50 protein-coding genes and 1 rRNA gene (1 of these 51 running past the window's edge) are annotated in these 57671 nt (G+C 71.0%); 6 read left to right on the forward strand and 45 right to left on the reverse strand.

Translation table 11 applies throughout. The annotated features are described in order from the left end of the window. The 11 genes from GT755_RS37075 to argC form a co-directional block, all read right to left on the reverse strand. A 16S ribosomal RNA gene (locus GT755_RS37075) occupies window positions 1–307 on the reverse strand; the annotation flags it as partial. A 453-nt stretch (window positions 308–760) separates the two neighbouring features. Continuing rightward, entirely contained in the window at window positions 761–1579 is an 819-nt protein-coding gene (locus GT755_RS37080; protein ID WP_161484236.1) for a tetratricopeptide repeat protein, read from the reverse strand. 86 nt (window positions 1580–1665) lie between these two features. Beyond that, window positions 1666–2925, reverse strand: coding sequence for a tyrosine--tRNA ligase (tyrS, locus tag GT755_RS37085; protein ID WP_161484237.1), 1260 nt, complete (start codon window positions 2923–2925; stop codon window positions 1666–1668). Between the two features lie 91 nt (window positions 2926–3016). Further along, complete coding sequence (locus GT755_RS37090) at window positions 3017–3622, reverse strand: DNA-3-methyladenine glycosylase (RefSeq protein ID WP_161484238.1); 606 nt, start codon at window positions 3620–3622, stop codon at window positions 3017–3019. Then, window positions 3604–5001: an argininosuccinate lyase gene (gene argH / locus GT755_RS37095; protein WP_161484278.1), complete on the reverse strand. Its 1398-nt coding sequence runs from the start codon at window positions 4999–5001 to the stop codon at window positions 3604–3606. The genes GT755_RS37090 and argH overlap by 19 nt, the downstream gene beginning before the upstream one ends. Window positions 5002–5084: 83 nt before the next feature. Beyond that, window positions 5085–5600, reverse strand: a complete 516-nt coding sequence (locus tag GT755_RS37100; protein ID WP_030456947.1) for an arginine repressor — start codon at window positions 5598–5600, stop codon at window positions 5085–5087. Then, complete coding sequence (gene argF, locus GT755_RS37105; protein WP_161484239.1) at window positions 5597–6514, reverse strand: ornithine carbamoyltransferase; 918 nt, start codon at window positions 6512–6514, stop codon at window positions 5597–5599. The genes GT755_RS37100 and argF overlap by 4 nt, the downstream gene beginning before the upstream one ends. Next, window positions 6507–7679: an acetylornithine transaminase gene (locus GT755_RS37110; RefSeq protein ID WP_161484240.1), complete on the reverse strand. Its 1173-nt coding sequence runs from the start codon at window positions 7677–7679 to the stop codon at window positions 6507–6509. The genes argF and GT755_RS37110 overlap by 8 nt, the downstream gene beginning before the upstream one ends. After that, a complete protein-coding gene (argB, locus tag GT755_RS37115) occupies window positions 7676–8557 on the reverse strand; it encodes an acetylglutamate kinase (protein WP_062357333.1) in 882 nt (293 codons plus the stop codon). Before argB ends, GT755_RS37110 begins: the two co-directional genes overlap by 4 nt. Further along, the gene (argJ, locus tag GT755_RS37120) at window positions 8554–9705 is read right to left on the reverse strand and encodes a bifunctional glutamate N-acetyltransferase/amino-acid acetyltransferase ArgJ (RefSeq protein ID WP_161484241.1); all 1152 of its coding nucleotides are present in this window, start codon (window positions 9703–9705) and stop codon (window positions 8554–8556) included. The genes argB and argJ overlap by 4 nt, the downstream gene beginning before the upstream one ends. A 31-nt stretch (window positions 9706–9736) precedes the next feature. Next, the gene (argC, locus tag GT755_RS37125; RefSeq protein ID WP_161484242.1) at window positions 9737–10759 is read right to left on the reverse strand and encodes an N-acetyl-gamma-glutamyl-phosphate reductase; all 1023 of its coding nucleotides are present in this window, start codon (window positions 10757–10759) and stop codon (window positions 9737–9739) included. A gap of 184 nt (window positions 10760–10943) precedes the next feature. Between argC and GT755_RS37130 the strand changes: the two genes are divergently transcribed. Both GT755_RS37130 and GT755_RS37135 read left to right on the forward strand, forming a co-directional pair. Further along, window positions 10944–12581 (forward strand): class I adenylate-forming enzyme family protein, encoded by a 1638-nt coding sequence (locus GT755_RS37130; RefSeq protein WP_161484243.1) that lies wholly within the window; start codon window positions 10944–10946, stop codon window positions 12579–12581. A gap of 46 nt (window positions 12582–12627) precedes the next feature. After that, entirely contained in the window at window positions 12628–13923 is a 1296-nt protein-coding gene (locus GT755_RS37135) for an MFS transporter (protein WP_328794753.1), read from the forward strand. A gap of 88 nt (window positions 13924–14011) precedes the next feature. On the opposite strand, the gene GT755_RS37140 is transcribed toward GT755_RS37135, so the two are convergent. The 19 genes from GT755_RS37140 to GT755_RS37230 all read right to left on the reverse strand — a co-directional run bounded on the left by GT755_RS37140 (window position 14012) and on the right by GT755_RS37230 (window position 37669). After that, the gene (locus tag GT755_RS37140; protein WP_161484244.1) at window positions 14012–16045 is read right to left on the reverse strand and encodes an ATP-binding protein; all 2034 of its coding nucleotides are present in this window, start codon (window positions 16043–16045) and stop codon (window positions 14012–14014) included. Then, window positions 16045–17826, reverse strand: coding sequence for an ATP-binding protein (locus GT755_RS37145; RefSeq protein WP_161484245.1), 1782 nt, complete (start codon window positions 17824–17826; stop codon window positions 16045–16047). The genes GT755_RS37140 and GT755_RS37145 overlap by 1 nt, the downstream gene beginning before the upstream one ends. A 245-nt stretch (window positions 17827–18071) precedes the next feature. Next, window positions 18072–20624, reverse strand: coding sequence for a phenylalanine--tRNA ligase subunit beta (locus GT755_RS37150; RefSeq protein ID WP_161484246.1), 2553 nt, complete (start codon window positions 20622–20624; stop codon window positions 18072–18074). Then, window positions 20624–21760: a phenylalanine--tRNA ligase subunit alpha gene (gene pheS, locus GT755_RS37155; RefSeq protein ID WP_456319075.1), complete on the reverse strand. Its 1137-nt coding sequence runs from the start codon at window positions 21758–21760 to the stop codon at window positions 20624–20626. Before pheS ends, GT755_RS37150 begins: the two co-directional genes overlap by 1 nt. A 268-nt stretch (window positions 21761–22028) precedes the next feature. Then, on the reverse strand, window positions 22029–23102 hold the full coding sequence (locus GT755_RS37160) for a sensor histidine kinase (protein ID WP_161484248.1): 1074 nt from the start codon (window positions 23100–23102) through the stop codon (window positions 22029–22031). 108 nt (window positions 23103–23210) lie between these two features. Then, window positions 23211–24002: a TrmH family RNA methyltransferase gene (locus GT755_RS37165; RefSeq protein ID WP_161484249.1), complete on the reverse strand. Its 792-nt coding sequence runs from the start codon at window positions 24000–24002 to the stop codon at window positions 23211–23213. 76 nt (window positions 24003–24078) lie between these two features. Beyond that, on the reverse strand, window positions 24079–24459 hold the full coding sequence (gene rplT / locus GT755_RS37170) for a 50S ribosomal protein L20 (RefSeq protein WP_030456929.1): 381 nt from the start codon (window positions 24457–24459) through the stop codon (window positions 24079–24081). Window positions 24460–24482: 23 nt separating this feature from the next. Next, window positions 24483–24677 (reverse strand): 50S ribosomal protein L35, encoded by a 195-nt coding sequence (gene rpmI / locus GT755_RS37175; RefSeq protein ID WP_030456928.1) that lies wholly within the window; start codon window positions 24675–24677, stop codon window positions 24483–24485. A gap of 130 nt (window positions 24678–24807) precedes the next feature. Beyond that, window positions 24808–25404, reverse strand: coding sequence for a translation initiation factor IF-3 (infC, locus tag GT755_RS37180; protein WP_161484280.1), 597 nt, complete (start codon window positions 25402–25404; stop codon window positions 24808–24810). Between the two features lie 207 nt (window positions 25405–25611). Then, a complete protein-coding gene (locus GT755_RS37185) occupies window positions 25612–26412 on the reverse strand; it encodes a shikimate dehydrogenase (RefSeq protein ID WP_407929450.1) in 801 nt (266 codons plus the stop codon). A 4-nt stretch (window positions 26413–26416) separates the two neighbouring features. Continuing rightward, entirely contained in the window at window positions 26417–27541 is a 1125-nt protein-coding gene (mltG, locus tag GT755_RS37190; protein WP_235968228.1) for an endolytic transglycosylase MltG, read from the reverse strand. A 136-nt stretch (window positions 27542–27677) separates the two neighbouring features. After that, complete coding sequence (mltG, locus tag GT755_RS37195) at window positions 27678–28769, reverse strand: endolytic transglycosylase MltG (RefSeq protein ID WP_202610987.1); 1092 nt, start codon at window positions 28767–28769, stop codon at window positions 27678–27680. Next, entirely contained in the window at window positions 28766–29254 is a 489-nt protein-coding gene (gene ruvX / locus GT755_RS37200; RefSeq protein WP_161484251.1) for a Holliday junction resolvase RuvX, read from the reverse strand. Before ruvX ends, mltG (GT755_RS37195) begins: the two co-directional genes overlap by 4 nt. Window positions 29255–29258: 4 nt before the next feature. Beyond that, window positions 29259–31922 carry an alanine--tRNA ligase gene (gene alaS / locus GT755_RS37205; protein WP_161484252.1) on the reverse strand — a complete coding sequence of 888 codons (2664 nt, stop codon included), beginning with the start codon at window positions 31920–31922 and terminating at the stop codon, window positions 29259–29261. Window position 31923: 1 nt separating this feature from the next. Beyond that, window positions 31924–32154 carry a hypothetical protein gene (locus tag GT755_RS37210; RefSeq protein WP_161484253.1) on the reverse strand — a complete coding sequence of 77 codons (231 nt, stop codon included), beginning with the start codon at window positions 32152–32154 and terminating at the stop codon, window positions 31924–31926. Next, a complete protein-coding gene (locus GT755_RS37215) occupies window positions 32151–32531 on the reverse strand; it encodes a DUF948 domain-containing protein (protein ID WP_030456920.1) in 381 nt (126 codons plus the stop codon). Before GT755_RS37215 ends, GT755_RS37210 begins: the two co-directional genes overlap by 4 nt. 103 nt (window positions 32532–32634) lie before the next feature. Then, window positions 32635–33879 carry a replication-associated recombination protein A gene (locus tag GT755_RS37220; protein ID WP_161484283.1) on the reverse strand — a complete coding sequence of 415 codons (1245 nt, stop codon included), beginning with the start codon at window positions 33877–33879 and terminating at the stop codon, window positions 32635–32637. 66 nt (window positions 33880–33945) lie between these two features. Further along, the gene (locus GT755_RS37225; RefSeq protein ID WP_161484254.1) at window positions 33946–34398 is read right to left on the reverse strand and encodes a DUF2231 domain-containing protein; all 453 of its coding nucleotides are present in this window, start codon (window positions 34396–34398) and stop codon (window positions 33946–33948) included. 85 nt (window positions 34399–34483) lie between these two features. Beyond that, window positions 34484–37669 (reverse strand): S41 family peptidase, encoded by a 3186-nt coding sequence (locus tag GT755_RS37230; RefSeq protein ID WP_328794754.1) that lies wholly within the window; start codon window positions 37667–37669, stop codon window positions 34484–34486. A 215-nt stretch (window positions 37670–37884) separates the two neighbouring features. Here GT755_RS37230 and GT755_RS37235 point away from each other — a divergent pair, with 215 nt between their 5' ends. Together GT755_RS37235 and GT755_RS37240 are read left to right on the forward strand one after the other, a co-directional pair. Next, window positions 37885–38676, forward strand: coding sequence for a peptidylprolyl isomerase (locus GT755_RS37235; RefSeq protein WP_328794755.1), 792 nt, complete (start codon window positions 37885–37887; stop codon window positions 38674–38676). 117 nt (window positions 38677–38793) lie between these two features. Then, window positions 38794–39642, forward strand: coding sequence for an SAM-dependent methyltransferase (locus GT755_RS37240; RefSeq protein WP_161484257.1), 849 nt, complete (start codon window positions 38794–38796; stop codon window positions 39640–39642). Window positions 39643–39686: 44 nt separating this feature from the next. Here the strand turns inward: GT755_RS37240 and aspS are convergent, their stop codons facing one another. From aspS to GT755_RS37255, 3 genes are read right to left on the reverse strand one after another with little or no spacing between them, the layout of a single operon-like run. Next, window positions 39687–41414: an aspartate--tRNA ligase gene (aspS, locus tag GT755_RS37245; protein ID WP_030456914.1), complete on the reverse strand. Its 1728-nt coding sequence runs from the start codon at window positions 41412–41414 to the stop codon at window positions 39687–39689. Then, complete coding sequence (gene hisS, locus GT755_RS37250) at window positions 41411–42667, reverse strand: histidine--tRNA ligase (RefSeq protein WP_161484258.1); 1257 nt, start codon at window positions 42665–42667, stop codon at window positions 41411–41413. Before hisS ends, aspS begins: the two co-directional genes overlap by 4 nt. Beyond that, window positions 42667–43347, reverse strand: a complete 681-nt coding sequence (locus tag GT755_RS37255) for an MBL fold metallo-hydrolase (RefSeq protein ID WP_161484259.1) — start codon at window positions 43345–43347, stop codon at window positions 42667–42669. The genes hisS and GT755_RS37255 overlap by 1 nt, the downstream gene beginning before the upstream one ends. 146 nt (window positions 43348–43493) lie before the next feature. Here GT755_RS37255 and GT755_RS37260 point away from each other — a divergent pair, with 146 nt between their 5' ends. Next, entirely contained in the window at window positions 43494–44333 is an 840-nt protein-coding gene (locus tag GT755_RS37260) for a peptidylprolyl isomerase (RefSeq protein ID WP_161484260.1), read from the forward strand. A 42-nt stretch (window positions 44334–44375) separates the two neighbouring features. Then, entirely contained in the window at window positions 44376–45614 is a 1239-nt protein-coding gene (locus tag GT755_RS37265; protein WP_285591104.1) for a DUF349 domain-containing protein, read from the forward strand. A gap of 30 nt (window positions 45615–45644) precedes the next feature. Here GT755_RS37265 and GT755_RS37270 read toward each other — a convergent pair whose 3' ends face one another. From GT755_RS37270 to pdxS, 12 genes are all read right to left on the reverse strand, one after another. Continuing rightward, window positions 45645–47834, reverse strand: a complete 2190-nt coding sequence (locus GT755_RS37270; protein WP_161484284.1) for a RelA/SpoT family protein — start codon at window positions 47832–47834, stop codon at window positions 45645–45647. Between the two features lie 184 nt (window positions 47835–48018). Next, window positions 48019–48525, reverse strand: coding sequence for an adenine phosphoribosyltransferase (locus GT755_RS37275; RefSeq protein WP_161484261.1), 507 nt, complete (start codon window positions 48523–48525; stop codon window positions 48019–48021). Between the two features lie 86 nt (window positions 48526–48611). Next, window positions 48612–49619: a protein translocase subunit SecF gene (secF, locus tag GT755_RS37280; RefSeq protein WP_161484262.1), complete on the reverse strand. Its 1008-nt coding sequence runs from the start codon at window positions 49617–49619 to the stop codon at window positions 48612–48614. Continuing rightward, complete coding sequence (gene secD, locus GT755_RS37285) at window positions 49619–51412, reverse strand: protein translocase subunit SecD (RefSeq protein WP_328794756.1); 1794 nt, start codon at window positions 51410–51412, stop codon at window positions 49619–49621. Before secD ends, secF begins: the two co-directional genes overlap by 1 nt. 41 nt (window positions 51413–51453) lie before the next feature. Then, a complete protein-coding gene (yajC, locus tag GT755_RS37290) occupies window positions 51454–51816 on the reverse strand; it encodes a preprotein translocase subunit YajC (protein ID WP_161484263.1) in 363 nt (120 codons plus the stop codon). 242 nt (window positions 51817–52058) lie between these two features. After that, a complete protein-coding gene (gene ruvB / locus GT755_RS37295) occupies window positions 52059–53249 on the reverse strand; it encodes a Holliday junction branch migration DNA helicase RuvB (protein WP_161484264.1) in 1191 nt (396 codons plus the stop codon). Continuing rightward, on the reverse strand, window positions 53246–53866 hold the full coding sequence (gene ruvA / locus GT755_RS37300; RefSeq protein WP_161484265.1) for a Holliday junction branch migration protein RuvA: 621 nt from the start codon (window positions 53864–53866) through the stop codon (window positions 53246–53248). The genes ruvB and ruvA overlap by 4 nt, the downstream gene beginning before the upstream one ends. 166 nt (window positions 53867–54032) lie before the next feature. After that, window positions 54033–54563 carry a crossover junction endodeoxyribonuclease RuvC gene (gene ruvC / locus GT755_RS37305; protein ID WP_161484266.1) on the reverse strand — a complete coding sequence of 177 codons (531 nt, stop codon included), beginning with the start codon at window positions 54561–54563 and terminating at the stop codon, window positions 54033–54035. 44 nt (window positions 54564–54607) lie between these two features. Beyond that, window positions 54608–55756 (reverse strand): GNAT family N-acetyltransferase, encoded by a 1149-nt coding sequence (locus tag GT755_RS41475; protein WP_161484267.1) that lies wholly within the window; start codon window positions 55754–55756, stop codon window positions 54608–54610. A 49-nt stretch (window positions 55757–55805) separates the two neighbouring features. Further along, window positions 55806–56585: a YebC/PmpR family DNA-binding transcriptional regulator gene (locus tag GT755_RS37315; RefSeq protein ID WP_030456900.1), complete on the reverse strand. Its 780-nt coding sequence runs from the start codon at window positions 56583–56585 to the stop codon at window positions 55806–55808. A 3-nt stretch (window positions 56586–56588) separates the two neighbouring features. Next, complete coding sequence (gene pdxT / locus GT755_RS37320) at window positions 56589–57173, reverse strand: pyridoxal 5'-phosphate synthase glutaminase subunit PdxT (RefSeq protein ID WP_030456899.1); 585 nt, start codon at window positions 57171–57173, stop codon at window positions 56589–56591. Beyond that, on the reverse strand, window positions 57167–57671 hold the 3' portion of the coding sequence (gene pdxS / locus GT755_RS37325) for a pyridoxal 5'-phosphate synthase lyase subunit PdxS (RefSeq protein WP_030456898.1). Its footprint extends 398 nt past the window's final position; the window shows 505 of its 903 coding nt (coding positions 399–903); the start codon falls outside the window, past its right edge — the gene reads right to left on this strand; its stop codon occupies window positions 57167–57169. The genes pdxT and pdxS overlap by 7 nt, the downstream gene beginning before the upstream one ends.

Raw genomic sequence — 57671 nt, forward strand, 5'->3', positions numbered from 1 at the left:
GTGGCCGGTCGCCCTCTCAGGCCGGCTACCCGTCGTCGCCTTGGTAGGCCACTACCCCACCAACAAGCTGATAGGCCGCGAGCCCATCCCTGACCGAAAAAACTTTCTACATCCATCCGATGCCGGAAGATGTCGTATCCGGTATTAGACCCAGTTTCCCAGGCTTATCCCAGAGTCAGGGGCAGGTTACTCACGTGTTACTCACCCGTTCGCCGCTCGAGTACCCCGAAGGGCCTTTCCGCTCGACTTGCATGTGTTAAGCACGCCGCCAGCGTTCGTCCTGAGCCAGGATCAAACTCTCCAAACAATGTCTGCAGAATTTTTCCTGGCCAACATTCACATGAATGTCAACCAAAGGAATCCGTCATCAAATGACGGGGTTGTGCATCATGCACTGGCTTTTAGCACACTGTTGAGTTCTCAAGAAACGCACACGTCTGCCCACAGATACTTGCTGGGCGGTGTTTCAACTTTACCGCAGTTCCCGATCAGATCTGACCGGAGCGGACCGCGCCGTTTCTGGCGCAACCCTTCAAGCTTACTTCATCATCTCGCCCGTGTCCAATCGCCGTTTCCGGCGGGTTGTACTCGGTGGGATGTCCCTGGGTTCCGGCGCTGCCGTGTTCCCGGGGCGAAGAGAACATTAGGCAACCGGGAACCTCGCGTCAAATCAGCGCTCACGCGGCGTTTCCGCAGGTCAAGGCGGTCATTTAAGGCTCCTATGACCGTCGGGCGACACGACTGTTACCCGGGTCACATTTCAGGCGGCCCGGAGTTCGGCGGCTCGGGCCAGGTCGGCGGACGCGTCTCCCGCCGAGTCGGCCGCCTGGTACGCCGCCGCGCGGACCTCGTACACCTCGGGGGAATGCGGCGACAGGGCGGCGGCGAGGAAGCAGTCGGCCAGGGCCGCGATCGGGTCGCCGAGCGCGAGGTTGGCGCGGGCGCGCAGCAGGTGAACCCGCACCGGTTCGCCGGGCCAGAGGAAGCCGGCGGCGACGACCTCGTCGCAGGCGGCCACCGCGCGGGCCGGTTCGCCCAGGATGAGCAGGCATTCGGCGCGGTCGATCCGGGCGTCGCCGTCGTAGGCCTCGGCCCGGGTGGAGACCTCGAAGTCGGCCAGCGCGTCGGCGGGACGGCCCAGGGCGAGGAAGACCCGGCCGCGCACGGCGTGCACGCCCGTGTAGGACGGGTCGAGCAGCAGCGCGCGTTCGGTGTCGGCCCACGCGCCCTGGAGATCGCCGCCGAGGCAGCGGGGCATCGCGCGGGCGGTGTACCCGGCCGCCGTGAGACGGACGGCCAGTGACTCCGTGGCGGCGGTCTCGGCCTCGGCGTACTCGCCGAGGCGGCAGAGGAGGACCGCGCGGCGGCGGTGGGCGGCGGCCAGGTCCTCCTCGGAGAGGTCTCCCCTCACCGCCGCTTCGAGTTCCGCGAGGGCGGTGCGGTGGTCGCGGGCGGCTCCGTAGGCGATGCCGCGCCGCAGCCGCAGCGCCGGAGACGGGTCGCCGCCGGCGAGCAGGCGGTTGCACTCGACGAGCTCGGCCATCACCGGGCCGAGCTCCGTCGCATCACGGTCGAACATGCGCTCACCTATCGTCGCTGGTGGGGAGGGGTGCAGCAACGATAGGACGGAGCACGGAGAAGTTCTGTGTACGAATGCACACAGGGCTAGGCGATCTCGACGCCCCCCAGCGTCTTCTTGCCGCGCCGCAGCACCAGGAAACGGCCGTGCAGGAGGTCGTCGGCGGTCGGGACGTACTCCTCGTCGGTGACCTTGACGTTGTTGAGGTAGGCGCCGCCCTCCTTGATGGCGCGCCGGGCCTCCGACTTCGACTTGGCCAGGCCGCTCTCGGCCAGCAGGTCGACGTAGGTCGTACCGAGAGGGGCGGTGGCCTTGGGGACCTCGGCCAGGGCGGCGGCGAGCGTCGCGGCGTCGAGTTCCTGGATCGAACCCTGTCCGAACAGGGCCTTGGACGCCTCGATGGCGCGGGTGACCTCGTCGGCCCCGTGGACCATCGTGGTCAGTTCCTCGGCCAGGGCACGCTGCGCCTCGCGGGCGAACGGGCGTTCGGCGACGGCCTGCTCCAGCTCCTCGATGCGTCCGCGCTCCAGGAAGGTGAAGACCTTGAGGAAGCGGATCACGTCGCGGTCGTCGGCGTTCAGCCAGTACTGGTAGAAGGCGTAGGGCGAGGTCAGCGCCGGGTCGAGCCAGACCGCGCCGCCGGCGGTCTTGCCGAACTTGGTGCCGTCGGCCTTGGTGATCAGCTTGCCGGTGTAGGCGTGGGTGTGCGCGCCCTCGACGCGCCGGATCAGGTCGGTGCCGGCGGTGATGTTGCCCCACTGGTCGCTGCCGCCTACCTGGAGGGTGCAGCCGTGGCGGCGGTAGAGCTCCAGGTAGTCGTTGGCCTGGAGGATCTGGTAGCTGAACTCGGTGTAACTGAGGCCCTCACCGGCGAGCCGCGCCGAGACCGACTCGCGGCCGAGCATGCGGTTGACCGGGAAGTGCTTGCCGACGTCGCGCAGGAACTGGATGGCCGACATCTCGGACGTCCAGTCGAGGTTGGAGACCACCTGGGCTGCGTTGGCTCCCTCGAACGACAGGAACCGCTCCAGCTGGACGCGGATCCGGCTGACCCAGTCGGCGACGACGTCTTCGCTGTTCAGCGAGCGCTCGGTGCTGCGGCCCGACGGGTCGCCGATGAGACCGGTGGCGCCGCCGACCAGGCCGATCGGCTTGTGGCCGGCCCGCTGGAAGCGGGTCAGGATGAGCAGGGTGGCCAGGTTGCCGACGTGGAGCGACGGCGCGGTGGGGTCGAACCCCGAATAGACCGTGACCGGACCGTCGGCCAGCGCCTTGCGCAGCGCTTCGATGTCGGTGGTCTGCGCGGTCACATCGCGCCATTCGAGCTCATCGAGGATGTCGGTCACGATTCCTGGCTTTCGGTGAATATCCGGTACGGAGTCGCAAGAAACCCTATCGGCCGGGGCGGGGCCGCGTCGCCACGAAAAGCCGTGCAGGTCAGCGTCTGGGCGTGTGGGCCCGGTAGGGCGAGACCGTGGGGTCGCCGTCGATCCAGAACCGCCACGGGACGTCGGCCCCGGTGGAGACGCCGGTGCGCGGGCCCTCCATCACCTTTTCCGGCGAAATACGCGAACCCTCATAGACGCGGATGTTTCCGGAGACGGCGTCTTCGCCGTTGTGGTCCCGGCCGAACCCCATGGCCACCGCGAGCCGGGCCGGCCCCCGCGCCAGGTCCCGAAGCTTCGTGTTCTCGCCGCGCCGCTCCAGCGCGACGTCCACCCCCTCGACGATCTCCCCGGCCCGCATCAGCACCCCCGACCCCGTGCCCGGTGGCAGGCAGGTGAGGTTGGCGCAGTAGTGCATCCCGTACGTGAAGTAGACGTAGAGATGCCCGGGAGGCCCGAACATGACCGCGTTGCGAGGGGTCATGCCCCGGTAGGTGTGGGAGGCGGGGTCCTGGCCGGGCAGGCCGTAGGCCTCGGTCTCGGTGAGGCGGACCGCGACCGGCCCATGGACGACCACCTTCCCCAGCAGGGAAGGGGCCACCTCATGGGCCGGCCGGTCGAAGAAGGACCGGTCGAGGCTCAGGCCCCAGTCGCCCATGCGGCCTGCGCGTCGACGAGTTCGCGGAGGTTGGCGAGCTGGTCGCGGACCCGGTCGGGGGCGGTCCCGCCGTGGGCCTTGCGGGCGGCGAGCGCGCCGGGGACGCTCAGCACGTCGCGGACGTCGGGCGTGAAGTGGGGCGAGACCTTCAGCAGCTCCTCGTCGGTGAGGTCGCCGAGGTCCTTGTCGTTGACCTGGCACCAGACGACGAGATGGCCGACGGCCTCGTGGGCGTCGCGGAAGGCCACGCCCTTGCGGACCAGCAGCTCGGCCAGGTCGGTCGCCAGGGCGAAGCCGTCGGGCGCGCTCGATTCGAGCCGCGAGGTGTTGACCCGCATCGTGGAGACCAGGCCCGCCATCGCGGGCAGCACCAGGTTGAGGGTGTCGACCGCGTCGAACACGGGCTCCTTGTCCTCCTGGAGGTCCCGGTTGTAGGTGAGCGGCAGGCCCTTCAGCGTGGTCAGCATCGTCATCAGCGAGCCGATCAGCCGGCCCGACTTGCCGCGCGCCAGCTCGGCGACGTCGGGGTTCTTCTTCTGGGGCATGATCGACGAGCCGGTCGAGTAGGCGTCGTCCATCTCGATCCAGCGGAACTCCTGCGAGGCCCACAGGACGATCTCCTCGCCCAGCCGCGACAGGTGGATGCCGATCATCGCCGCGGCGAAGAGGAACTCGGCGGCGAAGTCGCGGTCGGCGACGGCGTCCATCGAGTTGGGGGCGGCCGAGTCGAAGCCCAGTTCGGCCGCGACGGCGACCGGGTCGAGCGGCAGCGAGGAGCCGGCCAGCGCGCCCGAGCCCAGCGGCGAGACGGCGGCGCGCTTGTCCCAGTCGCGCAGCCGGTCGATGTCGCGGGTCAGCGGGTGGACGTGGGCCAGCAGCTGGTGGCCGAAGGAGACCGGCTGGGCGTGCTGGAGGTGGGTCATGCCGGGGGCGGCCGTGTCGGCGTGCTCCTCGGCCTGGCTCATCAGCGCGGTCTCCAGCTCGACGACGCGCGACACGATCGTGCGCACGTGGTCGCGCAGGTAGAGCCGCAGGTCGGTGGCGATCTGGTCGTTGCGCGACCGGCCGGCGCGCAGCTTGCCGCCGAGGGTGCCGAGGCGTTCGAGCAGGCCGCGTTCGAGGGCCGTGTGGACGTCTTCGTCGGCGACCGTCGGCCGGAACTCGCCGGCCTTGCAGGCGGCCTCCAGGTCGTCGATCGCGGCCAGCATCCGGCCGAGTTCGTCGTTGGTGAGCAGACCGGCCCGGTTCAGCACGCGGGCGTGGGCGCGGGACGCCATCAGGTCATAGGGCACCAAGCGCCAGTCGAAGTGAACGCTCACCGACAGGCGGGTCAGCGCGTCGGCCGGCCCCCCTTCGAAACGGCCACCCCACAGCCGCATCGGCTTCCGTTCCGAGCTCACCGCAAACGCCCACCCTTCGAATACGTGCGTGTCCAATCGGCGACCTTAGCCGATGCCGATGCTCACTGGTCTTTGTTGCGGGCGGTCAGGCGCAAGAACGCCGCCGCCAGGGCGTCGCCGCCCAGGGGATCCCGGCTGATCACCAGGATCGTGTCGTCTCCGGCGACCGTGCCGAGGATGGAGTGCCATCCGGCGTGGTCGATCGCGGAGGCGAGGAACTGCGCCGCGCCGGGCGGCGTCCGCAGGATGACCAGGTTGGCCGACGCCTCGGCCGACACCAGGAGTTCCTCGGCGTGCCGGCGCAGCCGGACCTCGGGCTGTTCGGCGGGGGTGGCCGTCCGGTAGATCGGCACCCGCTCCCCGCCTTCGCCGGGCACCGCGTAGACGAGTGTGCCGTCGTCGGTGCGCAATTTGAGGGCGCCCAGCTCGTCGAGGTCGCGCGAGAGGGTCGCCTGGGTCACCTCGACCCCGCTCTCGGCCAGCAGGCGGGCCAGTTCGGGCTGCGACCGGACCTTGTTGCGGGTCAGCAGCTCGACGATCTTGGCGTGCCGGGCGGCCTTGGTGAGCGGAATCGTCATCGGGTTACCAGCCAGTGGAGCAGCGCTTTCTGGGCGTGCAGACGGTTCTCGGCCTCGTCCCACACGGCGCTGCGGGGCCCGTCGATGACGTCGGCCGAGATTTCCAGGCCACGATACGCGGGCAGGCAGTGCAGCACGATCGCCTCGGGCGCGGCCAGGGCGAGCAGATCGGCGTTGAGCTGGTAGGGCGACAGGGCCGTGACGCGGGCGTCCTTGCCGTCCTGGCCCATGCTGACCCAGGTGTCGGTGGCCAGCACGTCGGCCGACGCGGCGGCGGCGCGCGGGTCGGCGAGGACCTCGACCGACCCTCCGGTCTCCGCGGCGATCCGCCCGGCCCGCTCGACGACCTCGGGCGCGGGGTCGTAGGCCGGCGGGGTCGCGATCCGCACGTGCATGCCGGCCGTGGCCCCGCCCAGCAGGTAGGAGTGGGCCATGTTGTTGGCGCCGTCGCCGAAGTAGGCGAGCGTGACCCCCCGCAGGCCGCCCCGGCGTTCCTGCACGGTCAGCAGGTCGGCGAGGATCTGGCAGGGGTGGAACTCGTCGGTCAGCGCGTTCACGACGGGCACCCGGCTGGCCGATGCCATCGCCTCGACCCGCTCCTGGCCCGCGGTCCGCCACACGATCGCCGAGCACTGGCGGTCGAGCACCCGGGCGGTGTCCTCGATCGGTTCGCCGCGGCCCATCTGGGAGGTGCCGAGGTCCATGATCAGGGCGTTGCCGCCGAGTTCGGCGATGCCCACCGCGAAGGAGATGCGGGTGCGGGTGGACGGCTTGTCGAACAGGACCGCGACCGTCTGCGGCCCCTCGAAGGGCCGGTAGCCGTAGCGGTCCTTCTTCATGGCCTCGGCGAGGTCGAGGACGTCGGCCTGCTCGGCGGGCGACAGGTCGTCGTCGCGCAGGAAGTGTCTAGCCATCGGCGGCCTCATCCAGGATCGACGGGAACGCGGTCAGGAAGCTCCGCACCTGTGCCGAGGTGATCACCAGCGGCGGGGCGAGCCGGAGCGCGTCGGGTTGCACGGCGTTGACCAGGAAGCCGGCGCGCTGGGCGGCGGCCTGGACCTGGGCGGCCCGGTCTTCGGTGAGGACGGCGGCCAGCCACAGGCCCCGTCCCCTGACCCCCTTCAGCAGGGGGTGGGAGATCGCCTCGATGCCGTCGCGCAGCTCGGCGGCGACGACCCGGACGTGGGCGAGGTCGACGTTTTCGAGCACGGCCAGCGCGGCGGCGCACGACACGGGGTTGCCGCCGAAGGTCGAGCCGTGGTCGCCCTTCTCGAAGATCGTGGCGGCCGGGCCGAAGCCGACGCAGGCGCCGATCGGCAGGCCGCCGCCCAGGCCCTTGGCCAGGGTGAGGACGTCGGGCAGGTAGCCGTCGGCCTGGTGGGCGAACCAGTGGCCGGTGCGGCCGATGGCCGACTGGATCTCGTCGGCGACCAGCAGCGCGCCGGCGGCCCTGGTGATCTCGCGGGCCCGCGCCATGTAGCCGTCGGGGGGCGGGACCACCCCGGCCTCGCCCTGGGTCGGCTCCAGGAAGACCGCCGCGCAGTCGCCGTCGACGGCGGCGGCCAGGGCGTCGGCGTCGCCGTACGGAACGAACCGGACGTCGAGCGGGAACGGGCCGAACTGGTCGCGGATCGACGGCTTGCCGGTCAGCGAGAGCGCGCCCAGCGTGCGGCCGTGGAAGCCCATCTCGGCGGCGACGAAGTAGCTGCGGCCGGTGGTCTTCCCGTACTTGATGGCCAGCTTCAGCGCGGCCTCGTTGGCCTCGGTGCCCGAGTTGGCCAGGAAGACCTTGCCGGGAGCCTGGAGCAGCTCCAGGAGCTTCTCGGCGAGTTCGACCTCGCGCTCGTGCAGGAGCAGGTTCGAGGTGTGGGCCAGGGTCGCGACCTGCTTCGACACCGCCCCGACGAGCGCCGGGTGGGCGTGGCCGAGCGAGCTGACGGCGATGCCGCCGAACATGTCGAGGTACTCGGTCCCGTCGGTCCCCCAGACCACCGAGCCCTCGCCACGCGCCAGGGCGACCGGCGGCACGCCGTAGTTCGGCATGAACGCCGCTTCGAAGCGGTCGAAGAGGCTGGTCATGGGGTGTCTCCTTCGTCGGGCAGGACCATGGTGCCGATGCCCTCGTCGGTGAAGATCTCGCTCAGCAGGACGTGGGGCTGCCGGCCGTCGACCACGTGGGCCTGCGGCACTCCCCCCTGGACGGCGTGCAGGCAGGCCTCCATCTTGGGGACCATGCCGCTCGACAACGTGGGCAGCATGCGCGCCAGCTCGCCGGCGGTGATGCGGCGGATGACCTTGTCGCTGGCGGGCCAGTCGGCGTACAGGCCCTCGACGTCGGTGAGGACGACGAGCTTGGCCGCGCCGAGCGCGGTCGCGAGCGCGGCGGCCGCGGTGTCGGCATTTACATTGTAGATCTGCCCGTCGTGACCCCGGGCGATCGACGACACCACCGGCACCCGCCCGTCGGCGAGCAGGGCCCGCACCGCGCCCGGGTTGACCTCGACGATCTCGCCGACCTGGCCGATGTCGACCGGGATCCCGTCGACGACCGCGTGCTTGCGGGCGGCGGTGAACAGGTGGGCGTCCTCGCCCGACAGGCCGACCGCGAACGGGCCGTGCCGGTTGACCAGCCCGACGACGTCGCGGTTGACCTGGCCGACCAGCACCATCCGGACGACCTGCATGGCCTCGGGCGTGGTGACCCGGAGCCCGGCGGTGAAGTGGGAGGCGATGCCGTGGAGGTCGAGGGCGGCGTTGATCTGCGGCCCGCCGCCGTGCACGATCACCGGGCGCAGCCCTGCGTAGCGCAGGAACACGACGTCGTCGGCGAACTTCTCGCGCAGGTGCTCCTCGGTCATGGCGTTGCCGCCGTACTTGATCACGACGACCGCGCCCTGGAAGCGGGCCAGCCACGGCAGCGCCTCGATCAGCGCCTCGGACTTCTGCAGCGGGGTCATGAGCTGTAGGCCGAGTTCTCGTGCACGTACTCGGCCGTCAGGTCGGTCGTGTGGACGGTCGCCGAGTGGGGCCCGGCCGACAGGTCGGCGATGACGTGGATGTCGCGCGGGCGCAGGTCGACCTTGGAGCGGTCGTCGCCGGCCGCGCCGCCCCGGCAGATCCAGATGCCGTTGATCGCGACGTTGAGCCGGTCGGGCTCGAACTCGGCCTGGGTGGTGCCGATGGCCGACAGGACGCGACCCCAGTTGGGGTCTTCGCCGTGCATGGCGCATTTGAACAGGTTGCTGCGGGCGATCGCCCGGCCGACCTCGACCGCGTCGGCGACCGAGGCGGCCCCGACGACCTCGATCGCGATGGCCTTGGAGGCGCCCTCGGCGTCGACGAGGAGCTGGCGGGCCAGGTCGGCGCAGACCTCGGTGAGGCGCTTGGTGAACTCGGCCAGGTCGGGTTTGACGCCGGTGGCGCCGCTGGCCAGCAGCAACACGGTGTCGTTGGTCGACATGCAGCCGTCGGAGTCGAGGCGGTCGAAGGTGACCTCGGTGGCGGCGCGCAGCGCGGTGTCGCACTCCTCGGAGGTCAGGTCGGCGTCGGTGGTCAGCACCGACAACATCGTGGCGAGGGCGGGCGCGAGCATGCCGGCGCCCTTGGCCATGCCGCCGACCATGTAGCCGTCGCCGCGCCGGAAGGAGATCTTGCTGACCGTGTCGGTGGTGCGGATCGCGTCGGCCGCGGCCACGCCGCCGTCGCGGGAGAGCTGCTTGGCCGCGTCGGCGACGCCGCCGAGCAGCGCGTCCATCGGGAGGCGCTCCCCGATGAGGCCGGTCGAGCAGACCACGATCTCGCCGGCCGAGTCGCCGATGACCTCGGCGACCTTCTCGGCGGTGGCGTGCGTGTCCTGGAACCCGGCGGGGCCGGTGCAGGCGTTGGCGCCGCCGGAGTTGAGCACCACGGCCTTGACCCGGCCGCCGCTGACGACCTGCTGCGACCAGATGACGGGGGCGGCCTTCACGCGGTTGCGGGTGAAGACGGCGGCCGCCGCGCGCGAGGGGCCGTCGTTGACGACGAGGGCGAGGTCACGGTGCTCGCCGGGCTTGATCCCGGCGTTGATCCCGGTGGCCCGGAAGCCCAGGGGGGCGGTCACGCTCATGGCGAGGTCTCCTCATCTCCAGAACCGGACATCACGGGCTCACCCCGGCGACGGGGAGGCCGAGCTCTTCGGGCAGGCCGAGCGCGAGGTTGGCGCTCTGGATCGCGCCGCCCGCGGTGCCCTTCGTGAGGTTGTCGATCGCCGCCAGCGCCACGATCCTGCCGGCCCGCCGGTCGAGCGTGACCTGGAGGGCGGCGGTGTTCGCGCCCAGGGTCATCGCGGTCGAGGGCCAGACGCCCTCGGGCAGCAGCGTCAGGAACGGCTCGTCCTTGACGGCCTCCTCGTAGGCCTCCCGCAGCGACTCGGGCGTGGTGCCCGGCGCGGCCGGGACGACGCAGGTCGCCAGGATGCCGCGCGGCATGGGCGCGAGGGTGGGCGTGAAGGAGACGGTCACCGGCTGCCCCGAGACGGCCGAGAGGTTCTGCTCGATCTCCGGCGTGTGCCGGTGGACGCCGCCGACGCCGTAGGCGCTGACCGCGCCCATGACCTCGCTGCCCAGCAGGTGGGCCTTGGGCGACTTCCCGGCGCCGGAGGTGCCGCTGGCGGCGACCACGACGACGTCGGGCCCGGCGAGCCCGGCCGCGAAGGCGGGGAACAGGGCCAGCGTGGCGGTGGTCGGATAGCAGCCGGGCACGGCCACCCGCGTGGTCTTGGCCAGCAGCTCGCGCTGCCCCGGCAGCTCGGGCAGGCCGTAGGGCCAGGTGCCCGCGTGGACGCCGCCGTAGAATTCCTCCCAGGCCGCGGGGTCGGCGAGCCGGAAGTCGGCGCCGCAGTCGACGATCAGGGTGTCGTCTCCGAGCTGGGCCGCGAGGGCGGCCGACTCGCCGTGGGGCAGGGCCAGGAAGACGACGTCGTGCCCGGCCAGGGTCTCGCGCGTGGTCTGCTCGATGACCCGCCCGGCCAGCGGCACGAGATGGGGCTGGTGGGCGCCCAGGCGGGTGCCCGCGCTGGAGGCCGCGGTGACCGCGCCGATCTCGATCTCCGGATGCCCGAGCAGCAGCCGGAGCAGCTCGCCCCCGGCGTACCCGCTGGCTCCGGCGATGGCCGCCTTCATCCCGCCCCCCGATGGTTTTGCATGTTCATGCAGTGGTTCACATTTTCTTGCTTGCTGAAGATTATGCATCGGCTGACATGATCATGCAAGCCGGGGTTCATTGTGCGAGATGACACCGAAGGCGGCCGAACGTTGTGAGGTGGTCACTTGGATCCGTACCTACCGGTCGGTATCGTGACGTCTCGTGACGATCTCGCATGACCAGGCGCAGGCGGCGCTCACCGCCCCGGGGCAGCTGTTCGAGATGACCGAGACGCCCGGCGGCGTCCGGATCTGGAAACACGCGCCGGCGACGTTCCGGGCCATGCTGGAGACCACCGTCTTCCACGGTGACAAGACCTTCGTCGTGTACGAGGACGAGCGCCTCACCTACGCGGAGTTCTTCCGCGCCACCGCGACGCTCGCCCACGCGCTGCGCGACTCGGGGATCGCCAAGGGCGACCGGGTGGCCATCGCGATGCGCAACTACCCCGAGTGGATCGTCTCGTTCTCGGCCGTGCTGGCCATCGGGGCCATCGCGGTGCCGCTGAACGCGTGGTGGACGGCCGCCGAGCTGGAGTACGCGCTCGGCGACTCCGGCGCCCGGCTGGTCATCACCGACGGCGAGCGCGCCGATCGCGTGGCCGGCGTCCCGTTGATCGTCACGCGGCGGGGCTCCTTCGAGGGCGGGCGCGACTGGGACGACGTGCTGGCCGACGAGAAGACCACCCTGCCCCCGGTCGAGCTCTCCCCCGACGACCCGGCGACCATCTTCTACACCTCCGGCACCACGGGCCGGTCGAAGGGCGCCCTCGGCAGCCACCGCAACCTCGGGCAGGCGCCGATGACGGTGGCGTACGCGATGATGCGCGGCGTCGCCATGGCGGGCCGGGACCCGGCCGAGAGCGCCGGCCAGCGCCGCATCACCCTGCTCACCGTGCCGCTGTTCCACGCGACCGGCTGTTTCGCGGTGCTCATGACCACGATGTTCACCGGCGGCGGGCTGGTGCTCATGTACAAGTGGGACCCGGGACGCGCCCTGGAGCTCATCGAGCGGGAGCGCGCGACGGTGATGAGCGGGGTGCCGACCAACGCCTGGCAGCTGCTCTCCCACCCCGCTCTCGACAAGCACGACATCTCGTCGCTGACGGCGATCTCCTACGGCGGCGCGCCCGCTCCCCCGAAGCTGCTGGAGCGCATCACCGCGCTGCTGCCCGACCGCACCCCGTCCAACGGCTACGGCATGACCGAGACGACCGCCCTGGCGATCTACAACAGCGGCCGCGAGTACGCGGCCCACCCCGACAGCATCGGCCGCCCGCTCGCGGTGATGGACGTGAAGATCTGCGACCCCGGCGGCCGGGAACTGCCCCGGGGCGAGGTCGGCGAGCTCTGCATGCGCGGGCCCGTGGTGATCATGGGCTACTGGAACCGCCCCGACGCGACCGCCGAGGCGATCGTGGACGGCTGGCTGCACACCGGAGACCTGGCGCGCATCGACGAGGAGGGTTTGGTCTACATCGTCGACCGGGCCAAGGACATGGTGATCAGGGGCGGCGAGAACGTCTACTGCGCCGAGGTCGAGGCGGCCCTGTTCGAGCATCCGGCGATCGACGACGCGGCCGTGATCGGCATCCCCGACGAGGAGCTCGGCGAGCAGGTGGGCGCGGTGGTGCGCATCACCAGCCCGGTGACGGCCGGTGACCTGCGGGCGTTCCTGCGGACCCGGCTGGCCGAGTTCAAGATCCCCGTACGGTTCTGGTTCCACGAGGAGGAGCTGCCGCGCAACCCGGGCGGGAAGATCCTCAAGACGGTGCTGCGCAGACAGGTTCTGCGCGACTGAATATCGAGTTGCGGATCACCCGCCGAATCGGCCAACCTGGCCCTTCGTGGCCAAAAGTTCCCTCGCTCTGCTGCGACGCCTGAAGATGGACGTCAGCCCGCTCCGCGCGTCCCGCGACTTCCGGCTGCTGCTGGGGTCGGCCGCGATCACCATGGTCGGGTCGTTCATCACCCTGGTCGCGGTGCCCTACCAGATGAAGGAGCTCACCGACTCCTACGTCGCGGTGGGCCTGGTGAGCGTGGCCGAGTTCGTCCCGATGGTCATCTGCGGCCTGTGGGGCGGCGCCATCGCCGACTCGATGGACCGTCGCAAGATCATCATCACCACGGAGATCGGCCTCTGCCTGACCGCGCTGATGCTGATGGTCAACGCCCTCCTCCCGAACCCCCAGGTCTGGGTCCTATACGTCGTGGGCGCCCTCACCGCCGGTCTGTACAGCGTGCGGGGTCCCAGCGAGCAGGCCGTGATCAACCAGGTGCTCAGGCTCGACCAGATGGGGGCCGCCTTCGCCCTCCAAGGCCTGGTCAGAAGCGTCGGAGGGGTCGCCGGCCCGGCCCTGGGCGGCTTGATCGTCGTATCGTTCGGCGTGGCACCGTCGTACGGGATCAACGTGCTGACGTTCCTGATCTCGCTGGTGCTGCTGTTCCGGGTGGCCCCGATGGCCCGCCGCGCGGCCGTCACCCAGCCGGCGTCCCTGTCCTCCCTCGTCGAGGGGGTCAGGTACGCCGTCCGCCGCCCCGACCTGATGGGCACCTACGTGGTCGACATCGCGGCCATGTTCTTCGCCATGTCGAACGCGCTCTACCCGTTCATGGCCGAGCAGTTCGGCGGGGAGCACGAGCAGATCGCCCTGGGCCTGCTCTACGCCTCGGCGGGCATCGGCTCGGTCCTGGCCTCGGTGACCTCGGGGTGGACGGCCCACGTGCACCGGCACGGCCTGGCGGTCATCGTCGCGGCCCTGCTCTGGGGCGCGGCCGTCGCGGCGGCGTCGGTGATGCCGAACATCTGGCTGATGATCGTCTTCCTGACGTTGGCGGGCGGCGCCGACATGATCAGCGGCATCTTCCGCGGCACGATCTGGAACCAGACCATCCCCGACGAGTACCGGGGCCGCCTGGCCGGCATCGAACTGCTGTCGTACTCGACCGGCCCCATGCTGGGCAACGCCCGCGCGAGCGCCATGGCCGAACTCGGCGGCACCCGCTTCTCGTTGGGCGCGGGCGGGTTGTTGTGCATGGGCGGCGTGCTCGCGATGGCCGCGATCCTGCCGAAGTTCCGCCGGTACGACGCCCGCACCGACGAACACGCCGAGGCGCAACGGGTGGCACGGGCGAGCGCCTGACTCCTCGCCGAGACGTTCGGCGATTTCCCGGCGCCGGTGCGGTATACGCGAAATCGGTTCTGGCCGGTCGTCCATTGCCTTTCTGAAATCAGGACAGGCGGTCGCGCACTTCCTCCAGCGACGCCGCGAACCCCTCCTCGAACGCCCGCTCGTACCCCTCGTCGCCCAGCACCAGACGCGCGCGTTCGGCCGTCGCCACCCGGGGGGCCGCGAGTTCGTCCGACCCCATCGCCGTCAGGCCGAACGTCAACCACAGGCGTTCGGCCGCGCCGTGCATCCAGGCCGCCGAGCGGGCGTCGCCCAGGGCCATGGTGACCGTCGCGAGGTGGTCGGCGCCCATCGCGACGCCCAGCACGTCGTTGAGCCGCCACTTCACCGCCAGGGACTCGCGGCCGGCGCGGTCGGCGCCGTGGACCTCGTCGCGGGCCAGCATGAGCTGGGACCGGAACAGGTCGCCGAAGGCGCGCATCCAGATCTCGCCCCGGCTCCGCGACTTGGTGTGCATGTGCTGGAGCACGCCCCAGGCACGGGTCAGGTCGCCCAGGAAGATGAAGGCCATGGCCTGGCCGCCGTCCATCACCAGGTCGTCGATCGTGTCGATGGCGCCGGCCGCCGTCAGGTGGGTGCGGGCCTCGTGCATGAGCTCCTCGACCTTGTGCGGGGCGCCACTGAACAGGCGCACGCCCCCGAGCCGGACCAGTGCGTGGCCCATCGCCTCCACGTCGCCGATGCGGCGGGCCTCGGCCAGCGACTGCTGGGAGCTGCGTTCGGCCAGGCCCATGTCGCCCTGGAACAGGGTGATCCAGCCGAGGACCCAGAGCGCCCGCGCGTAGGACGAGCCTTCGCGGGGGCCGGCCGCCAGGGCGCGTTCGACGAAGTAGCGGCCCTCCCGCATCTGGCCGAGCGCGCCCCAGATGATCCAGCACGACGAGACCAGGTCGAGGCAGGCGGTGCCGCCGTGGCTGATCCCATAGTCGAGGGCCAGCCGGATCTCGGCCAGGTCGGCCTCCGCCCAGTCGGCCCAGTCGAGCTGGTCGGGGCCGTACCACTCGCGGTCGAGGCGGGCGGCCATCGTCCGGTAGTGGGCCAGGTGCGCGGTGCGCATCACGCGTTCCTCGCCGAGTTCGCGCAGCCACTCACGGCCGTATTCGCGGATGCCGTCGAGCAGCCGGTGGCGGTCGCCCGTCCGGACGACGATCGACTTGCGGACCAGCTCGGCCAGCACCCGCCCGACGTCGGGCAGCCGGTCGTCGGCGCAGACGGCCTGGGCGGTCCGCTCGTCGAACGATCCGGCGAACACCGACAGGCGGGCCCAGAGCAGCCGTTCCTGCGGCGTGCACAACTCGTGGCTCCAGCCGACGGCGGTGCGAAAGCTGCGGTGCCGGGCCGGACCGCCCCGGTAACCGGCGGTCAGCAGGTCGAAGGGGTCGGTGAGCCGGTCGGCCAGTTCCTCGGCCGAGAGGGCGTGCAGGTGACCGGCGGCGAGTTCGATGCCGAGGGGGATGCCGTCGAGGCGGCGGCACAGGCGTCCGATGGCCATGAGCGCGCCGTCGCCCGCCTGCCAGCCGGGAATCCGGTCCGTCGCCCGCTCGACGAACAGGCGCACCGCGTCGTAGCCGAGCAGGTCGTCGGACTCGGGTTCGGGGCGCGCGAAAGGGGCGACTTCGAGGATCTTCTCCGACGGCACGTCCAGGGGAACCCTGCTGGTCGCCAGCACACGCAGGCCCGGCGCGACGTCGACCAGGCCGTCGCCGAGGGCGGCGCACGCGCCGACGAGGTGTTCGCAGGTGTCCAGGACGAGCAGCAGCCGCTTCCCGGCCAGGTATTCGGCCAGCACCTGCTCGTAGGGCCTGGTCGACTGCTCGCGCAGGCCCAGGGCCCGGGCCACGACGCTGGCCAGCAGGTTGGCGTCCTGCTCGGGCGACAGTTCGGCGAACCAGGCCCCGTCGGGGTAGCCCTCGGCGCAGTCGGCGGCGGCCCGCAGCGCGAGGCGGGTCTTGCCGACGCCGGGCGGCCCGGTGACCGTCACCAGGCGCGACTCGGCCAGCAGACCGGCGAGCCGGTCGAGTTCGTCCTTGCGCCCGATGAAGCTGCTGGTCTCGGCGGGCAGGTTGCCGGTCATCAGGCCTCCGTCGGCTCGTCGGCGGTCAGGGCCAGGTCGACGGCGTCGTCGAGGTCGAGGCCGGGCGCGGCGGCGACGGCCGGGGCGCGGTCTCTGACGTCGGCCAGCACGGGTGAGCGCAGCCCGTCCATCCCCGCCCACGCCCGGTCGGCGGAGGCCAGCAGCACGCCGTTCCCGGTCAGCACGCCGACCAGTTCCACTCCGGCCGCCGACGCCGGGACGTCGCCGAACTGCCGGGCCACCGTCAGGGCGTCGCGGGCCGGCTCCAGGGCGGCCCGGACGTCGCCCCGGAGGAGGGCGGCCAGGGCGAGCAGGTGGTCGAGGTGGGAGCGGGTCCAGATCTCGCCGGTCGTCGCGCACAACTCGCGGCCCTCGCGCAAGACGGTCACCGCACGGGCCAGGTCGCCCATGCGCAGCAGGGTCGTGGCGATGATCGGGTAGCTGGGCAGGAAGCCCGGGAACAGGTCGGCGTCTCTGCGGTGGCCCTCGCGGGCGTCTCTGATCAGCCGCAGCGCCTCGGGGAACGCGCCCCGCTGGGCGGCCACCCACGCCGAGACCTGGGTCAGGCGGGGCGGGCCCTGGTTCGTACAGGCGTAGAGGGCCTCTTCGGCGGCGTCGGGCTCGCCGAGCGCGGCGTGCAGCCAGGCGGCGGTCCAGAGCGCCTTGTCCCGTTCGGGGCCGGGCGATCCACCGGCCCGGCGGACGCGGGCGAGCTGCCCGGCGCCCTCCCGCTGGAGACCGCAGCAGGCCCAGAGGAACCACAGGGTGCCGGCGAGGTCCTGGGCGTCGTCGGCGCCCGACGGGTCGGCCAGGCGGGAGTCGAGGGCCTTGATCAGGTTGCCGCGTTCCAGGCGCATGCGCCGGTACCAGCGCAGCTGGCCGTCCTGCCATTCGGCCTCGGCCCGCCGGGCGAGGCGGCGAAAGTGACGAAAGTGGAGGTGTTCGGTGGCCTCGCGCTCACCTGCCCGGTCGAGCCACTCGGCGCCGAACGCGCGGACGGTCGCGGGCAGCCGGAAACGCACGCCCTCGCTGGTCTCCGACCGCATGACGAGCGACTTGTCGACCAGCGCGGCGACGGCGGGGGTCACGTCGCCGTCGCCGCAGACGGCCTGCGCGGCCTCCAGGTCGAAGCCGCCGTCGAACACCGAGAGGCGGGCCCAGACCAGCCGCTCGCCGGGGGTGCAGTGCTCGTGGCTCCAGCCGATCGCGGTCCGCATGGCGGCGTGCCGCGGCGGGCCGTCGTGGCGGGGGTCCCAGAGCAGGTCGAGCAGCGGGCCCTCGGTCTCGCCGCGTCTCAGCGCCGCCGCCAGCAGCACCAGCGTCAGCGGCAGCCCGTCGACCCGCCCGAGGATCTCGGCGGGCGCGGTCACACCCAGCCGTCGGAGGAGTTCGGCGCGGTGCCCGGCAGCCAGTTCGCCGAGCGCGACCACCCGCTCCCCCGGCAGCGCCAGGGACTGGCGGCAGGTCGCCAGGACCGAGAGCCCCGGCCGCCGCTGCAACATCACCCCGACGTACGGCACCAGCAGCTCCAGCGCCCGGTCGCAACCGTCGACGACGAGGAACTCCGCCGCCGAGGAACCGATCTCGGCCAGCGCCGCGGGCCCCGCGTCGGCGTCGACCACCCGTGCCCCGCGTCTGGCCGCCACGACCCGCGCGAGCGCGGTCTTCCCGGCACCGGGAGGCCCGGTCAGGGTGACCAGGCGGCTGTGCCGGAAGGCCTCCTCGATCCCGTCCGCGTCGGCGTCTCTGCCGACCAGCCCGTCTCCGGACACGACAATCACCTGCCTCCCCTTGGCCGGGCCATCGTAGGCCGGTGACGTTCCGCCTACTCAGCGCTCCCTGCCATCCGGGGAGCACACCTCTTCCACCCGGGAGTCCTTTTGTTCCTCCGGGTGGAAACGGCGCGGCGGGGAGGGCGGTCAGACCCGGTCGGGTGGCCGGCCAGGCGGAGCCGTAACGGAAAAAGAGCCTTCGACCACGACGAGGGCGCCGGGGAGACCCGGCGCCCTCGTCTTCCGCAACGCGATCACACCCCGCGCAGGCGGGCTCCGATCCGGGCGGCGGCCAGGTCGACCGCCGCGTCGCGGGCGGCGGCGATCTCGTCGGCCGTCAGGGTCCGGTCGGTGGCGCGGAAACGCAGGGTGTAGGCCAGGGACTTGTTGCCCTCGCCCGCCTGCGCGCCCTCGTAGACGTCGAACAGGCGCACCGACTCCAGCAGGTCGCCCGCGCCGTCGCGCAGGGCGGCCTCGACCGACGACACGGGGGTGTCGGCGGGCACGATCAGCGCGACGTCCTGGGTCGCCACCGGGTAGGCGGAGATCGACGGGGTCTGCACCGGCACCGGGGCGGCGAGGCGGGACAGTTCGAGCTCCATCGCCGCCGTGCGCTTCGGCAGGCCGAAGGCCTCCACGACACGCGGGTGCAGTTCGCCGGCGTGGCCCACCAGGATCTCGCCCGCGTAGAGGGCGGCGCAGCGGCCGGGGTGCCACGGCTCGTGCTGGTCGGCGCGGATGTCCAGCGTGACGCCCGCCTCGCGGGCCACCGCGCGGGCGGCCTCGATCGCGTCGGCCCAGGTCGCCGCGCGGCCCTGGCCCCACCAGCCGGACCGCTCGAACTCCCCGGCCAGGACGGCCGCGACGCGGACCGGCTGCTCGGGAAGCGCGGCGGCGAACAGCGCCAGCTCCTCGTCGGTCGGGCGGCGCTCCACCGTCAGGATCGGCGCCGTCTCCGGGGCGTCGGCGCCGGGGCGGTAGACCAGGCCCGTCTCGAACAGGGCCAGGTCGGTGAAGCCGCGGCCGACGTTGCGGACCAGGGTCTTGAGCAGGCCCGGCAGCAGCGTGGTCCGCATGAACGGCTCGTCTTCGCTGAGCGGGTTGACCAGCCGGGTCGCGCGGCGACGGTCGTCGTCGGCGGGAAGCTGCAGGTGGTCGAGGTCGCGGGCGCCGATGAACGGGTAGGACAGCACCTCGACGTAGCCCGACAGCGCCAGCGAGCGGCCGACCCGGCGGCGCAGCCGCTGCGTCTCGGTCAGGCCCGCGCCCGCCGGGGCCGCCGGCAGGACCGAGGGCAGCGTGTCGTAGCCCTCCAGCCGGATGACCTCTTCGGCCAGGTCGTTGGGGTCGGTCAGGTCGGGACGCCAGCTCGGCGGGTAGACCGTGATCGGGTCGTCGCCGGTCACGGCCAGCTTCGCGGCCAGGTCGCCACTGGTCACGACACCCGTGGCGGCCACGCCGCGACCACCCTCGGCGGCCGGGGCGACGCCGTCGACGACGCGGCAGCCGACCTGCTCCAGGCGGGTGACCACGGTCTCGCGGGAGTAGGGCACACCCGCGACCCGCGCCGGGTGACCCGACGGGATGGTGATCGACACGGGCGCCACGTCGATCTGCGCGTGGGTCACGCCGGGCTCGGCCACGCCGTCGCCCAGCTCGGTGAGGAGCTGGACCGCGCGCCACGACGCCACGAGCGGCAGCTCGCGGTCGACGCCGCGCTCGAAGCGCTTGGACGCCTCGGACACCAGGTTGTGCCGCCGCGACATGCGGGCCACGCCGGTGGCCGAGAAGTGGGCGGCCTCGATGACGATGTCGGTCGTCGAGCCGGAGATCTCGGTCGACAGGCCGCCCATGGTGCCGGCCAGCCCGATCGCGCCCGAGTCGTCGGTGATCAGGATGTCGTCTTCGGCCAGGTCACGGGTGACGTGGTCGAGGGTCTCCAGGCGCTCGCCCGGCAGGGCGCGGCGCACCACGATGCCGCCCTGGAGGGTGTTCCTGTCGAACGCGTGGAGCGGCTGGCCGAGCTCCAGCATCACGTAGTTGGTGACGTCGACGGCCAGCGAGACCGGCCGCATGCCCGCGCGGGTGAGCCGCACGCGCATCCACAGCGGCGACTCGGCGGAGGGGTCGAACCCGGAGACGGCGCGCAGCACGAACCGGTCGCAGGCCGTCGGGTCGCCGATCTCCGCGGGGTGGGTGACCCCTTCGGCGGCCGGGAGCTCCAGCGCGGCCGGGTCGCGGAACGGCACGCCGAACGCGGTCGCCGCCTCACGGGCCACACCCCGGATCGACAGCGCGTAGCCGCAGTCGGGGGTGATCTCCAGTTCCAGTACGTCGTCACGCAGCCCCAGCAGCTCGACGACGTCGGCCCCGAGGGGGGTGTCGTCGGGCAGCAGCAGGATGCCGGGGGACGACTCGGCGATGCCGAGCTCGGCCTCGGAGCAGATCATGCCGTCGGACAGGCGGCCGTAGGTCTTGCGGGAGGCGATCTCGAACCCGCCCGGCAGCACCGCGCCGGGCAGTGCGACCGGGACGACCGCGCCGATGCCGAAGTTGGTCGCGCCGCAGACGATCTCGCGCGGCTCGGCCTCGCCGACCTCGACCAGGCAGTGGCGGATCGGCTTCTTGAAGCCGGTCAGCTCCTCGATCTCGATGACCTTGCCGACCACGACGTTCTTCAGGTCGTGACCGTGGGAGGCGATGGCCTCCAGCTTGAGACCGGCGGCGGTGAGCTTGTCGGCGACCTCGTGTGCGGTGACGGGCGGGAGATCGACGTACTCCCGCAGCCACGAAAGCGGGACCTTCATCAGACCTCCATTCCGAACGGCAGGGTGAAGCGGATGTCGCCTTCGACCATGTCGCGCATGTCTTCTGCGTTGTGGCGGAACATCAGGGTGCGCTCGATGCCCATGCCGAACGCGAACCCGGAGTAGACCGAGGGGTCGACGCCGCAGGCGATCAGCACCCGCGGGTTGACCATGCCGCAGCCGCCCCACTCGATCCAGCCCTCGGACTTGCAGGTCCGGCACGGCGGGTTGCCCGGCACGGCGGACGCGCCGCGGCAGACGAAGCAGCGCAGGTCCATCTCGGCCGACGGCTCGGTGAAGGGGAAGTAGTTGGGCCGGAACCGGGTCGAGATGCCCTCGCCGAACATGACCTCGGCGAACCGGTCGAGCGTGCCCTTCAGGTGGGCCATCGTCAGGCCCTTGTCGATCGCGAGGCCCTCGACCTGGTGGAACACCGGGGTGTGGGTGGCGTCGAGCTCGTCGGTGCGGAACACCTTGCCGGGCGAGATGACGTAGACCGGCAGCGGGCGCTCCAGCAGGGCGCGGATCTGGACCGGCGAGGTCTGGGTGCGCAGCACCTTGCCCGACTTGACCGACTCGACGAAGAAGGTGTCGTGGTCGGAGCGGGCCGGGTGGTCGGGCGCGATGTTCAGCGCGTCGAAGTTGAACCACTCGGCCTCCAGCTCCGGGCCCTCGGCGACCTCGTAGCCCATGGCCACGAAGCAGTCGGCGATCCGCTCCTGGAGCGTGGTCAGCGGGTGGCGGGCCCCGCGCGGCGCGCGGTCCCACGGGAGGGTGACGTCGACGGTCTCCTCGACCAGCACGCGAGCGTCGCGCTCGGCCTCCAGCTCGGTCTGGCGGGCGGCCAGCGCCTCGCCGACGGCCCTGCGGGCGGCGCCGATCCGCTTGCCGGCCTCGGCGCGGGCGGCCGGCGGCAGCGCGCCGATCTCCCGGTTGGCCAGCGCGATCGGGGACCGGTCACCGGCGTGGGCCAGCCTGACCTGCTTCAGTTCGTCGAGATCCGCGGCCGAGGAGATGGCGGCGAGGGCATCGGCCTCCGCGCGCGCCAGCTCGTCGGCGTGCAGCGGTGTCACCTCGACCGGGTCGTAATCAGACAAGGGAACTCCGTATCCAGGGCCGGAATGGCGGCCCCTGATTCTAGTAGCTAAAGGAAAGCCCTAAGCCCGCCCGCCGGACCTGCGCCGTCGGAAGCGGGCCGCTTGAAATCCGGTCGATTCCCCAGGCCGCACCTGGTCTCACCCCTGTGGTCCGACATGGAGTGACCCGCCAGACCAAGAAATGTGGCCAGATATCCGGCCAAGCGCGCCGGTGGGCGAGGAGGAGCGGCAGGAGCGAAGCGACTAGAGCGGCGAAGGAGCCCACCGGGTCCAGAGCGCTTGGCCCGCCGCGCCGGAGGCGCGGCAATCAGACAGGAGTGCCGGTGGGCATGATAAATCGGAACTCCGCGCCGCCGCCGGGGGCGCGTTCGACGGTGATGGTGCCGCCGTGGGCCTCGACGAGGCCCTTGACGATGAAGAGGCCGAGGCCGGTGCCGCCGCGGCGGCGGTCGTTGCCGCGCCAGAACTGGCGGAAGACGCGCGAGGCCAGCTCGGGCTTGACGCCCTCGCCCTGGTCACGCACGGACACGGCCACTCCCCATTCGACGGGCTCTACGACGATTGTCACCTTACCGCCGCCGTGTCGCACCGCGTTTTCGACGAGGTTGCCGAGGATTTGATCCATCTTGTCCTGGTCGAGCCACATCTCCGGCAGGTCGCCCAGAACCGTGAGCGAGAACCGGTCTTCGGGCTCGCCGGCGGCCACGCGGCCGGCGATGATGCGCCGCGCGCGGGCGGGGATGTCGACGACCTGCCGCCGGATCTCCACCCGCCCGGACTCGATGCGGGAGACGTCGAGCAGTTCGGTGATCAGCCGGGTCACCCGGTCGGCGTCGGAGTTGACCGTCTGGAGCATGACGAGCTTCTGGGCGTCGTTGAACCGGTCCCACTTGGCCAGCAGCGTGGCGGTGAAGCCCTTCACGCTGGTCAGCGGCGAGCGCAGCTCGTGGGCCACGGTCGAGACGAGGTCGGCCCGGCTCCGCTCCAGGCGGCGGCGGGCCCCGGCGTCGCGCAGGGTGATCACCACGCGGATCACCCGGCCGGCCCGCGCGGGGGTGCGCACGAACGCCGCCGTGACCAGCAGGTCGCGGCCGTCGAGCTGGAGCGGGAGCTCGACCTGGCGGGACCGGATGGACAGGCCGCCCCGGGGGTCGAGCCACTTCCACCAGTCGCGCCCCTCGGCGTCGCGCAACGGGAGCACGTCGCCCACGTGACGCCCGGGGGACGTCTTGCGGTGCAGCCCGGTCAGGCGTTCGGCCGCCCTGTTCACGGCCATCACGACGCCGTCGCCGTCGACCACGACGACGCCGTCGGGAAGGGCGTCGATGGCGATCACACTCGACGGGTCGGCGACCCGTCCATGGGTGTTCTCGCCGCGCAAAGGACCCCTCCAGCCGTGCTCCGCGAGCCGTCTCCGCCGACAATAGCGGGTTTCCGGAGCCCTTCGGCAGCCCGTCACGGACCGGGTACGCACCTATTACACGGAATGTCAGATCTGCCGGAGAACTCGCGCGCTGGCGTACAGGCACACCGCGGCGGCGGTGGCCAGGTTCAGGCTCTCGGCGCGGCCGTAGATCGGCACCCGGACGACCTCGTCGGCCAGGGCCAGCACCTCGGGCGGCAGGCCCCACGCCTCGTTGCCGAACACCCAGGCCGTGGGGGCGGCGAGGTCGACGTCGTCGAGGGTGGCCGTGCCGGTGCCGTCGGCGGCCAGGATGCGCAGGCCCCGGTCCTTCAGCTCGGCCACGGCCTTGTCGACCGGCAGCCCGGTCACGACGGGCAGGTGGAAGAGGCTGCCCGCGCTGGCCCGTACACACTTGCCGTTGTAGGGGTCTACGGACGCGTCGGTGAACACCACCGCGTCGGCTCCGGCGGCGTCGGCCGTGCGCAGCACGGTGCCGGCGTTGCCGGGGTCGCGGACGTGCGCCAGCACCGCCACCAGCCGGGTCTCCTCGACCGAGGACAGGGGCACGTGGACGAATTTGCACACCGCCATCAGGCCCTGCGGGGTGACCGTCTGGGCGAGCTCGGCCATCACCTCGCCGCTGGCCCGGAACACCGGCACCCCGGCGCTCACGGCCGCGCCGACGATGTCGGCGTGCCGGGTCTCGGCCTCGGCGGTGGCGAACAGCTCCACCGTCACCCCGGGCAGCGCCAGCGCCTCCCGCACCGCCTGGGGCCCCTCGGCGAGGAAGGCCCGGTCGCGGTCCCGGAAGGCCCGCTTGGTCAGCCTCCGAGCGGCTTTGACGCGCGGCGACTTGGGATTGGTCAACTCGGTCACTCGGTCACGTTTCCCTCCGAGACGGAAAGAAGGGCCCACCAGGAACGGTGAGCCCTTCCGGAAAGCAGATGATCGCTTAGGCGACCGGAGCGTTCACGTCGGACGGGAGCGCCTTCTTGGCGGCCTCGACCAGCGTGGCGAAGGTCTGCGAGTCGTTCACCGCGAGATCGGCGAGGATCTTGCGGTCGACCTCGATGCCGGCAAGGCGCAGACCCTGGATGAGCCGGTTGTAGGTCATGCCGTTCTGACGAGCGGCGGCGTTGATCCGCTGGATCCAGAGGCGGCGGAACGCGCCCTTCTTGTCCTTGCGGTGGGCGTACGCATAGGTCATCGAGTGGAGCATCTGCTCCTTGGCCTTGCGGTACAGACGCGACCGCTGACCCCGGTAACCGCTCGCCCGCTCGAGGACGACCCTGCGCTTCTTCTTGGCGTTGAGCGCCCGCTTCACGCGTGCCATGTTGTTCTTCTCCCCGGGGGTCGTTACTTAGCGAGCAGCTTCTTGATCTTCTTGGTGTCCGCGTCGGACATGACCACGTCGTTCTCAAGCCTGCGCGTGCGGGTGGACGGCTTGTGCTCGAAAAGGTGCTTCCGGTTGGCCCGGCGGCGCACGATCTTGCCGGAGCCGGTGACCCGGAAGCGCTTCTTCGCACCACTGTGCGTCTTCATCTTCGGCATCTCAGCCGTCTCTCCCTCGTTGTTCCAAGCCGATCTCCCGGCCCCGCGAAGGGGGCCGGGTAACCGGCGTTCCTGACTCGCAAGAGCCGCGAAGAACGGGCTCCCAGTCTGTGCGTCCGCGCGGCGGTTTTTATTCCTCGGCGGCGACCGTGTCGGCCGCCGAGTCGTCGTCGCGGGTCGCCCGAGCCGCGGCCTTCTCGGCCTTCGCCTCGGCCTTCTTCTTGTGCGGGCCGATCACCATGATCATGTTTCGGCCGTCCTGCTTCGGCTGCGACTCCACGAAGCCCAGCTCGGTGACATCCTCAGCGAGCCGCTGCAGGAGCCGGAAGCCCAGTTCGGGACGCGACTGCTCACGTCCGCGGAACATGATCGTGACCTTGACCTTGTCCCCCGCCTTGAGGAAGCGCACGACGTGACCCTTCTTGGTCTCGTAGTCGTGCGGGTCGATCTTCGGCCGGAGCTTGATCTCCTTGATGATCGTGTGTGCCTGGTTGCGGCGGGCTTCGCGCGCCTTCATGGCCGACTCGTACTTGAACTTGCCGTAGTCCATGAGCTTGCAGACAGGCGGGCGTGCCGTCGCCGCGACCTCAACGAGATCGAGGTCGGACTCCTGGGCGAGCTTCAGGGCGTCGTGGATGGAGACGATGCCGACCTGCTCGCCGTTCGGGCCGACGAGGCGGACCTCGGGGACACGAATACGATCGTTGATGCGGGGCTCGGTGCTGATGGGACCTCCAAGGGACCTTCGCCTGTGTGTTCGACCATGCCGGAAACACGAATAGACCCCGGCACGTCACGCATGCGGGGCCACTGAGTCCGAGAACTCGATTGTGATCCTTGAACCCGTCTGCCTCGCGGCTGATCAGGTGGGAGGAGGACCTCCGCTTGCGCGTCCGGCACGTGCCGGACCGATCGGTTCATGAGTTTAGCACGATTACAACGCCGACTCACCCGCGGTCCGCATGGCCTCCACCGGGACCGGCGACCGCCCGGTCATCAGCTCGACCTGCCGCACCGCCTGGTGCAGCAACATCGAGAAGCCCCCGACGATCGTCCCGCCCTCCTTCCGCACGGCCTGGGCCAGCTCCGTCGGCCACGGCGAGTAGACGACGTCGAAGACGGCCCGCGCCCGGGAGGCCTCGACGGCCAGCCCGTCGGCCGCCCCCGAGGGCAGGGTGGAGATCAGCAGATCCACGGATGTGTCGAAACTCTCGAACGCCTGGACGTCGACGGACATTCCCAGCCGTTCGGCCACCTCCAGGGTCTCCCCGGCGCGGCGCGGGTCGCGTACCACCAGGGTCGCCTCCGCGAGCCCGAGCTCGCGCAGCGCGGCCAGCGCCGAGGCGGCGGTGGCGCCGCCCCCGAGGACGGTCGCGCTGGCGGGGGCCGGCACCCCCGCCTCGGCCAGGGCGGCGACGATGCCGTGGACGTCGGTGTTGGCGCCGTGCCGGGCGCCGTCGCGGAAGATCACGGTGTTGGCCGCGCCGACCTCGACCGCCAGCGGCGCGACCGTGTCGAGCAGCGGGAACACCACCCGCTTGAGCGGCATGGTCAGCGACAGCCCGGCCCATTCGGGGCCGAGGCCGCCGACGAAGGCGGCCAGTTCCTCCTCCCGGCACTCGATCGCGTCGTACCGCCAGCCGGTCAGGCCGAGCGCGGCGTAGGCCGCCCGGTGGAGGTAGGGCGACAACGAGTGGCGGACCGGGAAGCCGAGGACGGCTGCTCTCTTGTTCACGTGGTCAATTCTGGGTGGCGTGGAACTTGTCGCGCAGGCGGACGAACTCGGCCTCGCTGGCGGTGAACTCGGTGACGCCGTTCTCCGGGTCGGTGGTCACGAAGAACAACCAGTCGCCCTTGGCGGGCTTCAGCGCGGCCTCGATGGCGTGGTCGCCGGGGTTGGCGATCGGGCCGGGCGGCAGGCCGTCGACCCGGTAGGTGTTGTAGGGCGAGTCGTCGCGGGTCTCCTCGAAGGTCGCGGCGATGCCGTACTTGCCCAGGCCGTACATCGTGGTGGAGTCCATCTGGAGCTTCATCGGCGGGTTGAGCGCCAGCCGGTTGTAGATGACCCGGGCCACCTTGCCCATGTCGTCGGGGGTGCCCGACTCGGCCTGCACGATGCTCGCGACGGTCATGATCTCCATCGGGGTGAAGCCGAGCCGCTTCGCCTCGGCGTTCAGGTCGAACTTCTGGGCGGTCTCGTTGAAGCGGTCGGTCATCCGGGTGAGGATCTCGCTCGCGGTGATGTTCGGCGGCAGCTCGTAGGTCGCCGGGAACAGGAAGCCCTCGGCCCTGCCCTTCGCGTAGGACGGCAGGCCGATGTCGCCCTTGGCGGCGTCGGCGAACTCCTTGGCGGGGATGCCGGTCGCCTCGGCGAGGGTGTCGTAGACGCGGGTGGCGCGGTAGCCCTCGGGGATGGTCAGGCTGTCGCGCAGGCGCTTGTCGGGGTCGAGCAGCCCGACGGCGGCGGCGGCCGACATGCGCTTCTTCATCGCGTAGTGGCCGGGCTGGAGCGAGCCGCCCTTGCCGGCCGCGTCGACGGCCTGGATGAAGGCACGGGCGCTGGCCACGACGTCCTCCTTCTCCAGTTCGGCGGCGACGTCGCCGGCGGAGGCGCCCTCCTCGATCACGATGACCACTTCACCGGTGCCAGAGCCGGTGTAGTCGTCGGCCGTCACGGCGTCGCTGACCCACTTGTAGCCCAGGTAACCGCCGCCGCCCAGGATGCCGACGATGATCACGATCGCGATCAGGGACGCGGCCGCGCCCTTGCGCCTGGTACGCCGCCTGCGGCGCCGGCTGCGGCTCTGCTGTCGGCGCGAACGCCTCGGCCCCCCCTCGTCGGAGGCGCCGAGCAAAGAGTCCATGTCGAGGTCGTTCATAGTGCGCTGGCCAATCTCTCGGTAGGACTGGCCTCGCGTCAAGCGATGCGCCAAACCGAGGGGGGATCAAGCTTCGGTATGGATCTCGGTCCGGCACGCGGACCGTCGGTCATCGTTCGGCCTAGTTCGTCCCGAGGTACCTGTTCAGCTCTTCCCGATATTTCACGAACTCGCCTTCGTTGTCAGTGAATTTGGTGATTCTACGGCCTGGATCTGTAGTGACAAACCAGTACCAATCACCCTTCGCTGGCTTCAAGGCCGCCCGAAGTGCCTGCTCACCGGGGTTTCCGATCGGACCAGGCGGTAGACCATCGATCCGATAGGTGTTGTACGGAGAGTCGTCGCGGGTCTCGTCGATGGTCGCGGCGATGCCGTACTTGCCGAGGCCGTACATGGTCGTCGAGTCCATTTCGAGGCGCCCGCCCTTTTTGAGGCGGTTGTAGATCACTCTAGCGATCTTGGGATAGTCGTCGTCACGCCCGCCCTCGGCCTGCACGATGCTGGCCGTGGTCACCACGTCGAGGGGGCTCATGCCCTCGCGCGAGTCGAGTCCCAGGCGGTCGGCGACCCGGCCGAACTGGGCGGCCATGTCGCGCAGCAGGCTCCTGGCGGTGCTCGACGGCTCGACCTCGTAGGTCGCCGGGAACAGGAAGCCCTCGACCGACTTGGCGTAGGACGGCAGCCCGAGCGCGGCAGGTTGCGCCGCCGCCTTCTCGAACTCGGCGACCGGGACACCGGAGGCGGCCGAGAGGCGGACGTACACCTCCTTGGCGCGCAGCCCCTCGGGGATGGTCACCCGCCGGGACACCCGCGAGTCGCGGTCGAGCAGCCGGTCGAGCGCGATCGAGGCGGACATGCCCTTGTTCAGCCGGTAGTCCCCTGGCCGCAGGCTGCCCGACTTGGCGCGGGCCTCCACCTCCCGGACGAACGCCCCGGAACTGGCCACCACCCCCGCCTTGGCGAGCGTCTCGGCGATCTGGACCGCGCTCTCGCCGGGACTGATGCGGACCACGACCGGGCCGGTTCCGGCGCCCTCGAAGTCGTCGGGTCCCAGAAACGGGCGGGCCAGCGTGTAGAGGCCGACGATCCCGGCGGTCGCCACGGCCGCCAGCCCGGCGTAGACGATCTTCCGGGTGCGGTCGCGGCGGACCTCGTGGTCGACGGGCTCGGCCTCACCGGCAAGCAGGAACGTGTCCCACTCCTGCGGGCTCACCGCTCGGTCCCGGGACTCGTTTCTCCACCGGGGGGTGGGTCGAGGGGATGACCTGGTGGTTTGCCGGACGCACGCTCGCCGTCGAGGGCGGCCTGGAGCAGCACCACGGCCGCCGCCTGGTCGATGACGTCGCGCTGGTTCCTGGCCTTGCGGCCGCTCTGGCGCAGGTTGGCCTGCGCGGTCACGGTGGTCAGGCGCTCGTCGTAGAGGCGGACCGGGACCGGCGCGACGCGGGCGGCCAGCGCCGCCGCGAACTCGCGGGCGGCCCCGGCCGCGTGGGACTCCCGGCCCGACAGGGAGGTGGGGAGGCCGACGACGACCTCGACGACCTCGTGTTCGGCGACCAGCGCGGCGAGGCGGTCGAGGTCGCCCCTGCCGCGCTTGACCGTCTCGACCGGCGTGGCCAGCAGCCCCGAAGGGTCGCTGCGGGCCACGCCGATGCGGACCGACCCGGCGTCGACGCCGAGTCGTGTGCCCCGTCTCATGACGTCACAGGCTGGCGTTGATCGCCTCGATGACCGCACGCAGCGCGTCGTCGACAGCGCCCGCGTTCGTCCCCCCGCCCTGCGCGACATCGTCCTTGCCGCCACCGCCACCCCCAAGTGCCTTGGCGGCGACTCCTACCAGACGGCCCGCCTTCAGCCCTCGGTCGCGTCCCGCCTCGTTGACAGCGGCGACCACGACGGGACGGTCCGAGGGGACACCGGCGACGACGACCACCGCGGCGCTTCCGGGGAACCGGCCGCGCACATCGAGAGCGAGTTTACGCAGGTCATCAGGGGTGGTACCAGCAGGCGCGCGGTGCGTTACGACGGAAACGCCCTGGATGTCCGAGGCCCCGGACGCGAGCTCCCCGGCCACCGCGAGCACCTGCGCCGACCGCAGTCTCTCCAGCTCCTTCTCTGCGTTGCGCAACCGGGTGACGATGCCGTCGACCCGCTCGGGCAGCTCCTCGGGCCGCGCCTTGAGCGCTCCGCTGAGCTGCGAGACCAGCACGCTCTCGCGGGCCAGGTGGCGGAACGCGTCGAGACCCACCAGGGCCTCCACGCGGCGCACCCCGGCGCCGATCGACGACTCGCCGAGCACCTTGATCAGGCCGAGCTGGCCCGAACTGGCGACGTGGGTGCCGCCGCAGAGCTCGCGCGAGTAGTCGCCGACCTCGACGATGCGCACGACGTCGCCGTACTTCTCGCCGAACAGGGCCAGGGCGCCCATCTTGCGCGCCTCGGCCTGCGAGGTGTGCAGGACGTTGACCTTGAGGTCGTCGATCAGCGTCGCGTTGACCTCGTCTTCGACGTCGCGCAGCACGCTGACGGGCACCGCGCCGGCCGAGGTGAAGTCGAACCGGAAACGGCCCGGCGAGTTCTCCGAACCGGCCTGCGCGGCGGTCTCGCCGAGCGCGTTGCGGAAGCCGCGGTGCACCAGGTGGGTCGCGGTGTGGCTGCGCGAGATCGACCGGCGGCGGTCGACGTCGATCGCCGCGTGGGCGGCGTCGCCGACCTTGACCTCGCCGGAGGTGACCTTGCCGCGGTGGACGACCAGGCCCGCGATCGGCGACTGCACGTCGACGACCTCGATCTCGCCGTTCTCGACCTTGATGACGCCCTGGTCGGCGAGCTGGCCGCCGCCCTCGGCGTAGAACGGGGTGCGCAGCAGCACGACCTCGACGGTGGTGCCCGCGCCCGCGACCGGCACCGGCGCGCCGTCGACGATGACGCCGGCGATCTCGGTGTCGGTGGTCAGGTGGTCGTAGCCGAGGAACTCGACCTTGCCCGCCTTCTCGAGGATCTGGCCGAACACCGAGATGTCGGCGTTGCCGGTCTTCTTCAGCTTCGAGTCGGCCTTCGCGCGGTCGCGCTGCTCGGCCATCAGGCGGCGGAAGCCCTCTTCGTCGACCTTCAGGCCCTGCTCGGCCGCCATCTCGAGGGTCAGGTCGATCGGGAAGCCGTAGGTGTCGTGGAGCTGGAACGCCTTGTCGCCCGACAGGACCGACGTGTGCGCCTTCTTGCTCTCGGCGACCGCCGTGTCGAAGATCGTGGTGCCGGTGCGGAGGGTGCCCAGGAAGGACGCCTCCTCGGCGTCGATCACGCCGTGGATCTGCGCCGCGTCGGCGATCAGGTCGTGGTACTGCTCGCCCATCGTGCCGATGGTGGTGGCGGTGAGCTCGTGCATGTAGCGCTCCTCGCCCGAGCCGAGCAGGCGCAGGTTGCGGATCGCCCGGCGGAGCATGCGGCGCAGCACGTAGCCCCGGCCCTCGTTGGAGGGCAGCACGCCGTCGCCGACGAGCATGACGCCCGCCCGCAGGTGGTCGGCGATGACCCGCAGCGACACGTCGTTGCGGGCGTCGGCGCCGTAGCGGGTGCCGGTCAGCTCGGCCGCCCGGCTGAGGATCTTGAAGGTGGTGTCGATCTCGTAGATGTTGTCGACGCCCTGCAGGATCGCCGCCATGCGCTCCAGGCCCATGCCGGTGTCGACGCTCTTGGCGGGCAGCTCGCCGACCACGTCGAAGTCGATCTTCGAGCGGACCGCGCCGAGCGTGTACTGCATGAAGACGTTGTTCCAGACCTCGAGATAACGGGTCTCGTCGGCGACGGGCCCGCCCTCGCGGCCGTATTCGGGGCCCCGGTCGAAGTAGATCTCCGAGCAGGGGCCGCCGGGGCCCGGGACGCCCATGTGCCAGTAGTTGTCGGCCAGGTCGCGGCGCTGGATGCGCTCGGCCGGGACGCCGGCCCGCTTCCAGATCTCGATCGCCTCGTCGTCGTCGAGGTAGACCGTGACCCACATCTTCTCTTCGGGGAACCCGAAGCCGCCCGCGGCGACCGGGCTGGTGAGCAGCTCCCACGCGAAGGGGATCGCCTGCTCCTTGAAGTAGTCGCCGAACGAGAAGTTGCCGAGCATCTGGAAGAAGCTGGCGTGCCGCGTGGTCTTGCCGACCTCGTCGATGTCGAGGGTGCGGATGACCTTCTGCGCGCTGGCGGCCCGCTTGTAGGGCGGCTTCTGCTGCCCGAGGAAGTAGGGCTTGAACGGGACCATGCCCGCGTTGACCAGCAGCAGCGTCGGGTCCTCTGCGACCAGGCTGGCCGAGGGCACGACGGTGTGCCCGCGCTCTTCGAAGAAGCGCAGGAAGCGGCGTACGATCTCTGCCGACTCCATTTCAGCGGCCGTCCTTTACGTCGTTGGTGATATGTCCGACTGTTCCGAGCCCGTGCCGGGCCCGCAACTCGTTTTCCCTGCTCGCCGCCATGGCGCGCACGTCGCCGGCGAAGTCGCGCACCTGGTGGGCGGTGCGCCGGGCGACGTGGTCGGGCCTCAGTGACTCCAGTTTGCGCATGACCCAGACCGCCAGCGAGGCGCCCAGCGTCATGTAGAAGAGGCGGCGGATCACGGCCGCGGCTCCAGCGACTTCCTCCGCCGACCGCGCCGCGACAGGGCGCCGCGGATGCCGTGGGCGATCGAGGAGACCTTGATCAGCGGCCCGGTCACGACCGTCGAGGCCAGCCCGGTGATCTTGGCGACGTCGTCGCTGACCTCCTTCACGTTGGAGGCTATCGCCTCCACCGCGACGAGCTGGCGGTTGGTCTCGCTGACCGTGTAGCTGACCTCGTTGAGCAGGGGCACCACTTTGTCGCCGAGCTCGTTGACGACCTTGGTGGTGGCGGTGAGCAGCCGGGCCAGTTTGATCAGCACGTAGGCCAGGAAGCAGACGAGGATCGCCCAGAACATGGCGACGATCAGGCCCGCGACCTCTCCGGCGGTGAGCATGGGCGAACCTCCTTGGCGGGGCCCCTGCATGAATGGCAGAAACCCTATCGCGTATTCCAGGTCCGCCTTCTGCCACGGCGATCGCCGGGCATGCGTGTTCGGGTCAGCGTTCGCCGCGCAGGAAGGCGCGCAGCTTCCCCCACCGCTCGGCCACCGGGGCCTCGGCCCCGTGGGTGGTCGGCTCGTAGTAGCGCCGGTCGCGCAGTTCCTCGGGCGCGTAGTCCTGCCGCACCACGCCGTGGTCGAAGTCGTGGGGGTAGCGGTAGGCCTCCCCGTGGCCCAGCTTCTTCGCGCCCGGGTAGTGGGCGTCGCGCAGGTGGGGCGGGACCTGCCCGATGTGCCCGGCCCTGACGTCGGCCTGAGCTGCGCCGATGGCCTTCACCACGGCGTTCGACTTGGGCGCCAGGGCGCAGTGGATGACCGCCTGGGCCAGGTTGATGCGGCCCTCGGGCAGGCCGATGAAGTCGACCGCCTGGGCTGCGGCCACGGCCACCTGGAGGGCGGTCGGGTCGGCCATGCCGACGTCCTCGGAGGCGAAGACGACGATCCGGCGGGCGATGAAGCGGGGGTCCTCCCCCGCCTCGACCATGCGGGCCAGGTAGTGGAGGGCGGCGTCGGCGTCGGAGCCGCGCATGCTCTTGATGAAGGCGCTGATGACGTCGTAGTGCTGGTCGCCCTGGCGGTCGTAGCGGACGGCGGCCTTGTCGACGGCCTTCTCGACCACCTCGACGGTGACGTCGTCGGCCAGCAGGGCGGCGGCCTCCAGGTAGGTGAGGGAGCGCCGGGCGTCTCCCCCGGCCAGCCGGACGAGCTGCTCCCTGGCCTCGGGCCGGAGGGTGACCGCGCCGTCCAGGCCGCGTTCGTCGGCCACGGCGCGGTCGAGGACGGCGCCGACGTCGTCGTCGGTGAGCGACTCGAGGGTCAGCAGCAGCGAGCGCGACAGCAGCGGCGAGATCACGGAGAAGAACGGGTTCTCGGTGGTGGCGCCGATGAAGGTGACCCAGCGGTTCTCCACGGCCGGGAGCAGGGCGTCCTGCTGGGCCTTGTTGAAGCGGTGGACCTCGTCGACGAACAGCACGGTCTGCCGGCCGGTCATGCCCAGTTCGCGGCGGGCGTTCTCGATGGCCGTACGGACGTCCTTGACCCCCGCCGAGACGGCCGAGACCTCGACGAACCGCCGTTTGGTGACGTTGGACACGACGTAGGCCAGCGTGGTCTTGCCGGTGCCGGGCGGCCCCCACAGGAACAGCGACATCGGGGCCTCGCTCTCGACCAGCCGCCGCAGGGGGGTGCCGGGCCCGAGCAGGTGGCGCTGGCCGATGACCTCGTCGAGGGTGCGCGGGCGCATGCGCACGGCGAGGGGTTCGGGCGTGTTGTCCCGTGCGGCCGAATCGAACAGGCTCTCCACAAACCCCTAGCCTAGGCCCCACACGGCGGTGGCCCCGGTGTGCCCGGCGCGCACGACGTAGAACGTGACGGCGATGGCGCCGGCCACGGCCAGGACCGACAACACGGTCGTCAGGGTGCCCGTCCGGCCCTTGGAGACGGCCCAGACCAGCACCAGCGCGACGACCGCCAGGGCGATCGAGGTGAGCAGCAGCGGGGTGGCGAACGACTCGTGCTCGGCCACCGGCGCGGGGGCCTGCCCGCCGTAGCGCGACTCTTTGAGCGCCTCGCCGCTCAGCCGGGCGGCGAGCACGCTGATCGGCGCGGCGACGGCCAGCAGCACCACGGCCCAGTCGAGCCGCGCCCGGAACCGGGGCAGCAGGGCGTAGGCGACGGAGACGGCGGCCAGCAGCGGGGTGAAGACCACGGCGGCGTGGACGACCAGCGGATGCAGGGGGAGGCCGAAAACGGAATCGAACATGCGGGGACATCTCCTTCGTCATCCACTCATACCCGAGCGATCCCGCGCAGGTTCCCAGACGGATGTGAGAGCGGGATGAGAGCCGTCAGCTCCTGACCCGTCCCCGGAAGGGGCGGGTGGCCGGGTCGGGCGGCACGCTGACCGGCCGGCCCTCCATCGCGCGCAGGGCGTGCCGCACCCCGGCGTCGAGCTGCGGGTCGGCGCCGCGGGCCCAGTCGGCGGGGGTGATGAGCACCTCCTCGTCGGGGGTCGCGCCCCGGTTCTCCAGTTCCCAGCCGTAGTTCTCGCTCCAGTGGGCGAACCCCGGCACCCGCATCCGGGTGCCGTCGGCGAGCCGGTAGACGCCCCGGATGCCGATGACGCCGCCCCACGTCCGGGTCCCGATGACCGGCCCGAGGCCGAGCGCCTGGACGGCGGCGGTGATGATGTCGCCGTCCGAGGAGGTCTCCTCGTCGCACAGCACCACGACGGGGCCGCGCGGGGCGTCCATGGGGTAGCTCCTCGGCTCCTCCCGCCGGGAGAGCTTCCAGCCGACGATGCGCCGGGAGAGCTTCTCCACCACGAGCTGGGAGGTGTTGCCGCCCTGGTTGGCGCGCACGTCGACGATCACGGCGTCCTTGGCGAGCTCGTGGGACAGGTCGCGGTGCAGCTGCGCCCAGCCCTCGCGCTGCATGTCGGGCACGTGCAGGTAGCCGATCCGCCCGCCCGACAGGCGGCGGACCAGCCGGCGCCGGTCGGCCACCCAGGAGTGGTAGCGCAGCCGCCGGTCGTTGACCAGCGGGACCACGGCCACGCGGAAGACGCGGGCGCCCGACTCCACGGTCAGCTCGACGGGGTGCCCGTAGGCGGCCCACAGCAGCGGCGCGGGGCCGGTCACCGGGTCGACCGGCACGCCGTCGACGGCCAGGATCGCGTCGCCGGCCCGCACGCCGGAGCCCTGGAGCGGCGAACGGGCCGCGCTGTCGGACAACTCGGAGGGGAAGATACGCAGGATGCGCCACAGGCCGTCGGTGTCGGGCCCGATGTCGGCCCCGAGGCGGCCGGTGGGGCTGCGCCAGTGGTGCCGGGCGGCGTACACGTAGGCGTGGGAGGCGCCGAGCTCGCCCACGACCTCGCGGACCAGGTCGGCGAAGTCCTCCGGGCCGCCGACCCGGTCGAGCCACGGACGGTAGGTCTCCAGCACCTCCGGCCAGTCGACCCCCGCCATGTCGCCGACCCAGAAGTGGTCGCGCATGATGCGCCCGGCCTCGGCGTAGGCCTGCCGCCAGCGCCGGGCCGGGTCGATCCGCACCCGGACGCGGTCGAGGTCGACGGTCACGCCGTCGCCGTTCTTGCTCGTCGCCGAGATGACCCGCAGCTCCGAGGCGTCGCCCACGACGATCCGGCAGCCGTCCCCGCTGACGGAGAAGAAGTGGACGTCGGTGGCGAGCTCCTCGGTCTTGCGCTTGTCGAGGTCGAACCGTTCGAGCACGGTCGGCTCGCCGGCGCCGCCGCGGCACCAGACCAGCCCGCCCTTGACCGGGCGCAGCGCCCAGTAGTGGGCCTCCGGGACCGGCAGCGGCACGATCCGCCCGTCGAGCCCGGCCAGGTCGACGGTGACGGGCCCGTCGCCGGAGTCGCCGCCGTCGGCCGGCCTGCCCTCGACGGAGGGGGCGAACGGGGAGGCCGCGCCCGCCGCGAGCGGCAGCAGGTAGGGGCGGGTGCCGTGGGTGATCACCAGGTCGAAGCTGTGGGAGTCGCGGATCATCTCGAAGCCGCGCAGCGACAGGAAGACCAGGTTGCGGCCGTCGCCGGTGAAGGCGGGCGACATGTCGGTGAAGCGGCCGTCGGTGACGTGCACGATCTCCGTCGCCGGGGTCTCCGGGGCGGGGGTCTCGGTCACCTCGGCGCCCGAGCCGGCGTCGTCCTCCGGCGCTCCGGGCCGCTGGAGCCGGGCCATCCGGATGGCGTGACCGCGGGACACCGGGTGGCACCACACCAGCCACTGGGAGCGCGGGTCGAACCCCAGGTCGCTGATCACGCCGTGCTCGGTCCGGGTGAGCTCGGTGACCGTGCCGGTCTCCGGGTCGACCAGGAGCAGGCGGCCGTCGTGGGAGGCGACCGCGATCACCGAGCCGTCGGGGGCGGCCTCCATCTCCTCGACCTGGCCCAGTTCGCCGGCGGCGACGGTCCGGGTGGGGCCGCCGGGCACGCCCAGCTCGATGGCGTCCTCGCCGGGGGCGTCGGTCACCCACGCGGCCGGGCCGTTGACGCGTCTGCCCAGGTCGTCGGGTTCGGCGTCGTCGGCGCGTTCGAACCGGCCCAGCACGATGGGCAGCCGGGCCCGGCCGCGCCCGGACAGCAGCCGGACCGGGCCGTCCTCGTGGGTCACCCAGTGGACGGCCCCGCCCACCTCGACGGCGCTGGCGCGGCCGGTGGTGTCGCAGGCGGCGTCCTCGGGGCGGGGGCTGGCCCAGAAGGGCTGACGGCCGCGGCCGGCGCCGCCGAGGCGCACCTCCAGCGGTTCGGGCTCGGCGTCGAGGCCGGGCAGCAGCCACAGGCTCCCGGCGCGGGCGTAGACGATCCGGGTGCCGTCGGTGGCCGCCTGGCGGGCGTAGAAGTCCTCATGGTGGGTGTGCTTGCGGAGGTCGCCGCCGTCGTACCGGACCGAATAGAGGTTGCCGGTCCCCTCGTGGTCGGAGAGGAACACGATCCGGCCGCCGACCAGCATCGGCGCGGCGAGCTGGCCCTCGTGGCCGGTCAGCAGGCGGCGTCCGTCGAGCCACAGGCGGCCCATGCCGCCGCCCCGGTAGCGCTTCCAGTGGGCGGGGTCGTGCCCGGCCGAGGCGGTCAGCAGCAGCGTGCGCCCGTCGCGCAGGTCGAGGTCGCTGACGGGGCCGTAGGGCAGCCGCTCCCCCGGGCCGCCGTCGACCGGCACGGTCCGCGCCCACGTCCAGTGGGCGAACGGCTGGTCGTGGGAGCTGCCCGCGATCACGGTCCGGGCGTCGCGCCAGCCGTGCACCCGCGCGCCGCTGCCGCCCCAGTGGGTGAGCTGCTCGATCGCGCCGCCGTCGACCGGGGCGACGTACACCTCCGCGGGGATCCGGCCACCCTGCCAGGCGACCGACGCGCCGTCGGGCGACAACCGGGGATGGGCGGCCCCCACCTGCTCGACCGTGAGGCGCCAGGCCCGCCCGCCGTCGAGCGGAGCGATCCAAACGTCGTCTTCGGCGACGAACGTCAGAAGATCATGATGGATGTGAGGAAACCGGAGGTATGACCCGCTAGGCACCCCCACAATGCTAATCCCAGCCCTGGTGAAGGCAAGATCGTTACCCATGGGGCGCCTGGGACGGGGCTTACGCGAAGCGAACACGATCACGGATAGAGTGACGCGAAACTTCAGCAATGGACGAATAAAGGGAAGGCAACGCAGTGACCCACACGAATCGGCAGAAACCCCTGGCCCTCAGCCAGGCCCGTCGCATCCGGTTGGGGGTCGGTGCAGTGATCCTCTCGCTCTTCGCGGTGACCGCGTGCACGAGCGCGGACGGCAACACGGCGGCGCCCGGCGAAGAGCCGCCCCCGTCGTCGGCCGCCCCGTCGATCTCGGCGATCCCCTCGACGCTGCCGGACCAGCCGACCGCGCCCCCGACGCCGGTCGACCCCAGGAACGTCAAGTGCGAGTACCGCAAGGACGACACCGGCGTGCCGAGCAAGTTCGTGGGCATGCCCCCGGCCAAGCCGATGAAGGCCGCGCTCAACGCCAAGAACATGACGCTCAAGACCAACCAGGGCGACATCGTCATCGAGCTGGTGCCCGAGTCGACGCCGTGCACGGTCAACTCGTTCTACTTCCTGGCGAAGAAGAACTACTTCGACAACACCCTGTGCCACCGGCTCACCACGACCGAGAGCAACGGTCTCGACCTGCTGCAGTGCGGTGACCCGCAGGCCAAGGGCGACGGCAAGAACAAGACCGACGGCACCGGCGGCCCCGGCTACCTGTTCCCCGACGAGAACCTCGGCCCGGCCTACACGCGCGGCGTGGTCTTCATGGCCCAGGGCGGCGACGCGGCCAACTCCAACGGCAGCCAGTTCGCCATCTCCTTCAGCGACGAGGCGGCCCAGCTCCCGGCGGCGTACACGCCGTTCGGGGTGGTGACCAAGGGCCTCGACGTGGTCGACAAGATCGCCGCGGGCGGGGTCATCAAGAACGAGGACGACATCCTGTCGGAGGACGGCGGCTCCAACGCGCCGAAGATCCGCGTGGTGATCAAGGACGTCATCGTCAAGTAGGCGTCTCCATCGAAGGGCGGGTCCACCCGGACCCGCCCTTCGGTGTTTCTGGAGACATGAATCCCATCAGAACCCCTAGAATCTCGCGAAAGGCGAATCTTTCCCCAGATTCCAGGCATGAGTGCCATTCCCCTGACCGGAGGCCACCCGTTGTCCGAGCACGAGCCGGCACCGTCGTGGGTCATCGACCCGCACAAGCCCAGCGTCGCCCGGATGTACGACTACTACCTCGGCGGCAAGGACAACTTCGCCGCCGACCGGGAAGCCGCCGACGAGATCCTCGCCCGCATGCCGTACGTCCGCGACTTCACCCGGGAGAACCGCGCGTTCCTGTCACGGGTCGTCCGGCTGCTGGCCGCCCGGGGGATCCGGCAGTTCCTCGACATCGGCTCCGGCCTGCCGACCCGGGAGAACACCCACCAGGTCGCCCAGGCGGTCGCCCCCGACGCCCGTGTCGTCTACGTCGACAACGACCCCATCGTGCTGGCCCACGGGCGGGCGCTGCTGGCCAAGAACCGCAACACCGCCGTCGTCCGGGCCGACCTGCACGACCCCAAGGGCATCATCGACCACCCCGAGGTGCGGTCCCTCATCGACTTCTCCCAGCCGGTGGCGATCATGCTGCTGGCCATCCTGCACTTCGTGCCCGACGACGACGAGGCGTCCCGGATCGTGCGGGAGCTGCGGGTGCCGATGGTGCCGGGCAGCTACCTGGTGATGTCCCACGGCCACATGGGCGAGGTCGACGACGACCTCCAGGAGGTCGTGTACAAGACGTACCGGCAGACCACCAGCGGGAACATCACGGCCCGCACCTCCTCGCAGGTCGCGGCCTACTTCGAGGGCATGGAGCTGCTGGAGCCCGGAATCGTCCAAGTGGGGGTCTGGCGACCGGAGATCAGGGGGCTGGCCGACGCCGACCCCCGCAAGGCCGGCTTCTTCGGCGCCGTCGGCGTCGTCAGGTAAAAGCAGAAAGGGCCGGTCCTTTACGGACCGGCCCTTTCCCTTTGCTAGGCCTTGGGCGTGGCGTCGACGCCCGCCTCCTTGCGCTGCGCCGGGGTGATCGGCGTGGGCGCGGCGGTCAGCGGGTCGAAGCCGGAGGCCGTCTTCGGGAAGGCGATCACGTCGCGGATCGACTCGCCACCCGCCAGCAGCATGCAGATCCGGTCCCAGCCGTAGGCGATGCCGCCGTGCGGCGGCGGGCCGTACTTGAACGCCTCCAGCAGGAAGCCGAACTTGCTCTCGGCCTCCTCCTTGGAGATGCCCAGCACGTCGAAGACCCGCTGCTGCATCTCGGCGCGGTGGATTCGGATCGAGCCGCCACCGATCTCCATGCCGTTGCAGACCATGTCGTAGGCGTAGGCCAGGGCCTCGCCCGGGTGGTCCTGGAAGTTGTCGCTCCACTCGGGCTTGGGGCCGGTGAAGGGGTGGTGGACGGCAGTCCAGCCGCCCTCGCCGTCGTCTTCGAACATGGGCGCGTCGACGACCCACAGGAACGACCACTGCGACTCGTCGATCAGCTGCTTGCGGCGGCCGATCTCCAGCCGGGCCGCGCCGAGCAGCTCACGCGAGGCGTGCCGGGCGCCGGCCGCGAAGAAGATCGCGTCGCCGACCTCGGCGCCGGTCGCCGCGCGCAGCCCGGCGGTCTCGGCCTCGGACAGGTTCTTGGCCACCGGGCCGCCGAACCCGTCTTCCTGGACGAGCACGTAGGCGAGCCCGCGCGCGCCCCGCGACTTGGCCCACTCCTGCCAGCCGTCGAGCTCCTTGCGGGTCTGCGACGCGCCGCCCGGCATGACCACCGCGCCGACGTACTCGTTCTGGAACACCCGGAAGGTGGTGTCCTTGAAGTAGTCGGTCAGGTCGACCAGCTCGCAGCCGAACCGCAGGTCGGGCTTGTCGGAGCCGAATCGGGCCATCGCGTCGGCATAGGTCATGCGGGGCAGCGGGGAGGGCAGCTCGTAGCCGAGCGTCTCCTTCCACACCCGGCCGATGAGCGCCTCGCCGAGCTCCATGACGTCGTCCTGGTCGACGAACGACATCTCGATGTCGATCTGGGTGAACTCCGGCTGCCGGTCGGCCCGCAGGTCCTCGTCGCGGAAGCACTTGGTCAGCTGGTAGTAGCGCTCCAGGCCGGCCACCATGAGGAGCTGCTTGAACAGCTGGGGCGACTGGGGCAGGGCGTACCAGTTGCCCGGCTGGAGCCGCACCGGCACCAGGAAGTCGCGGGCGCCCTCCGGGGTCGAACGGGTCAGGTTCGGCGTCTCGACGTAGACGAACCCGCGCTCGTTCATCACCTCGTTGACCAGGTAGGTCGCCTTCGACCGGATGCGCAGCGCGTCGCCGAGCTGCTGGCGGCGGATGTCGAGGTAGCGGTACTTGAGCCGGGCCTCCTCGGAGACGCCCGAGGCGCCCTCGATCGGGAACGGCAGCGGGGCCGCCTCGCTCAGCACCTCGACCTCGGAGGCGACGACCTCGATCCCGCCGGTGGGGATGTCGGGATTCTCGTTGCCCTCGGGCCGCACCCGGACCTCTCCGACGACCTTCACGCAGTATTCGGAGCGCAGGCCGTGGGCGTCGTCCTCCTCGCGGAAGACGACCTGGGCGGAGCCGGAGGAGTCGCGCAGGTCGATGAAGACCACGCCGCCGTGGTCACGACGACGGGCGACCCATCCGGCCAGCGTCACCTGTTGGCCGGCGTGCTCGGGGCGCAACGTCCCGGCCTGGTGGGTGCGGATCACAAGAGTTTCCCTTTCAGGGTGTCGACGATCGAGGCGAGGGACACCTCGGTCTGTTCAGCGGTTTCCAGGTCCTTCAGCTGTACGGCCCCCGCCTCCAGGTCGCGCTCACCGAGGATCAGCGCGTATCGGGCCCCCGACTTCGACGCCGCCTTCATGGACCCCTTGAGCCCTCGGGCCCCGTAGGCCATGTCGGCCGCGAGCCCTGCCCGGCGCAGCTCGGTGAGCAGCGCGAACGCGCGGCGGCGGGCCTCCTCGCCCAGCGGCACGGCGTAGACGTCGACCGTCGAGACGGCCGCGGTGGCGACCTGCTCGGCCTCCATGGCCAGCACGGTGCGGTCGAGCCCGAGCCCGAAGCCGATGCCGGGCAGCGGCGGCCCGCCGATGGACTCCGACAGCCCGTCGTAGCGGCCGCCACCGCCGACGGCCGACTGCGCCCCCAGCAGAGGGTGGTCGAACTCGAAGGTGGTGCGGGTGTAGTAGTCGAGGCCGCGCACCAGGCGCGGGTTGTCGGTCCACGGGATCGACAGGTCGGCCAGGGCGGTGCGCACCTGGTCGTGGTGGGCCTTGCAGGCGGCGCACAGGTGGTCGGTGACCAGCGGCGCCCCTTCGAGCTGGGCCTTGACCTCGGGACGCTTGTCGTCGAGGACGCGCAGCGGGTTGATCTCGACGCGGGCGCGGGTGGCCTCGTCGAGGTCGAGGGCACGCAGGAAGTCCTGCAGGGCGGCCCGGTAGATCGGGCGGCACTCGGCGCAGCCGAGCGTGTTCAACAGCAGCGTCAGCCGCTGGAGGCCGAGCTGCTGGTACCAGTCCCACGCGATGGCGATCGTCTCGGCGTCGACCAGCGGGTCGTCGCTGCCGATCGCCTCAAGGTCGACCTGGTAGAACTGCCGGTAACGCCCGGCCTGGGGCCGCTCGTAACGGAAGGCGGGGCCGACGGCCCAGACCTTCGCGGGCAGCTGGCCGTTGTGCAGGCCGTGCTCCAGCACCGCCCGCAGCACACCCGCGGTGAACTCGGGCCGCAGCGTGACCGATCGGCCGCCCCGGTCCTGGAAGGTGTACATCTCCTTGGTCACGACGTCGGTCGACTCGCCGACGCCGCGCGCGTAGAGCTGGGTGTCCTCGAACACCGGCAGTTCGAGGTAGCCGTAACCGGCCCTGGTCACGGTGGCGGCGAAGGTGTCGATCGCCCGCCGGAACGCCGCCGAACGGGGCGGCGTGTATTCGCTAACGCCCTTGGGCGCCTGGAAGGTCATCACAGTCCTCGGTTCGGGCCGGGCGCCCCGTGCTCCAGATCTTTCAGGAACGGGTTGCTGGCGCGCTCGCGGCCGATGGTCGTCTGGGGTCCGTGACCGGGGAGAACCACCGTTTCGTCCGGCAGTGTCAACGTCTTGGCGAGACTGCCGAGCATGGCCTGGTGGTCGCCGCCGGGCAGATCGGTGCGGCCGATGGAGTCTCGGAACAACAGGTCGCCGCTGAACAACACGTGTTCGTCGTCGAGCCTGAAGGTCACCGACCCCCCGGTATGGCCCGGCCGGTGGTCGACGACCAGCTCGAGGCCGGCCAGCTCCAGGACGGCGCCGTCGGTGAGCTCGCGGACGTCGTCGGGCTCGCTGAACTCCAGCCCGCCGAACAACTGTTTGCTCATCGCGCCGAATCCACGGCCCGGATCGCTCAGCAGAACCCGATCATCGGGATGAATCCAGGCAGGAATTTCACGAGCTCCACAAACCGGACCGACCGACCACATGTGGTCGATGTGCCCGTGGGTCAGGACCACCGCGACCGGCTTCAGCCGGTGCTCGCGGATCAGCTCGTCGAGGCCCTCCTCAGCGTTCTGACCTGGGTCGACGACCACGCATTCGGCGCCCGCGGCGGGCGCGACGACGTAGCAGTTGGTCTGGAACGACCCGGCTGGGAACCCTGCGATCAACAACGGAGCGGCCTCGATGTCTCAAAGGATTGAGCGAGCGAATGTAACCGAAGGGTACCGGTGCGGGTCGGCGGGCTGCGAACCAATACCCGTGTGCCGATACGATTCGCCCACCTCAATAGTCATTCTTGGACAGTCGGGAGGACGAAGTGGTCACCGGGAAGGACCGGCAGAAGCAACTCGCGCGCGAACACCACGAGCGCCAGCAGGCCGCACGCGTCCAACGTGAGCGCATCGCGAAGCGGAACGCCGCCATCGGGACCACCGCCGGTGTCGTGGTCGTCATCGCGGGCATCGTCGCGGCGGCGATCTTCCTGACGGGCGGCGACGACGCCGACCCGGCCACCGCGGCGGCGTCCGCCTCGGCCAACCCGGCCGAGAGCGCGGCGGCGGCCCCCGCGGAACCCCTGCCCTTCGACAAGGGCACCGGCAGGTGCGACTACGTGAGCGACCCGGCGGGTGCGGCCAAGGACGTCGGCAAGCCCGACCCCAAGGTCGCCGCGGCCCCGGCGGTCATGAAGATCGACACCAACCTGGGCGTCATCCAGGCCGACCTCGACGGCGCCAAGGCGCCGTGCACGGTCGGCTCGTTCACGCACCTGGCGAGCAAGGGCTACTTCGCCAACACGAAGTGCCACCGCCTCACCACCGAGGGCATCAAGGTGCTCCAGTGCGGCGACCCCACCGCCACCGGCAGCGGCGGCCCCGGCTACCGCTTCGTCGACGAGAACCTCGAGGGCGCCAGCTACAAGCGGGGCGTGCTGGCCATGGCCAACAGCGGCCCGAACACCAACGGCAGCCAGTTCTTCATCGTCTACGGCGACGAGACCGACACCCTGCCCGACTCGTACACGCCCTTCGGCACGATCACCAAGGGCCTGGACCTCGTCGACAAGGTGGCCAAGGCGGGCGTCGAGGGCGGCGGCGGCGACGGAACGCCGAAGCAGGCTGTGGAAATCAAAGACGTGACAATTACCGGCAAGAGCTGACGTAATACAACCAAGGGCTAAACGCCCTGGAGGCTGATTCGAGTGCGGGAGGACACGGTGACCACCGACCCGTGGGGCCGGGTAGACGACGACGGCACCGTCTACGTGCGTACGGCTGAGGGAGAACGGGCCGTCGGGTCCTGGCAGGCCGGGGAACCGGAAGAGGCGCTGGCCTACTTCCACCGCAAGTTCGACGAGCTGGCCGGTCAGGTCCAGCTCCTCGAACAGCGGGTGAAGGGCACCGACCTGCCGCCCGCACAGGCGGAGGCCGGCATCCTGAAGCTGCGCGAGGCGATCACCGGAGCGAACGCGGTCGGTGACCTCGACTCGCTGAACAACCGGCTGCAGGCCCTCTCCGAGATGGTGGGCAAGCGCCGCGAGGAGGTGAAGGCGGCCCGCGAGGTCGCCCGCGGCCAGGCCAAGGAGATCAAGGAGCGGATCGTCGGCGAGGCCGAGCGCATCGCCGAGGACGCCACTCACTGGAAGTCCGGCGGCGAGCGGCTGCGTCAGCTCGTCGAGGAGTGGAAGGCCGCCGAGCGGATCGACCGCGCGACCGAGGCGGCGTTGTGGAAGCGCCTGTCGACGGCCCGCACGGCCTTCGCCAAGCGCCGCAAGGCCTACTTCTCCTCGCTCGACGAACAGCGCGACCAGGTGCGTTCCGCCAAGGAGCGCATCGTGAGCGAGGCCGAGGAACTGTCGTCCTCGACCGACTGGAACGCCACGGCTGCGGCCTACCGCGAGCTGATGCGCCGCTGGAAGGCGGCCGGCCGGGCCTCCCGCGAGGCCGAAGACGAGCTCTGGAACCGCTTCAAGAGCGCCCAGGACCAGTTCTTCCAGGCCCGCTCGGCGGTGTTCGCCGAGCGCGACGCGTCGTTCGCGGCCAACGCCGACGCCAAGGAGCTGCTGCTGGTCGAGGCGGAGAAGATCCTCCCGGTGACCGACGTCCGCACGGCGCGCAGCCAGCTCCGGGCCCTGGTCGAGCGGTGGGAGGCCGTCGGCCCGGTGCCGCGCGAGCAGCGCGACCGGCTCGAGGGCGGCCTGCGGAAGATCGACGACGCGGTCCGCAAGGCCGAGGAGGCGGAGTGGAAGCGCTCCAACCCCGAGGCCCGCGCGCGGGCCCAGGACACGGTCAACCAGCTCCGCCGCTCGATCGAGCAGCTGGAGACCCGCCTGGCCAAGGCCCAGCCCGGCAGCAAGCAGGCCAAGGAGGCCGAGGAGGGCATCGCCGCCCGCCGCTCCTGGCTCGAAGAGGCCGAGCGCACGCTCGCCGAGTTCTCCTGAGGTGACGCCGGCGGCGCCTGACCTGCTGGGTCAGGCGCCGCTGGTCACCCGGTAGACGTCGTAGACGCCCGGGATGTTGCGCACCGCCTTGAGCACGTGGCCCAGGTGCTTGGGGTCGCCCATCTCGAAGGTGAACTTGCTGACCGCCACCCGGTCGCGTGAGGTCGTCACCGACGCCGACAGGATGTTGACGTGGTGGTCGGACAGCGTCCGGGTCACGTCGGAGAGCAACCGGGGCCGGTCGAGCGCCTCGACCTGGATGGCCACCAGGAACACCGAGTCGTCGCCGGGCGACCAGGCCACCTCGACGAGCCGCTCGGGCTGCTCCTGGAGCTGACCCACGTTGGCGCAGTCGACCCGGTGCACCGAGACGCCGTGGCCGCGGGTCACGAAGCCGGTGATGTCGTCGCCCGGGACGGGCGTGCAGCACCGCGACAGCCGCACCCACACGTCGGGGTCGCCCGCCACCATGACACCCGCGTTGGTGCCGGCCCTGGGACGCCCCTTGAGCTGCGTGGGCAGCGCCGCCTCGGCGATGTCCTCCTCGGCCCCCTCGACCCCTCCCAGGGCCTGTACGAGCTTGTGGACGACCGCCTGGGCCGCGATGTGGCCCTCGCCCACCGCCGCGTAGAGCGCCGACACGTCGACGTAGTGCAGATCACGGGCCAGGGCGAGCAGCGCCTCCCCCGACATGAGCCGCTGGAGCGGCAGGCCCTGCTTGCGCATCGCCCGCCCGATGGCCTCCTTGCCGGCCTCGATCGCGGTCTCGCGGCGCTCCTTGGAGAACCACTGGCGGATCTTGTTGCGGGCCCGGCCCGACTTGACGAACTTCAGCCAGTCGCGCGAGGGCCCCGCGTCGGGCGACTTCGAGGTGAAGATCTCGACCGTGTCGCCGTTGCCCAGGCGCGACTCCAGCGGCACCAGCCGCCCGTTGACCCGGGCCCCGATGCAGCGGTGGCCGACCTCGGTGTGGACAGCGTAGGCGAAGTCGACCGGGGTCGCGCCGTCGGGCAGCGCGATGACCTGGCCGCGCGGGGTGAAGACGAACACCTCGGAGACCGACAGGTCGAAGCGCAGCGACTCGAGGAACTCGCCCGGGTCGGAGGTCTCCTTCTGCCAGTCGAGGAGCTGGCGCAGCCACGCCATGTCGTTGACGTCCTTGACCTTGCCGCCCGGGTTGGAGGCGACCATCTCCTCCTTGTACTTCCAGTGGGCGGCGACGCCGTATTCGGCGCGGTGGTGCATCGCGCGGGTGCGGATCTGCAGCTCGACCGGCTTGCCCTCGGGCCCGATGACCGTCGTGTGGAGCGACTGGTACATGTTGAACTTGGGCATCGCTATGTAGTCTTTGAACCGGCCGGGCACCGGGTTCCACCGCGCGTGGATCGTTCCGAGCGCGGCGTAGCAGTCGCGCACCGTGTCGACCAGCACCCTGATGCCCACCAGGTCGTAGATGTCGTCGAAGGCGACGCCCTTGGCGATCATCTTCTGGTAGATCGAGTAGTAGTGCTTCGGGCGGCCCTTCACGGTCGCCCGGATCTTCTGCTCCCGCAGGTCGGAGTGGACGTTCTCGATCACTTCCTGGAGGAACAGGTCGCGCCGGGGGGCGCGCTCGGAGACCATGCGGGCGATCTCGTCGTAGCGCTTGGGGAAGAGCATGGTGAACGCGAGGTCCTCCAGCTCCCACTTGATCGTGTTCATGCCCAGGCGGTGGGCCAGCGGCGCGAAGATCTCCAGCGTCTCGCGCGACTTCTGCTGCCGCTTGTGCTCGGGCATGTAGCGCATGGTGCGCATGTTGTGGAGCCGGTCGGCCAGCTTGATCACCAGCACGCGGATGTCGCGGCTCATCGCCACGACCATCTTGCGCACCGTCTCGGCCTGCGCGGCGTCGCCGAACTTGACCTTGTCGAGCTTGGTCACGCCGTCGACGAGCAGGGCGATGTTCTCGCCGAAGTCGGCGCGCAGCTCGTCGAGGCCGTAGGCGGTGTCCTCCACGGTGTCGTGGAGGAGCGCCGCGCACAGGGTCTCGTCGTCGGTGCCCAGCTCGGCCAGGATGGTCGCCACGGCCAGCGGATGGGTGATGTAGGGGTCACCGCTCTTCCGCTTCTGGTCGCGGTGGTGGTAGGCCGCCGTCTCGTAGGCACGCTCGATCAGCCGCAGATCGGCCTTGGGGTGAGTGGCCCGGACCGTCTTGAACAGGGGCTCGAGGACGGGGTTCATCGCACCCCACTGCCCCCCGAACCGGCCCAGCCTGCGCCGGACGGCCGTCCCCTTCTCCGGGGGCGCCGCCTCGGCGGGCACGTCGGGAACCGGCGCGCCGGGCGATTCGACGGGCGCGTTGCCCGGGGCCACATCACGGGGCACTCAGACTCCTCACATTCGAGTCCAGATCACTCAGTGTAGGTCAAACGGTAACCAAAGCTCTGACGTCGAGATCGGGCAGCCTCTCCCTACCGGGGAGGAAGGACAACTCCATCAGGAAGGTCACGGCCACCACCTCGGCGCCGGCCCGCCGCACCAGGTCGACCGCCGCGGCAGCCGTGCCGCCGGTCGCCAGGACGTCGTCGACCACCAGGACCCGCTCGCCCGGGGCGAACGCGTCGGCGTGGACCTCGATCGTCGCGGAGCCGTATTCCAGATCGTAGGACGCCTCAAGCGTCTCGGCGGGCAGTTTGCCCTTCTTGCGTACCGGCACGAAGCCCGCGCCCCTTCTGAGGGCCACGGGGGCGGCCAGGATGAACCCCCTGGCCTCGATGCCGACCACCTTGTCGAAGGAGTACCCCTCAGCCAGGTCGTCGACGACCGTGGTGAACGCGGCCGGGTCGGCCAGCAGGGGGGTGATGTCCTTGAACAGGATGCCAGGCTGCGGATAGTCGGGAACGTCCCTGATCAGCGAGATCCACTCGGTCACCTGCCAACACTAATGGCTACTCAAAAGCGAACGCCCCACGGGCTCCCGATCTTCCCGGGTGCCCGCGGGGCCTCGTCCAGCGTTTGCTACTTCTTCGCGTGCTCTTTCTTCTCCTTGGCGGAGGCCTGCTTGGCCTCGGAGGCCTCACGCTGGGCCACCCGCTTGGCGAGGGCGATCCACTGAGGCTCGCGCTCCTTGAGCGACACCAGGATCGGGGTCGCCACACAGAGCGAGGAGTAGGTGCCGACGAGCATGCCGACGAACAGGGCCAGCGAGAGGTCCTTCAGCACACCCGCGCCGAGCAGCGTGGTTCCGATGAACAGGATCGCCGCGACCGGCAGGATCGCCACCAGCGAGGTGTTGAGCGACCGGATCAGGGTGTGGCTCAGGGCGTTGTTGGCCGCCTGGGTGTAGGTCATCTTCGCCGACGTCTTCAGCGGCGTCGTGACCTCCTTGATCATGTCGAACACCACGACCGCGTCGTAGAGCGAATAACCGAGGATGGTCAGGAAGCCCAGCATGGTCGCCGGGGTGACCTCGAAGCCCGACCAGGAGTAGACGCCCGCCGTGATCACGAGGTCGTGGATGAGCGCGACGATCGCCGCCAGCGCCATCCGCCACTCGAACGCCATGCTCAGGTAGAGCATGATCGCGACCATGAAGACGATCAGGCCGATCCAGGCCTTGGTGGAGACCTCGCCACCCCACGTCGCACCGATCACCTGGGTGCTCACGTCGTTGGGCTGGAGCTTGTACTCACTGGCGACCGTCTGCTGGACCTTGGTGACCTCGGGGCCCTCCAGGCTCTCGGTGGTCACCCGCCAGTTGGGCCCGGCCTCCTGCACGATCACCTGGTGGGGACCGGCCGAGCGGACCACCTCGCGCACCTGCTCGATGGCCGAGCCGGGAGTGCGGGTGAAGTCGAAGACCGAGCCGCCGGTGAACTCGACGCCCAGGTTGAGCGGCTTGATGAACAGACCCGCGATCGAGATGATCAGCAGCGCGATCGACAGGCCGTACCAGAGCTTGCGCTTACCGACGAAGTCGATGTCGATGTCGCCGCGGTAGAGGCGGCGCGCGAGGCCCGTGGCCATCACGCCTCCTGGAGGGTCGAGGTGGACGACGAATCGGTGCGCGCCATGCGCTCGGCGTCGAGTCCGGACAGCGGGTGGCCCTTGGCGAAGAACTTCATGCGCGCCACCAGCGACATGAGCGGCTTGGTGAAGAGGAACACCACCACGATGTCGATGACCGTCGTCAGGCCCATCGCGAACGCGAAGCCGGCGACGTCACCCACGGCCAGGAAGTAGAGCACCAGGGCCGCGATGAACATGACCGCGTCGGCTACGAGGATCGTGCGGCGGGCCCGCTTCCAGGCCACCTCGACGGCCGTGCGCAGGCTGCGCCGGCCCTCCTTCATCTCGTCTCGGATGCGCTCGAAGTAGACGATGAAGGAGTCGGCGGTGATGCCGATCGAGACCACCAGGCCGATGATGTGCGGCAGCGACAGGCGGAAGCCCGCGTTGGCGCTGAGCACCACCACCGACAGGTAGGTGACGACCGTCGCGACCATGAGGCTGGCGATGCCGACCAGGCCCAGGCCGCGGTAGTAGAGCAGCAGGTAGAGCATGACGATCACGAGGCCGATGCCGCCCGCGATCAGACCGCCGCGGAGCTGGTCGGCGCCGAGGGTCGAGGAGACCGACACCGTCGAGCTGACCTTGAACTTCAGCGGCAGCGCGCCGTACTTGAGCTGGTCGGCCAGCTCGGTCGCGGTCTGCGAGGTGAAGCTGCCGGAGATCTCGGTCTTGCCGCCGGTGATGCGGCCGTTGGAGACCGGGGCCGTGACGACCACGCCGTCGAGCACCGCGCCGATCTGGTTGCGCGGCGGCTGGCTGTTGAAGGTCTTGTTGGTCAGCTCGGACCACTTCGTGGCGCCCGCGCTCTTGAAGTCGAGGTTGACGACCCACTCGCCGGTGTCCTGGCGCACGCCGGCCGAGGCGGTGCTGATCTCCGAACCCTGGACCGCGGCCACGTCGAGGATGTACTTGGCGGTGCCGCTCTCGTCACACGCCGCGAACTGCTTGTTCGGGTCGTCGAGGACGCCCGCGCCCTTGTTGTTGGCCGTGCACTTGAGGTCTTTGAACTGCTGCAGGACGGCCGGGTCGATGCCCGACAGGTCCTGGCCCGCCAGCGGGTCGGCGGCGGCGTTCGGGTCGGCCGAGGGCTGCGTCGTCACGAGCGGCGAGGCGGCCGGGCTGGGCTCGGCGTTCTTCTTCTTGCCGTTGCCCTGCTGGTTGCCGCCCTGCTGGTTGTTCCCCTGCTGCTGATTGCCCTGGCCCGCCTCGGCGCTCGCACCCGGCGAGGGCGCCTGGAGGGCCTTGGAGACCGCCCGGCCCGCCGGGCTGGCGGCCGGAGAGGCGGCGGCCGAGGGCGTCACGGCCGGGAGCGTGCCCGACGGGGCCGGCGAGGCCGCGTCGCTGGGCAGCGCGGCCGGCTGCTCCTGGGCCGGGGCGACGGCGAGCACCTGGCGGAAGCGGAGCTCGGCGGTCGTGGCCACCAGCTTCAACGCCTCTTCCTGACCCGCGCCCGGGATCTGGATCAGGATGTTGTCACTGGCCCTCGCGACCTGGGCGTCGGAGATGCCCTGCCCGTTGACGCGGTCACGGATGATGTTGACGGCCCGATCGAGGCTCTCTTGCGAGGGCGCCTTGTTGTCGAGGGTCTCGGGCGAGAGGGTGACTGTCGTGCCGCCCGCGAGGTCGAGACCGAACTTCGGGATGTACGCGTTCTGCAGGACCACGGCCGCGCCCATGGCGGCGATGATCGCCAGAAGAAGCAGGAGCGTGCGTCCCGGCTTGATCTGGCTGCTGGTCGGTGGGGCCACTGGTGGTCAGTCTTTCGTCAAGGGGTCTTCAATGAGGGTACTCAGGACTTGCGGGTGCTGGAGTCTCCAGTCTCCGGGCTTTCCGCGACGTTGTCGCCGTCGGATTTCTCGTCGGTCTCGGTCGAGTCGGTGGCGTCGCCGGGCTCCTCGGTGAGGACGCGGCCGATGGCCGCCTTGACCCAGCGGGTCTCGATGCCGGGCGCCACCTCGAGGATGACGTCGTCGTCGGCGAAGCCCACCACGGTGCCGAACAGACCCGTCGTGGTCATCACGCGGGAACCCACACTGAGCGAGTTCTGCATCGCGACCTGCTCCTGCTGCCGCTTCCGCTGGGGGCGGATCAGCAGGAAGTAGAAGACCACGAAGAGCAGGACGATCGGGAGTAGCTGCGCAAGCCCTTCCACGGGGCTCTCCTTCGTTGAAGAGATGACCGGCCATTCGCCGGAGGTCACACGAGGTTTTGACGCCGGTCCGGGCCACACGCTCGGCACGTCACCTTACATAGCGAGCCTAGCCACCCAGCCAAGCCACGCAGTGTAGGCGAGCTGTCAGAACCCCGGCAACGAGGCCACGATCCGCCGCGCGGGAAAGTTCCGTTTTCACGCCTATTGCAACCATTCCGTGATCCCCAAGGTCCTTTCCGGCATCACTGTGGGTTATCAGGGGGGTCGTCGAAGGCGACGCCGGCCCCGAACGCGTCGGGCGGCGGGACCAGCCCCAGATGAACCCAGGCGGCGGCCGTGGCGACGCGCCCGCGCGGGGTCCGGGCGAGCAGCCCCTGCCGGACCAGGAACGGCTCGGCCACCACCTCGACGGTCTCGGGCTCCTCGCCGACGGCTACGGCCAGTGTCGACAACCCGACGGGCCCGCCGCCGAACTTGCGCAGCAGCGCGCCCAGGACCGCCCGGTCGAGCCGGTCGAGGCCCTCGGCGTCGACTTCGTAAAGATTCAGCGCGGCCGCGGCGATCTCCCGGGTGATCAGCCCGTCGGCGCGCACCTCGGCGAAGTCGCGGACCCGCCGCAGCAGCCGGTTGGCGATGCGGGGGGTGCCCCGGGAGCGGCCGGCGATCTCGGCGGCCCCCTCTTCCGGCAGGTGGACGCCGAGCAGGCGGGCCGACCGGTGGAGCACGGTCTCGAGTTCGCCCTGGTCGTAGAACTCCATGTGGGCGGTGAAGCCGAAGCGGTCGCGCAGCGGGGCCGGCAGCAGGCCCGCGCGGGTGGTGGCCCCGACGAGGGTGAACGGGGCGACCTCCAGCGGGATCGCGGTCGCGCCGGGCCCCTTGCCGACGACGATGTCGACCCGGAAGTCCTCCATCGCCAGGTAGAGCATCTCTTCGGCGGGCCGCGCCATGCGGTGGATCTCATCGATGAAGAGCACTTCGCCGTCGGTCAGCGTCGACAGGATCGCGGCCAGGTCGCCGGCCCGCTCCAGCGCCGGCCCCGAGGTCACCCGCAGCGGGGCCCCCAGCTCGGCGGCGATGATCATGGCGAGGGTGGTCTTCCCGAGGCCGGGCGGTCCGCTCATCAGCACGTGGTCGGGCGGCCGGTTGCGCCGCAGCGCCCCTTCGAGCACGAGGGAGAGCTGCTCCCTGACCCGGGGCTGCCCGATGAACTCGGCCAGCCGCTTGGGCCGCAACGCCGCCTCGATCAGCCGCTCGTCGCCCTGGACGTCGGCGGAGACCAGCTCCCGCTCGAAGGAGCCGGCGATCTCGACCTCGTAGGACCCGTCGCCGGACCCGTGGATCGACCCTTCGCGGAATCCGCCCGGCGAGCCGGGCGACAGGTCGGCACGGCCGCGCGAGGGCTCGGCCGGGCTGCCCGGCGGTGAATCTTTCATCGCACGCTCAGCGCCCGCAGGGCGGCCTTCAGCAGCGGCGCGATCTGGGGCTGGCGCCCGGCGGCCAGCTCGGCCTCGGCCTCAGGGGTGACGACGGCGAGGGCCTCGTCGGCGTCGCGCGCGGAGTAGCCGAGCCCGACGAGACCGGAATGCACCTGTTCACGCCACAGGGCCTCGCGGGCGGGCCCGTTGATCGCGGCGTTGACGACCTCTTCGGGGGTGCCCAGCTTGCCCTTGAGCTCGAGCACGAGGCGCTGCGCGCCCTTCTGGCCGATCCCCGGCACCATCTGGAGGGCTTTGAGATCACCGGAGGCGACCGCGATGCGCAGCGCGTTGGGCGAGTGGACGGCGAGCATCGCCAGCGCGAGCCGGGGCCCGATGCCGCTGGCGGTCTGCAACATCTCGAACACCACCCGCTCGTCGTCGGAGGCGAACCCGTAGAGGGTCAGCGACTCCTCGCGGACGACCAGCGAGGTCGACAAGCGGCCGTTCTCCCCCACCCGCAGCAGGCCCAGCGTGCCGGGCGTGCAGTGGACGAGGACGCCCACCCCCCCGACCTCGACCACGGCGGCGTCGGGGGCGATGGCGGTGACCAGACCGGACACCGAGGCGATCATCAGGCGCTCCCGGGATTGCGGACGAGGACCGGAGGGACGTCCCGGCCCGAACGGACGGACGATCGGAACGGGGGGCACGCTCCACGAACGCCGACCGCCCCGGCCACCTCGGGCGCCTCGGGCGCCTCGCGACCCCCGTCGCAGGCGATCACCGGCGGGCGCGGTCTCACCGCGGGCTCCGGCCGGATCGGGCCGTCGCCACGGCGCTCGCCAGGCGGTTCTGCACTCCCCCGCGCCACACGTGGCAGATGGCCAGCGCCAGGGCGTCGGCGGCGTCGGCGGGCTTGGGCATGGCGTCGAGGCGGAGGATGCGGGTGACCATGGTGCCGACCTGCTTCTTGTCGGCGGTGCCGCTGCCGGTGACCGCCGCCTTGACCTCGGAGGGCGTGTGGAGCGCCACGGGCAGCCCGCGGCGGGACGCGCACAGGATGGCCACGGCGGCCGACTGGGCGGTGCCCATGACGGTCCGGACGTTGTGCTGCGCGAACACCCGCTCGACGGCCACCGCGTCGGGCGTGGTCTCGTCGAGCCACTTCTCGAGGCCGCGCTCGACGGCCACCAGGCGGGCGCCGATCTCGTCGTCGGCCGGGGTGCGGATCACGCCGACGGCCACCAGACGGGCGGGCGATCCGGGGCGGCCCTCGACGACGCCGACGCCGCAGCGGGTGAGCCCGGGGTCGACACCCAGCACGCGCACCTGCGGCCCCCTTCCGCTCCGAACATGTGTTCGGCGATCTTACACTAGAAGTAATCGAGCAGGTACGGCTTCGCCGCGAACACCGCGTCCAACGTGTCGTCGAACACCGTGGAGCCGGTCAGCCCGCCCGACAGGCGCAGAGTGGCGGCGGGCACGCCGGCGTACAGGGCCGAGAGGGCGTTGATCGTGAGGGCCGGGCCGGTGCCCGTGCCCTTCGACAGGGCGCCCGCGCCGTCGGCGACCTCCAGGAGCCAGGTGCCGTCGTTGGCGGGGCGGGCCGGGTCGGTGAGCTCGAAGGGGACCGAGGCGGTCACCGCCGGGGAGTAGCCGCGCCGGGCGATCGCGTCGGCGGGGTCGACGAGGCGGAACATCCAGCGGGTGGACGACACGACGTCCTTGGAGCGTTCGCGCAGCAGCCACAGGACCGGGTCGTCGGGGGCGACGGTGGCGGTCACCCGCTTGGCGACCGACGAGGAGGTGCCCACGAGGGCCCACAGGGCCCGTGTGGTGGCCTCGGAGGCGGCGACGAGGCTGTCGACCTCGATGTCGCCGCCCGACCAGCGGTAGATCACGTAGCCGTCGTCGGCGAGGTAGCAGAAGTCGTCGTCGTCCTCCAGCCAGACCCGCCAGGTCTCCGGGCTGTAGGAGAGGGGGCCGGAGGCGCGGGTGGCGGCGTGGACGCGGCCGATCAGCGCCACCAGCTCGTCGGTGTCGGCCGGGCCCATGCGGCGCAGCGCGACCGGCCCGCCGGGGGCGATGGTCCGCAGCGCCTCGGTGGGCAGGGTTGCGATCAGGCGGCTGCCGGCGTGCTCGAAGCCCGCGCTCCGGTAGACGGGGGTGGTCGCCGGGTAGAGCGCCGAGACCGCCGAGCCGAGGTCGGAGCAGCGGTCGAGCACGGCGGTCATCAGCAGGCGGCCGACGCCCCTCCCCCGGTCCTCGGGCGCGACGGTGACGCCGGCCACGCCGCCCATGGGCTGCGGGCGGCCGTGCCACCACTGCGTGAAGGGGTTGAGCCGGGCCGTGGCGACCAGGCGGGCGCCGTCGAAGACGCCCAGGCAGCGGCCCTGGGCCAGCAGCGGCGTGACCATGCGGCGCCAGACCGCGGCGTCGGACGCCGAGAGTGGCCCGAAGGCCCGCTTGCGGTTGTCGAGCACCGCGTCGAGATCGTCTTCGCCGAGATCACGGATGTCCACGGGACGACAACCTACGCAGGCCTTACAGAACCGCGCAAACCCGCCGGTTTCAGGCGTCGAGCTTGGCCAGGATCTCGTCGGAGACGTCGGCGTTGGCGTAGACGTTCTGCACGTCGTCGCTGTCTTCGAGCGCGTCGATCAGCTTGAAGACCTTGCGGGCGGTGTCTTCGTCGACCGGGACGTTGATCGTCGGCAGGAAGCTGCTGTCGGCCGAGTCGTAGTCGATGCCGGCGTCCTGGAGGGCCTTGCGGACCGGCACGAGGTCGCTGGCCTCGGTCACGATCTCGAACGACTCGCCCAGATCGTTGACCTCTTCGGCGCCCGCCTCGAGGACGACCTCGAGGACCTGGTCTTCGGTGAGCTCGACGCGGCCGGCCTTGGTCTCCGACACCAGCTTGGGCACCAGGATGACGCCCTTGCGGTTGAACATGTAGGACACCGAGTTGGGGTCGGCCAGCGAGCCGCCGTTGCGGGTCAGCGCGACCCGGACCTCGGAGGCCGCGCGGTTGCGGTTGTCGGTGAGGCACTCGATGAGCATGGCGACGCCGCTCGGGCCGTAGCCCTCGTACATGATCGTCTGCCAGTCGGCGCCGCCGGCCTCCAGACCGCCGCCGCGCTTGCGGGCGCGCTCGATGTTGTCGACCGGGACCGAGCTCTTGCGGGCCTTGGTGATGGCGTCGTAGAGGGTCGGGTTGCCATCAGGGTCGGGGCCACCGGTCCTGGCCGCCACTTCGATGTTCTTGATGAGCTTGGCGAACAGCTTCCCGCGCTTGGCGTCGAGCGCGGCCTTCTTGTGCTTCGTCGTCGCCCATTTGGAGTGGCCGGACATCGGCTAGAGCTCCCTTACCATCTCAACGAAATACGAGTGGACCCGCGCGTCGCCGGTCAGTTCCGGATGGAACGACGTGGCGAGCAACGGGCCTTGGCGGACCGCGACGATCCTATCCCCGGCGCGGGCCAGCACTTCGACATCGTTTCCGACGGACTCGACCCAGGGCGCCCGGATGAAGATCGCCCGGAAGCCCTGAATCCCCGGGAGGTCCAGATCGTACTCGAAGGAGTCGACCTGGCGCCCGAAGGCGTTGCGGCGCACGACCATGTCGAGGCCGCCCAGGGTCTGCTGGCCCTCGATGCCGCCCTCGATGCGGTCGGCCAGCATGATCATTCCGGCGCAGGAGCCGTAGGCGGGCATGCCCGCCTTCACCCGCTGCTGGATGGGGTCGAACATCTCGAAGGCGACCGCGAGCTTCCACATCGTGGTCGACTCGCCGCCCGGGATGACCAGGGCGTCGACCTGGTCGAGCTCCTCGGGACGGCGGACCGCCACCGCCACGGCGCCCGACTCCACCAGGGAACGGGCGTGCTCGCGGACGTCGCCTTGGAGCGCGAGCACGCCGACCGTGGGAGTGCTCACCAGCCGCGCTCGGCCAGGCGGTGGGGCACCGGGATGTCGTCGACGTTGATGCCGACCATGGCCTCGCCGAGGCCGCGCGAGACCTTGGCGATCACGTCGGGGTCGTCGAAGAAGGTGGTGGCCTTGACGATCGCGGCGGCCCGCTGGGCGGGGTTGCCCGACTTGAAGATGCCGGAGCCGACGAACACGCCCTCGGCGCCGAGCTGCATCATCATGGCGGCGTCGGCCGGGGTGGCGATGCCGCCCGCGGTGAACAGCACGACCGGCAGCTTGCCCTCGCGGGCGACCTCGGCGACCAGCTCGTAGGGGGCCTGCAGCTCCTTGGCCGCGACGTAGAGCTCGTCTTCGGGCAGCGAGGAGAGGCGCTTGAGCTCGGCGCGGATGGTGCGCATGTGGGTGACGGCGTTGGAGACGTCGCCGGTGCCGGCCTCGCCCTTGGAGCGGATCATGGCCGCGCCCTCGGTGATGCGGCGCAGGGCCTCGCCCAGGTTGGTGGCGCCG

The sequence above is a fragment of the Herbidospora solisilvae genome (assembly GCF_009901565.1).
Taxonomy (GTDB): Bacteria; Actinomycetota; Actinomycetes; order Streptosporangiales; family Streptosporangiaceae; genus Herbidospora; species Herbidospora solisilvae.

Bases quoted from the DNA above. Each gene is read 5' to 3' on its own strand.
- rplT (WP_030456929.1), bottom strand. From the start codon at position 24,459: ATGGCACGCGTGAAGCGGGCGCTCAACGCCAAGAAGAAGCGCAGGGTC.
- GT755_RS37150 (WP_161484246.1), bottom strand. From the start codon at position 20,624: ATGAAGGTCCCGCTTTCGTGGCTGCGGGAGTACGTCGATCTCCCGCCC.
- rpmI (WP_030456928.1), bottom strand. From the start codon at position 24,677: ATGCCGAAGATGAAGACGCACAGTGGTGCGAAGAAGCGCTTCCGGGTC.
- GT755_RS37110 (WP_161484240.1), bottom strand. From the start codon at position 7,679: ATGACCAGCCTCTTCGACCGCTTCGAAGCGGCGTTCATGCCGAACTAC.
- GT755_RS37080 (WP_161484236.1), bottom strand. From the start codon at position 1,579: ATGTTCGACCGTGATGCGACGGAGCTCGGCCCGGTGATGGCCGAGCTC.
- mltG (WP_235968228.1), bottom strand. From the start codon at position 27,541: ATGGACTCTTTGCTCGGCGCCTCCGACGAGGGGGGGCCGAGGCGTTCG.
- secF (WP_161484262.1), bottom strand. From the start codon at position 49,619: ATGGCCACGGGCCTCGCGCGCCGCCTCTACCGCGGCGACATCGACATC.
- argB (WP_062357333.1), bottom strand. From the start codon at position 8,557: ATGACCCCGCTGCAGAAGTCCGAGGCGCTGATCGAGGCGCTGCCGTGG.
- GT755_RS37240 (WP_161484257.1), top strand. From the start codon at position 38,794: ATGAGTGCCATTCCCCTGACCGGAGGCCACCCGTTGTCCGAGCACGAG.
- argJ (WP_161484241.1), bottom strand. From the start codon at position 9,705: ATGAGCGTGACCGCCCCCCTGGGCTTCCGGGCCACCGGGATCAACGCC.
- argH (WP_161484278.1), bottom strand. From the start codon at position 5,001: ATGCGGCTGTGGGGTGGCCGTTTCGAAGGGGGGCCGGCCGACGCGCTG.
- GT755_RS37225 (WP_161484254.1), bottom strand. From the start codon at position 34,398: ATGTTCGATTCCGTTTTCGGCCTCCCCCTGCATCCGCTGGTCGTCCAC.
- GT755_RS37270 (WP_161484284.1), bottom strand. From the start codon at position 47,834: ATGAACCCCGTCCTCGAGCCCCTGTTCAAGACGGTCCGGGCCACTCAC.
- ruvB (WP_161484264.1), bottom strand. From the start codon at position 53,249: ATGAAAGATTCACCGCCGGGCAGCCCGGCCGAGCCCTCGCGCGGCCGT.
- ruvA (WP_161484265.1), bottom strand. From the start codon at position 53,866: ATGATCGCCTCGGTGTCCGGTCTGGTCACCGCCATCGCCCCCGACGCC.
- GT755_RS37100 (WP_030456947.1), bottom strand. From the start codon at position 5,600: ATGACGATTCCGCTCACCAAGGCCGCCCGGCACGCCAAGATCGTCGAG.
- GT755_RS37215 (WP_030456920.1), bottom strand. From the start codon at position 32,531: ATGCTCACCGCCGGAGAGGTCGCGGGCCTGATCGTCGCCATGTTCTGG.
- GT755_RS37140 (WP_161484244.1), bottom strand. From the start codon at position 16,045: ATGACCGGCAACCTGCCCGCCGAGACCAGCAGCTTCATCGGGCGCAAG.
- GT755_RS37090 (WP_161484238.1), bottom strand. From the start codon at position 3,622: ATGGGCGACTGGGGCCTGAGCCTCGACCGGTCCTTCTTCGACCGGCCG.
- alaS (WP_161484252.1), bottom strand. From the start codon at position 31,922: ATGGAGTCGGCAGAGATCGTACGCCGCTTCCTGCGCTTCTTCGAAGAG.
- GT755_RS37315 (WP_030456900.1), bottom strand. From the start codon at position 56,585: ATGTCCGGCCACTCCAAATGGGCGACGACGAAGCACAAGAAGGCCGCG.
- hisS (WP_161484258.1), bottom strand. From the start codon at position 42,667: ATGACCTTCCAGGCGCCCAAGGGCGTTAGCGAATACACGCCGCCCCGT.
- ruvX (WP_161484251.1), bottom strand. From the start codon at position 29,254: ATGAGACGGGGCACACGACTCGGCGTCGACGCCGGGTCGGTCCGCATC.
- argC (WP_161484242.1), bottom strand. From the start codon at position 10,759: ATGAAGGCGGCCATCGCCGGAGCCAGCGGGTACGCCGGGGGCGAGCTG.
- GT755_RS37220 (WP_161484283.1), bottom strand. From the start codon at position 33,879: ATGCGCCCGCGCACCCTCGACGAGGTCATCGGCCAGCGCCACCTGCTC.
- argF (WP_161484239.1), bottom strand. From the start codon at position 6,514: ATGGCTAGACACTTCCTGCGCGACGACGACCTGTCGCCCGCCGAGCAG.